The organism is Blautia sp. MSK18_10 (assembly GCF_020553185.1).
GTDB lineage: Bacteria > Bacillota > Clostridia > Lachnospirales > Lachnospiraceae > Blautia_A > Blautia_A wexlerae.
Window position 1 is genome coordinate 1 of the sequence record NZ_JAJCGT010000021.1, and the last position, 57671, is coordinate 57671.

A 57671-nucleotide genomic window follows, 5' to 3' on the forward strand; every position below is an offset into this window, starting at 1 on the left:
CATCATATTTTTTTCGTTCTTCTGCTGATTTCATATTATAACCAGACAAGAATTTGGATGCTTGTCCTTTTGACCTATAAAACCATATTCCAAATAAAAGCATAATCACTGCCATTGCAAAGTCAAAAATAATATAAATATAGAACATATAATGCCTTCCTTTCAGTCAATTCCTCAAACCAGAAGTTATTACTTTTTGCATAGTGTGTTTTCTAAAATGATAATAACCACGACATCAACTACAATGATTCCCAATGCAATATATACAAAAAATGCAGGCAAAATATTTTCAAGCAAGCCCATAATTAATGCAAGAATTGCTATAATAGACATTCCAACTCCCATTGTCCTGCATAACTTCTTTTCATCATATTTTTTCTTTTCTTCTTTTGAAGCTGTATTATATCCAGAAATAAACCAGCTTCCGTGTCCAGAAAGTAAAACTATAGAAAGTACAGCAAATATTACAAAGACAATCCACACTATCCAATCAGAACCTGTTGCTAAATCTGCTAATTTCAATTATAGACCCCTCCCTAAATTCCGTTTTTCTTAATTCTAAAAATCTGAAAGTTGTCTTTTAAGATTTCAATTTCGTTAAATCCTCTAAATACATTTCTGTATAACCACATTCTGGGCAGACTGCAACTCTAACATCATCTATAGTTGTCGCCTTTTGTTTTTCATCTACACGAACAACCATCCCATAGCCACCGCCATTAACTTTAAGTCTTAAATCTAATTTCATACTTGCTCCACACTTTTCACATTTCCTCATTGTTTATACCTCCAAATCCCGAATTTGAGAAAAAGCCCAAAGGACTTTTAATGTCCCTTATGCTTTTCTCTTTTCTTTCGCTGTTTTAGTTCAAACATTCGCTGTTCTTCCGCCTCTTTTTTCTTTCGTTTTTTTTCTTTACGCTCCTGTTTGTTCTGTTCCTGTTGTAATTTCAACGCCTGTTGCGATTTTGTGCCAATGCCAGTTTCCAGCATCTGCTTTTTTGCTGAACGCTGCATCCGTTTCGGATTTCTTTTTATATCCTTTACAATAGCTTCAACAGCCGGACTGAATTTCAAACCGAAATAGTATTTTTGAATATATTCCTGCACTTCATAATCTTTTGGTTCTACGCCAAATGTTACCTTTGCCACAGATAATTTACCATCTTCAATATGCTCAAATATGCCTACCCCAAATGGTTCTTCAAAATATACCGTCAATCTTCCATTTACTTTGTCCATAAAAATCCCTCCTAAAATTTATTGAACAAAGAATGGACAACCCGGAGGGGCAGGTTACTTACCCTATTTATATAGGACGGCCGGGCTACCTACCGGCTCTGGCACATCAAAGATGCACGTTGCGTTTTTATCTTTGTTTTGATAACTTTCAATTTACCTTCACTTTATTTTACCATAGTGCTTTCTAAAGTTCTATTCTAATATACAAAAATGTAAAAAAGCGATCTTATCCCCCTCGCAATCACACATATATCATGTTTTTCAATACAATTTCTTCTGCACTAGCTTTTATATTATTCATCAGCCTGACCCACTCCATCTGATCCTGTGCCTTTAATTCTTCAGTTACACCCTGTTTTTCTGTCATCTGTTCCATAAGCGTTTCCACCTGTTCTCTAGCTTCCTGATCAATCTGATTCAGATGTTCATTCAGCTTTCCAGTCAATAACAAATACTGATACCCTGCTGATCTGTGTTCTTTTAAGAACTGCTTTCGTAACATTCCATATTTTCCATATATCGGTTCTTCTTCTCTTAAAACCAGATCCGGCAAATAGTAATCTCCATGCAACGTATAGCTCATTCCATTTTTTTCATCATAAATTTGTTTTTTCATAGTCTAAATCTCCAATCCTTTGTATTTTGTTCTATTTTTCTTACGTTGTTGGTTTTCAATCTGACTCTTTTGAGTCGCCCATTCCAACTGTTTCAGAACGCTTCCCTTTGGCATTTGCTCCATTCGCCGTTTTTCTTCCAGTGTCCTTTGTTCTTTAATATCCTGCTGCACCACATCCTCTACAGTTTCTGATCCCAAAATACGCACCACTCTGTCATATCTGTCCGAAATCTCTTGTAAACGTTGATTATCATTTAATAATTCCCCATTTTCTTTACGCACATCATCTAACTGCGTTTGGATATCATCACATTTCTCCGTAGATTTTTGATATTTGTTTTTCCAGCTTTCTATCGTTTTGTTAAGTTCTACAACCTTTCCAGCTAATGCAGCAATCTGATTCTTCATCTTGATAAACAATGGCTTGATTTTATTTTCTCTGTAAGGTACTGCACGTTCAAATGTTCCTGCCTCCGGTAAAAACGTCTTAATCATTCCATATTCTTTTATTTCTTTACTGGCATTATCCATAATCGGCTGCAGCACATCTCGACGCTCTTCCAGACTTTTTACTTCTTTTTCTGCGTCCTCTGCCCTTTGTTCTGCTTCTTGTTTCTCCCTGATTGCCTGTTCCTTATCGTCTTTTAAAATCTGGATATCTGCTCTGAATTCCGCAATTTGTGCTGTCAGTTCTTCGTTTTCTGCAGTTAGATACTCTTTCTCCTGCTCCAGCTCCTGTACTTCCTTTTTTCGCTCTTTCTTCTTGAAGTTATAAACATCCAAATGTTCCTCATGAGTACCTTTCTGTTCCCATTCAATGCCATGCTGTTTTGCAATCTCTGCCAGGACCTTTTTTTCATGGTTCATCCACTGGTTCAACTCTGTATCATGCTTATTTCCACCTTGAAATCCAAGACTTTTTAATGCCTGTTTCAACGAAACTCTAGTGTCCATTCCTTTTCCTTTCCAGTCAGTCACATAAGGAATAAAATCAATATGTAAATGTGGAGTAGACTCATCCTGATGTAGATAACACCCAAATACCCGTAGCGTTGGATTCCGTTTCTGGAAGTCCTTTACATATTCATCCAGCACTTTTACAGCCATATCTCCTTCTACTGTTCCGACAGCCATATCTTCTCGATTTCCAATCTGGAAAATCACTTCATGGAACAATTTTTCCTGTTTGCCCTGCCGGATTTTTTCATAGTAATTTGTAATCTGTCGATCTTTTCTTTTCCCGATATTATATCGTTCTACAGCTTCATCAAACAGTTCTTTATAAACTTCTTTTACATTCTCATTCTGATAGCAAATATTTAATTGCACTCTGTCTGAATCAACATTTTCTGCTATAAATTCCCTTCTGTTATGAGCCAGAGAACCTGTCCCGATCATACCACTAATTGTTCGTTTCAGCGTCATGTTCGTCACCCCACTTTCTAAAACCAGTGCCAGACATGGCACATAAATTTGTATCTTTACCAGCTATAGTATAAAAAGAAATCTTCGCCGGATACGGCGGTTTTGTTACTTTTGTCAAAAGTAACGCAAAAGCACTTTCGACAGCCGTACCGTCCATCAAAAGTACCCTTGCGCCCTCCGGGGGTACAGAGACCTTTACTCCGGTATCCTTGCCCGAATATATTCCAAATCACCACAATACGGTGTCCCTACAAGATACCATTCTCTTGCAGGATTCATTTCCATTCTGGTCTGAACCCATTCATCATCAAGCAACACTTCCAGGCATTCTCCACAGTGAAATCCTGTATCAATCCATAGATCTGATGATAATAATCCATATCTTTTGTTATAACTGTTATATCCTAATCTTCCTTCTCTCATTGTGCCAATCTCCTTTCATCTACCGTTTCCGCAGGGGCGCCCTGAATCAGGGCTCCCTTTTGAAAATTCTCTTCTACGCCAGTCAACTCCCGACTACACCTTACCAACATTCTCCTTGTCTGCTATCTACAGGTGCGTGACACGCTCCTGTAATAAAGTGTTCAGAAAGAACCTTTACCATCGAAAGTTCTCCGGTATTTCCCGTCTGTCCAGATATTCCTGCCGGAACTTTTCTCTTTCTTCTTCCGTTGGTGCTGTTTTGGATTTGCTGTATACTTCACGATTCACCATTGCATCCAGTTTTTTCTCCAATCCCAACCGTATTATTTCTTCACCATCGTAGTTATCCATCAAAAAATATTGCAAGAGCTGAAAGAATAACTCGTATGGAATCTGTACACTTTTATTTTGCATCTGTTCTCCTTTCAAGGTAGCAAGATCCCATCTTCTTAAGAAATGGTAATCTTGCCATCTTCCATTTTTATTCTGGCAACATCCAATACCATTGCTTTCCACGTTTTACGGAATCAATTTCAAGTTCCCGTTTGGCGTTCCATAGCGTTTTACTTTTGATTCCTCTGGCTTCTGCTTCTTCTGCAATTTTCTTCTGAGTCATTCCTCCATTTGCCAGTATCTCAAGGAGAAATTCTTTTGCTTTCCGACTTTTCTGTCCTCTTCCGTCTCCATTAAGAAGTTCATCGGCACTGATATCATATTCTCCAATCCATTCAAACCCATTATTCTTATCCAGTCTGAATGCAATGGACGTTCCTTCCGGTGCAAGAGAACTCTTCGTATGACATACCACTCTTACTTCCGGTTCATCTTTCACTCGCCCGACAATCAGAACACTTCTTGCAGCAGCCTGAAAATCAATGGAGCCAAGTCCTCGATAAGAAGATTTGCCGTTGCTGTTTTTGTTCATATGACCGATTAAAATAACTGCACAGTGATATTTTTCTGACAGCACTGCGATACGCTTCATCAGTGGTCTGATCTCATTTGCCCTGTGCATATCTACGTCCGCTCCCAGAAAGCCCTGTATCGGATCAAGAACAACCATTTTTGCTTTTGTCTGCACGATTGCTTCTTCCAATCTGACATCTGCCATTGTCAGTGGCTGGTCACTGTCATCAATCACCAGCACCTTTGAACAATCTGCACCTGCAGCAAGTAATCTGGGTTTGATAGTATCTCCAAGTCCATCTTCTGCTGTCTGATAGATTACATTTACAGGTGACACAGAAGACTGTTCCTGCATATTATCTTCAGCATCTAAATCTTCATTCTCACTATCGACTTCATCACTTCGTTTTTCTTTTGTTTTCGTTTTATCAGTAACAGGAAGAATCGGCTCTCCTCTGGTCAGTTTTGCAATAATCTGAAGTACCATCGTTGTCTTGCCTTCTCCTGGATCTCCCTGTATAATGGTCACTTTTCCATAAGGAATAAACGGATAAAGCAGCCATTCTACCTGTTCCACCTCTACTGAATCCATATTGATCAGTTTCAGTTTTGGTTCTATTCTACAATTCTCAATTTTATTTTTTTCATTCATATTCATTCCATCATCTCCTCCTGCCCTTCCGGGCAAGTCTCTGATGAACAGATATTCGGGAATTGTCGTATTTCCCGATTCGTGATATACTGAATCTGCCAAGATGGTATATCAGTGAATCTGATTATCAGAGAACTTGCTCAGATTATTTATCTGGGCTTTTTCTTTTGCCTTTTCAACATTCATCTCTTTCTTCTCCCAATCCGGTAACAGCATTTCCATTTTCATTATCCAGAAGATTTGCAATCTTTCTCTGCTGATTTGGATAAAGATGTCCATAAGTGTTCAATGTGATACGAATATCTTTATGACCTAATCTGTCCCGAATCAATAACGGTTCCACACCTTTCTCAATAAGATAAGCCACATGGCTGTGCCTGATATCATGCACTCGAATTTTCTTCACTCCTGCCAGCTCAATCTGCCGTTTCATCTTATGCTGTACCGCTTCCTGAACAACCGGAAATAATCTTTCTGTATCCGGCATTCCGTAATGACCATCTACAAATTCCTTAATTTCCTCTTTCAGAAATTCCGGAATTTCGATTGTCCGAAAGGACTGTTTTGTTTTCGGTTCTGTGATAATATCCTGCATTCCTGTCCGGTAATAAGTCTTATTGATACTAAGCTGATTCTTTTCAAAATTGATATCAGCTTTTGTAATCGCAAGCAGCTCCCCGATCCTGCATCCAGTCCAGAACAGCATCTCAAACATAAGATAATATCTTGTTCCCGGCTCCATTGTCTGTATAAACTGTTTGTACTCGTCCAGTGTCCAGAAGTTCAAACTTCTTGAATCTGAATTTCCCATTCGTTTCACTTTCTTGCATGGATTAACCGGCAAGTCATAGATTTTAGCTGCATGTGTAAACAGACTGGTCAACTGATTCTGAATCATTCTCAGATAAGAATCTGAATAGCCTTTTTTCTGAATTTCATTCTGCCACTGAATAATCTGTGAAGCCTTGATTTCACTCATCATCTGATTTCCGAAGTATGGAACGATATGCTGTTGCATCATATATCTTTTATTTTTGATTGTTCGATCTTTCAGATCATTTTGTTTGTCTGAAAAATAAATCTCAATAAAATCGCTCAGCTTCATATCCATACTTCGCTCATTGCTCAACTTTTTGCTTCGTTCAAACTCCAATGCTTCTCGCTTTGTTTCAAATCCACGCTTTCTGCGTTTTTTCTTCTCACCCATGACATTTGTCTCAAACCACTGGGCTGTCCATTTTTTTGTGTCTTTTTCTCTGTAAGCCATATTGATCCTCCCTAATTTTCTGCTATTTCATAGCCATACATCTTTTTTGCCCAAAACGCCTTTGGTATTCTTCCAGCCATCGTAATATATCCCTGTGCAGATAATTCTTTATTCATAGCTTTCACCAGTTTATAGGCATGAGATTTTGAGCAGTTTAATTCCTGTGCCACTTCATCAGCACTCATCATATAATTGTAACTTGCCATATTGCCTCCTCCTTTCCTCTCCAGATATAGAATACGTTTACTGTATTTCTATATCTGTACGATTTTCGTAAATTGATAATATCATGTATTTCTATCGTTGTCAATATTTCGTAAACATATTTTTACGAACTTCGTACACTATTTTTTCTTTATTTTATTCCACGTCTGTGTTATGATATTTTATAGATTTATGTTTTTCGTAATTTTCTAATATATGAAAAAGGAGGATTCTATGGGTGACGGTAAAAATTTAAAGAAATATCTTGATGAAAAAGGCACAAATGTCCGCAAAATTGCAAAGGCAACCGGAATCAGTGCTACAACCTTATATTCAATTATTCAAAAAGATTCCAATATTCGATTTGATTTTGCATTAAGACTTGCGAATGAATTGCAAATTGATGTGAATGAGATATGTTCTGCCAGTCCATTTTCTGGCACAATTAAGGAAGAAGAGATTTATCCTACACTTCCAGACGGTTTGAACGGAGCATTAGACGCAAGTCGTGTAAAGACTTACTTAAAAAATTCTATGTATCCGCTGATGTACCTTTTCGGTAAGAACAGTATGCCTGATGTAGATAATCTGCTTACATCGTTCTATCAGCTTGATGATGAATCCAGACAGGAAGTTGTGGAAACTATCCGTCTGAAATTACAATATCATCGTGATCCAGAACGTGCTGAACAAATCAAACAGATCAAAGGCTGGTAAAAAAATACTCCTGTGAATAGCAAACATTCGCAGGAGTTTCTTTTTGGCACCGTTTTGGCACCGCTGGTCTTATTTTGCAATTATAAATTTATCTGTATTTCATCTTGCTGATAAATGTTTCACTATTACTAACCTGATAAATTTACGAATAATTCTTTTCTTAGAGTACAGAAAAACCCCGGAAACCTTGCGGTTCCGGGGTATCTTACGTTTGGACACAATGTTATCTTACGATAACAAATCTATATTCAGATTGTATTACTCGATGATTGTAGCAACACGTCCTGATCCTACAGTACGTCCACCTTCACGGATAGCGAAAGTAAGACCCTGGCTCATAGCGATTGGATGGATCAGTTCGATTGTCATTTCGATGTTATCTCCAGGCATACACATTTCTGTTCCTTCTGGAAGGTTGCAAACACCTGTTACGTCTGTTGTTCTGAAGTAGAACTGTGGACGATAGTTGTTGAAGAATGGAGTATGACGTCCACCTTCATCTTTTGTCAGAACGTAAACCTGAGCTGTGAATTTTGTATGGCATGTAAGTGTTCCTGGTTTAGCAAGAACCTGTCCACGCTCGATTTCGTTTCTCTGAACACCACGAAGAAGTGCACCGATGTTATCACCAGCCTGAGCTTCATCAAGAAGTTTACGGAACATCTCGATACCAGTTACAACTACTTTACGTGTTTCTTCTTTGATACCAACGATTTCGACTTCGTCAGATACATGAAGTACACCAGCCTCTACTCTACCAGTAGCAACTGTACCACGACCTGTGATAGAGAATACATCCTCTACAGGCATTACGAATGGTTTATCTGTGTCACGCTGTGGGTCTGGAATGTAGCTGTCAACAGCATCCATAAGTTCCATGATCTTGTCTCCCCACTCACCGTTCGGATCTTCAAGAGCTTTAAGAGCAGAACCTTTGATTACCGGGATATCATCTCCTGGGAAATCATACTCGGAAAGAAGTTCACGAATCTCCATCTCAACCAGTTCAAGAAGTTCTTCGTCATCAACCATATCACATTTGTTCATGAATACAACGATGTAAGGAACACCTACCTGACGAGCAAGAAGAACGTGCTCTTTTGTCTGAGCCATAACACCATCTGTAGCTGCTACAACAAGGATAGCACCATCCATCTGAGCTGCACCTGTGATCATGTTCTTAACGTAGTCAGCATGTCCTGGGCAGTCAACATGTGCATAATGTCTCTTCTCTGTCTGATACTCAACGTGAGCTGTAGAAATTGTGATACCACGCTCTCTTTCTTCTGGAGCTTTATCGATATCTTCAAAGTTTTCTACTACGTTTCCAGCAACTCTCTCAGCCAGAACTTTTGTGATTGCAGCTGTTAAAGTTGTTTTACCATGGTCAACGTGTCCAATGGTACCAATGTTACAATGCGGTTTTGTTCTCTCAAACTTAGCTTTTGCCATTTTAAAACGTCCTCCTTAAAACAATTGGCTCTTATATTATTATAGAGCATCTTTTCGGTTTTAAACTTGCTATCCTTGATTATATTGCATAATCAGAATATTTGCAAGCATTTTATACAATTTGATAACTTGCATTACCAATTGTTATATCATTACAGTTCACCCACGCCGCTATCACACGAGGTGTTTTGGCATGTATATGCCAAAATTCCGTTGCAGAAAACAATCTGGAATGAATTTTTGGCAACGTTACTGAGAACGAAGTGAACAATAACGTTATATCTCCTGCAGTCCGTTGGCTTTAAACACCAACAGACTGCAGATGATCAAAATTATCAGTCTTTCTTAGCAAGGATCTTTTCCTGTACAGACTTCGGAACCTGCTCATATTTCTCAAAGAACATAGAGTAGTTACCACGTCCCTGTGTTCTGGAACGAAGGTCTGTAGCATATCCGAACATTTCGGAAAGTGGAACGTATCCACGGATCATCTTACCACCGCCGATATCTTCCATACCCTCGATACGTCCACGACGGGAGTTGATATCACCGATTACATCACCCATGTAATCTTCAGGTGTTGTAACCTCTACCTTCATGATCGGCTCAAGAAGTACAGGAGCTGCTTTCTGCATAGCATCCTTGAATGCAAGAGAACCTGCAATGTGGAATGCCATTTCAGAGGAGTCGACTTCATGGTAGGAACCATCGTATACGTTAGCATATACACCGACTACAGGGAATCCGCCAAGGATACCAGCTTTCATAGCTTCTTCGATACCTTCGCCGACTGCCGGAATGTATTCCTTCGGAATAGCACCACCAACAACTGTGGATTCGAACTTGTACAGTTCTTCTCCGTTGGCATCCATAGGCTCGAATTTAACTTTACAGTGACCATACTGTCCACGACCACCAGACTGTTTTGCATACTTACTGTCTACGTCAACAGCTTTGGTGATTGTCTCTTTGTAAGCAACCTGAGGAGCACCTACGTTAGCCTCAACCTTGAATTCACGAAGGAGACGGTCAACGATGATATCCAGATGAAGCTCACCCATACCAGCGATAATAGTCTGTCCAGTTTCCTGATCTGTGTGTGCACGGAATGTCGGATCTTCTTCTGCAAGTTTTGCAAGAGCTTCACCAAGTTTACCCTGTCCAGCTTTTGTCTTAGGCTCGATAGCGAGCTCGATAACTGGTTCTGGGAATTCCATGGACTCCAGAATTACCGGATGCTGTTCGTCACAGATTGTATCACCAGTTGTTGTGAATTTAAATCCGATCGCTGCAGCGATATCACCGGAATATACTTTATCAAGTTCCATACGTTTGTTAGCATGCATCTGAAGGATACGTCCAACACGTTCTTTCTTGTCCTTAGTAGCGTTAAGTACATAAGAACCGGAATTCATTGTACCGGAGTATACACGGAAATATGCAAGTTTACCAACGAATGGGTCTGTCATAATCTTGAATGCAAGTGCGGAGAACGGTTCTTCGTCAGAAGAATGTCTCACTACTTCGTTGCCGTCCAGATCAACACCCTGGATTGGAGGGATGTCTGTTGGAGCTGGCATGTACTCAAGAATAGCATCAAGAAGTTTCTGAACACCTTTGTTTCTGTAAGCAGAACCGCAGCAAACCGGAACAGCAGTACACTCGCATGTCGCTTTTCTTAATGTTGCTTTCAGTCTCTCAACAGTTGGTTCTTCACCTTCAAGATATTCCATCATTAAGTCGTCATCAAGCTCACAGATTTTCTCAATGAGCTCTGTATGATAAAGCTCAGCATCTTCCTTCATGTCTTCAGGAATATCAACGATGGAGATATCATCACCTTTTTCATCGTTGTAGATGTAAGCTTTCATTTCGAATAAGTCAATGATTCCTTTGAAATCATCTTCTTTTCCGATTGGCAGCTGTAAGCAGATTGCGTTTTTACCAAGACGAGTCTTGATCTGCTCTACTGCACCGTAGAAGTTTGCACCAAGGATATCCATCTTGTTGATGAATGCCATACGTGGTACATTGTAAGTGTCGGCCTGACGCCATACGTTTTCAGACTGCGGTTCAACACCACCCTTAGCACAGAAAACGCCGACAGCACCGTCAAGTACACGAAGAGAACGCTCAACTTCTACTGTGAAGTCAACGTGACCTGGGGTATCAATGATGTTGATACGATGTTCCAGAGCACCTGGCTTCGGTTTGCAGTTCTCTTCCAGAGTCCAGTGACATGTTGTAGCCGCTGAAGTGATTGTGATACCTCTCTCCTGCTCCTGTTCCATCCAGTCCATGGTAGCAGTACCTTCATGAGTATCACCAATCTTATAGTTGACACCTGTATAATACAGGATACGTTCTGTAAGAGTTGTTTTACCCGCATCGATATGAGCCATAATACCAATATTTCTGGTACGCTCTAATGGATATTCTCTTCCCTCTTTAGCCAATGGATTTTCCTCCTATATTAGAAGCGATAGTGAGCAAATGCTTTATTTGCTTCAGCCATCTTGTGCATGTCTTCTTTTCTCTTAACGGATGCACCTGTGTTGTTCATTGCATCTAAAAGCTCATTTGCAAGTCTTTCTTCCATTGTTTTCTCGCCTCTTTTACGAGAGAACATTGTTAACCAGCGAAGAGCCAGTGCCTGACGTCTGTCTGCTCTTACCTCGATCGGAACCTGATAAGTAGCACCACCGATACGTCTAGCTTTTACTTCAAGAAGTGGCATGATGTTATTCATAGCCTCTTCGAAAACTTCAAGTGCTGGTTTACCAGCTTTTTCTTCGATTCTGGCGAATGCACCGTAAACAATTTTCTGTGCTACACCTTTCTTACCGTCTAACATGATGTTATTGATAAGTTTGGTAACCACTTTATTGTTGTACATTGGATCTGCCAGAACGTCTCTTTTCTGAGTATGTCCTTTACGTGGCACGTTACTTCCCTCCTTAATCATTGTGATTAAATCATCGGTACTCACGCAGATAACTATTGCATGTTCGCACTGGTAAGGTCCTATATTTAACCCGCAACCGGCAGGGTATATGGAATACCGTACAAATTCATAGTTCTAGTCTTCCGTGAATTTTCGATTGATTAATTCCTGCTGTCCTAAACAATAGGATCAGTTCTTAAAATTCTTATGAAACCTTTTTAGAATTATTTCTTTTTCGGTCTCTTAGCGCCGTATTTAGAACGGGCCTGTTTTCTGTTAGCAACACCTGCAGTATCAAGAGTACCTCTGATGATGTGGTATCTTGTACCAGGTAAGTCCTTAACCCTTCCACCACGGATAAGAACAACGCTATGCTCCTGAAGATTGTGACCTTCTCCTGGGATGTAGCTTGTTACTTCGATTCCGTTGGAAAGACGAACTCTGGCGATTTTTCTAAGAGCTGAGTTAGGCTTCTTAGGAGTTGCAGTCTTAACTGCTGTACAAACGCCACGTTTCTGTGGTGCAGACTGTTCAACTGCTTTCTTTCTTAAAGAGTTGAATGTTTTCTGGAGAGCCGGAGCTGTAGATTTCTTTACAGATGTCTGGCGTCCTTTTCTTACTAACTGGTTGAATGTTGGCATTCCATTTCACCTCCCGATTTATTTCTCCATAGATTTTTCTATGGGGCCTTGCGGTTGCTATTCGTGTAATTACGCGCAAAAAAATTAAACGCTCCTTTTGCACGCTTGCTTATTATATCCCGCAAAACTCGCACTGTCAAGGGATTTCTCGTGAATTTTACAGTATTTTTTCATATTTTTATCATAACCAAAAAATCCTTTCCTCATACACTACATCACCATATTAAACTTATCTGACAATATGCTCCCCCTCCAACCACTTTACTGCCACTTCCCCACTGCGAATCCCAGCGCCGGATAATATTTATTTTGTGTGCATTTGCAGGATGCTTAGAGATACTTAATCTGCAGAAATCTGCGTTATGAGCAGACCGTCTCACGTGTTTGAGCGAAGTTTGCAACGTAGCGAGTTTGAGAGGGCTGCTCATGCTTTTAGCAGATTTCTGCAGATTTATAGCAGTCCTAGTAAATAATGCATTTAAGACAGTTCAGCAGAGTGCGAAAGACAAGGAAGATATCTGCAGGCGTGCTAACGCACGGCAAAGATATCTGACGCAGGATTTCACACTCTGATGGGCTGGATTAAGATGCATTATTTACTAGGACTGCTATAATATCTCTTAGCGTCCGAAACCGCACACAAAATAAATATTATCCGGCGCGTCCCCTTCACTAACAATTGCATTTCCCCCTCCCTTTTATTATAATAACAACCAAAGCAGGCAAATCAACTTGCAGACACACTATAACATTCTATAAACTCAGGAAAGGACACTATAATATATGAAGAAACCCAGCATGATCAGCATCCTTCTGTTTCTGACAGGACTCCTGTGCATCATAGCCCTGATCTTCTTTAACAGGACCACACTGCACCAGATCCTCACCACTGAAAAAGAAGTCGATACAATCTCCGAACAGATCACTGCAAAACACGACGAAGTCAAACAGGCAGTAGACAATTACACTACCGCCATAGACACAGTCCAGTCAAATATCAATCGCATGAAACAAAAACAGCAAACAGCCACACAGAAGAAAACAAAAGAAAAAGCTGAAATCCCGGAAGAATCTTCATCAAAGCCTTCTGTATTCAGCCAGAACAGCACCAGCGCCCCTTCTGATTCCAGTGCCGGCGTTTTCTCCTCCGATGCCGAAACAGACGGACATATAATAGGAATCGATCCAGGGCATCAGAGTGAGTCCGTAGATATGAGTGCCCCGGAGCCCAACGGTCCCGGTTCTTCTGAAATGAAAGCAAAATGTACCAGCGGAACTCAGGGAACCTACAGCGGTGTTCCCGAATACCAGCTCAATCTGGAGGTCTCTCTTCAACTAAAGGATGAACTGGAACAGAGAGGCTATCAGGTAGTCATGACACGAACAGACAATGAAACAGCCATCAGCAACATGGAACGCGCACAATATGCTGCTGCACAGGGCGCAGAGATCTATGTCCGCATCCATGCAAACGGCGATGATTCCCATACTGCATCAGGAGCACTGACCATGTCGCCCTCTCAGAATAACCCTTATATCCCACAACTGTTTGAACAGTCTGATCGATTATCCCGATGCATCATCGATTCCTACTGTGCTGCAACAGGTTTTCAGAACCTTGGAATCCAGTACACTGATACGATGACAGGAATTAACTGGAGCACTGTTCCTGTTACGATCCTTGAAATGGGATTTATGACAAGCCAGAATGACGATCTGAAAATGAATGACACAGAATTCCAGAAAACAATGGTACAGGGAATCGCAAATGGCATTGACAGCTACTTTGCATCATGATGATGTAAGTGTCAAAAAGCATTTTGCCCCTGACTTGATATCTGCGGATTGCTACGCAGCTTCGCAGTTCCCGCAATCCTGATTACAATAATAATTACGAAAGGAAAACCGCAATGAATAAAAAGCCAAATGAAAAACCTATTTTTCTCTATATAGTGATCGGCATACTGACTGTTGCAGTGATTGCACTGGCAGCTGTTTCATTTTTATCACTGAACCATCTCGTCACACTACAGCAAAAAGTACAGACACTCTCCAAAACCGTAGAGGAGATTTCCACTGATGCAAATACCCTTATCAGTCAGGCAGATCAGTTAGATGAATTAAGAGAACAGGAAAGTTCTGTCAAGGCAGCCACCGGAGAAACATCTCCTGCACAGTCAGAATCCGCTGAACCCTCTTCAGAATCCGAACAGCAGAACGGAACACTTTCCCCTTCCTCCAACAACACATTTACCGACAACACTGATTCCAGCATGGACAATCTCCTGAAACAGGTACAGTCCCTGCTGCCGGCTGATAACGGAACCTGGTCCGTCTATGTCTGCAACCTGCCGAAAGATTCTGAAGGCATGATCAACGATACTCCCATGCAGGCAGCAAGCCTGATCAAACTGTATATTATGGGAGCTGTATACGAAAACTACGATACCCTCTCCCAGTCTCACAACGGAGACGAAATTGACAGTAATATTTCAGCCATGATCACTGTCAGTGATAATGATGCTGCCAACACTCTGGTAAACTGGCTTGGAAACGGCGATGACTCTGCAGGCATGGCAAAAGTAAATGGCTTCTGCCAGGAACATGGTTTCACCAGCACCCAGATGAACCGCCTGCTTCTCGCAAGTAAAGAAAACGGCGACAACTATACATCCGTCAAAGACTGTGGAACCTTTTTAAAGCAGATATACCAGACTGTCAATGGAACCCTTCCCGCTTCTACTCTTCCAAACGCAGATGCAATGTATTATCACTTAAAAATGCAGCAGCGTAAAAACAAGATCCCTGCACAACTTCCAGAAGGCGTCGGTACTGCCAATAAGACCGGCGAACTTGACACTGTAGAAAATGATGCAGCGATCATCTATGATACAGCCAAAGGAATTGATCTTGTAGTATGCTTTATGTCACAGGATCTTACTGATACCGGTGCAGCCCAAAGCACCATTGCTGCAGATGCACGTGCTATCTACGGATACTATAATGAATAAACACACTCTTCTGAATCTACAGTCTATCCAGATAATTGTCATAAATCAGACAGATATTCGCAATCTCCGCAGGGGACTTACTTGATTCGGTTAAAAGAAGGAGGCACATCCCTTAACGGGTTGTGCCTCCTTCTGCAAATTCAACAGGAAGAATCGTCAATGTCTCAATCTCTTCCCCTTTTATTTTCTTTAATAAAAGTTCCACAGCCTTTCGTGCCATATCCGGCACCGGCTGTACAATTGTTGATACCATTATGCCTCTTCAGCTTCCCCCTCTTCATAGGACTTCTCCCATATCTCCGAAAATACTGCCAGCGGACAGTCTGTGAGAAGGCACATGAGAAGGAAACATTCGTATGGATTTACTATGTATATCTCTCCCATTCCACATCGAAGCAGAATATCCTGAATCTCATCCAGAAAATGCTTGTATCTATTAAAAGGATCATCATCCTCCATTTCCTGGGATACGATAAAGAATTCCAGTGTGATCAGGTCAAAGCGCTCCACCGGGAGTTTGTGGCTTAAAATATTTGTAATCCTCTGCCTGCTGAAACGCTTCTGGCTGAAATGCTTTGCCAGAATGGAGGCAGACATTTTCTTCAGATTGCCCATTTTGTTGATGGGGATTCCGCTGCAGATTACTTTTTCCACATCAGAAGGTGTAATTCTTTCTGCTGTCCACACCTTATCCCCACCTTTTTCCTCTTCATCATGCTGATACAGTCCGGCAATAATCTGCTTCGCATGATATAAAAGCTTTGTAAACTCCTGAAATGCCTGACTTTTCTCAGATATGGGATCTACTCTTTTTGATTTCAGGCGGGCAAGATAATCGATCAGTTTCTCCTCCGTATCAAGACACAGATTACTTCCGCATAAAACCTGAGTATTTTCCACTTCTACAGGGGCAAGTGCTTCATATTTTTTCTTCAATTCCTCTGCTTTGTGATAACCCTGCTGCGTACTGTAACAATACCAGTAGATCACCTCGTCCGGATTGTGGAAATCAAAATCCTGTTCTTTCAGTACTCTTGTCAGGAAATCCGACACATCCTCTGTGGTCATTTTCAACCCAAACCCCAGAAGAAAAACAGTTTCTCTTTTTACAGATGCCTGATTCAGCCAGTTATTCACCAGTGCCGACAACTTGGTAGAGGTAGGATTCATGGATTTGGGCGTATAGGTTTCCTTAAAGGAATCTACTACGATCTCCTTATACACTTCCTGTGGAACCTCCGAGAAAGGTTCTTCCAGCTCTGCCCTTTCATAAATATATCTCTTCAGATGGTCGCCAAAGGACACCAGTTCCATCTCTTTATATAAATAGTGGAAAATAACATCCGCATCTTCGTCTTCAAAACTGTCCAGGCTTACCACCTGCCGAAATCTCTGTGCCGCCCTTCTGGTAAATTCATACTCCTGTACTTTATCAAACGCAACATTCTGTTCAAAATCCAGATCCTGCATACGGTTCTTCATGCTGCCCCACCTCTCATTTTTTATCTTTCAGATTTTTCATCCATTCTTTCATTCTGCGGACTGTATCCAGCTTCTGTACTTCACAGAGCACGATCGTCACATTATCTCTCCCACCTTTTTGGAGAGCATTTTTAAGAAGATCATTTACGATCTCCGGGATTTCCATATCCTGTGACAGAATCGCCTCTATCTCACTGTCCGAAAGCATATCTGTTACTCCATCTGAGCACAGAAGATATCTGTATCCCTCCTTATGCTCGATTTCTGTCACAGAAGGTTCCAGTCTCTGCAGCTCTTCAGGAAGTCCAAGATACTGGGTTAACGGGGCTTTCCCAACTGCCGTACCACCAAAAACATGGTCTGTGGAAATCTGCTGAAGCTTACCGCCATCCATAAAATAAATCCTGCTGTCCCCAAGATTGCAGGCAAACATAGACTCTGGTGTAAAGAGGAGCATCGCCATTGTGCTTCCCATGCTCCAAATATGATGCTCTGTTCCATATCTGCATACTGCCTGATTCATCTTCTCACATACATCGTCTATAAAATCTTCCGGCATATCCCTCAGCATTCTTTTATTCGCATTATAAAATTTTCCAAATTCTTCTGATGCAAGAAAGGCTGCAATCTCGCCACAGCTTTCTCCTCCCATACCGTCAAATACCGCCATTGCCGGTACTCTGTTACCCGAAATAATCTTTGAGCAGATACCCTTTGTTCCTTCATTGTTCACCGGAAGGGATTCCCCAAAACACCAGAAATTATCTTCATTATTTGCCCGGATATTTCCTGTATGGCAGGTATATGCACATTCAATCTGATACATTGCCATTATCTGTCTTTGTTCCTTCTCCCTTCAATGCTTTCAATGAATTGTTCCAGTATTTCTCGCCACGTTTCACGAATTCCTCATTATCTTTTTCGTTATCGTGACACTTTCCATTGGAATCGATCCATCTTATCAGTTCGCCGTCGTTATAATAATAATATTCTGAAGTTTCATCATACCAGATATATGCAAAGAATAACTTCTCTCCCCAGTAGAAATATTCTTCATAAACTCCATCTCCGGATTCTGCCGGATAGACCAGAGCTTTCATGCATTCACTCTCAATATCCAGATTTCCATCTGCCTGCTGAGTGGTCTTTACCCTTCTCAGATATCGCAGAACAGTTCCTTCTGTTCCAACCCAGTCGTAACTGTTCAGATTATCTGTGATAGTTGTTGCCTGCTCCTTGATCATATCCAGAGCTTTGGAGAAATCCTTGGATCCGGATTTTGTGGAGCTGTATTTCTCATCATCCAGAATTGCGATCGGATTATCCTCCTGTCCTTCCTGAGCATGATCTGTACTTACTCTGTAATAGACGGCGGCCATCATAAGTATCGCTGTACCTGCCACAATTGCAAGCAATGCCCTGCGCAGCAGCTGTTTCTTCCTGCGTCTTCGCTTTCTGGCTTCCACAGCACGCGCAGATCTTATCGCAACTGTTTCTGATGGCGTTTCCTGTGGCTGTATTTTCTGTTCTGCTACAACTGACATTGTTTCTTTATCTGTAAAGCTGCTCGCCGGAACATTGTTTACAGCACGTTTTCTTTTTGCAGCATTCTGAAAATCTGATGTTTTTTTATTTCCCCGGGTATTCTGTACTGACGTATTCTGCACTGTACTTTTTCGTACATTTTCGGTATCTGATGTAACATTCTGTGCTGCTCTGCCGTTCTGTGCAATTGCACTATATGATTCTGTTTTATCCGTTCCTGCTTTCTGAACACCGTTTTGTAACTGCCGGATTCTGCCAGATCTTCCATTTTTCAGATCATCCAGCGCACTATAAAGCTCCTCCGGTGTCTGATATCTCTGTGCGGGATCATAAGCACAGGCTCTCAGTATAATACGGGCAAACTGTGTTCCTGCATCCACAGGTGCACTCATCTGCTCTCCTGCAACACGCTTATTTAATGCATTTTCCTTATCCCTGTAAGTGATAAACTGTTTTTCCAGACTCATAAATGGCAGTCTGTTATGATTCATCAGCCTGTACAGCACAATCCCAAGAGAATAAATATCTACCCTGCTGTCATATTTCTCACCTTTATACATCTCAGGCGCCATATAAGAGTAAGTACCTTTCTTGGAAAACCCGCTCATGGTTCGTTCAAGTTCACGTGCAATTCCGAAATCTCCAAGCTTAAAATCGCCAAATCTGGATACAAAAATATTCTCCGGCTTGATGTCCCTGTGAATGATCTTAAGTTTCCGGCAATATTCCAGTGCCTTACTCAAATCCATTCCCAGCTTTATTACCTCTTTCTCAGTAAGCTGTTTTTCCGCACAGTAATCCATAAAACTTGTCAGATATTCCATCCTTATGGAAATCTCCCATCCAATGACATCCAGATATTCCATAACCTTAAAATCTTCTACAGAGACAATGTAAGAGTTTCCTCGAAAGTATTCCATGGTACTGATTTCCTGAATACATTCCTCAACCAGATTCTGAAAATACTGTCTTGTGGACTGCTCATCCCCTGTTTCAGAACGTACGCTGTTCAACTCGCTCTGGCTTCCGGGTATATTGATGATCTTGATAGCAGAATAGAAAGATTTTCCACGTTCTGTTCTCTGTGCCTTATACACCTTTCCAAAAGAGCCTTCGCCGATTTTCTCTATGATTTTCCATTCCGGCCATGCTGAAACCGGAAGTTCTTTATCCATATTGCACCTCCATTTCTGTTCTATTTCCTTCCCTGTCCCGGTCAATGCTTTTTACAAGCTGTTACCGAAAACAAAAATGTATATTTATCATAACTGTAAAAATACTTCACAGTTCATTACCTGCTCATAATGTACTGGTATTATAACACAAAAAGCGGTTTCTTTGTATTTTTCTCTTTTTTCGGCAATGGAATATTCCGGAAAATAAAAGAGAACTACCTCGCCGGCAAAATCTGTCGGCACAGATAGTTCTCTTGTGAATTCATATCAAATCAGTCCAGATAAGTTATCTACTCCGTTGGATCATTCGTTGTCTTCTGCATCGTCTGAAGCCTGATCATCAGCTTCGTCTTCAGCAGCCTCTTCTTCATCAGATTCTTCAACATCGAATTCTTCGTCTTCCGGGAGTTCTTCATCCATTGTGATCATCTCATCATCTTTGATTTCTTCATCTTCCGTAAGTTCTTCGGCTATATCTTCAACCTTTACTTCCGGTTCAGGCATTGTGCTGTTGAGTCTTACATCTCTGTAGCGTTTCATACCGGTACCTGCAGGAATCAGTTTACCGATGATTACGTTCTCTTTCAGACCGATCAGCGGGTCAACTTTACCCTTGATAGCAGCTTCAGTCAGGACTTTAGTTGTTTCCTGGAAGGAAGCGGCTGACAGGAAGGAGTTTGTAGCAAGAGATGCCTTGGTAATACCAAGCATAACCTGTTTTCCATCTGCAGGCTGTTTGCCTTCTTTTTCCATCTGCTCGTTAACGTCCTCGTATTCAAGGAAGTCAACCAGTGTTCCAGGAAGGAATTCTGTATCTCCGTTATCTTCGATACGGATTTTCTTCAACATCTGACGAACGATAACTTCGATATGCTTATCGCTGATCTCAACACCCTGGAGACGATATACACGCTGTACTTCACGGATCATATAATCCTGAACTGCACGTACACCCTTAATTCTCAGGATATCATGCGGATTTACGCTACCTTCTGTAAGTTCATCACCTGCTTCAAGGATCTGTCCGTCTGTGATCTTGATACGGGATCCGTATGGAATAAGGTAAGTCTTGGATTCACCTGTTTCCTGATCTGTAACGATAACTTCACGTTTCTTCTTAGTGTCATTGATAACAGCAACACCAGGAATCTCTGTGATGATGGCAAGACCTTTCGGCTTTCTTGCCTCAAAAAGCTCCTCGACACGAGGAAGACCCTGTGTGATATCTCCACCGGCAACACCACCACTGTGGAAAGTACGCATGGTAAGCTGTGTACCTGGCTCACCGATAGACTGAGCAGCGATGATACCGACAGATTCACCAACCTGTACCGGCTCGCCGGTTGCAAGGTTCGCACCGTAACATTTCGCACAGATACCAACTTTACATTTACATGTAAGGATTGTACGGATCTTAACTTTCTCGATAGATCCGCCTGTCTGGTTGTCCACGCCTTCTTTCATGATGCGGGCAGCACGTTTCGGTGTGATCATATGGTTGGCTTTTACGATAACTTCGCCATCTTTATTCTTAATTGTCTCACAGGAGAAACGACCTGTGATACGCTCCTGAAGTCCTTCGATCTCTTCTTTACCATCTACAAAAGATTCTACATACATACCTGAGATCTCATCTCTGTTTTCACAGCAGTCTGTCTCACGTACGATCAGATCCTGAGAAACGTCAACCATACGTCTTGTCAGGTAACCTGAATCGGCTGTACGAAGAGCTGTATCGGACATACCTTTACGTGCTCCATGTGCAGACATGAAGTATTCCAGTACGTCAAGACCTTCACGGAAGTTTGACTTGATAGGCAGCTCGATGGTGTGACCGGTTGTATCGGCCATCAGCCCTCGCATACCTGCAAGCTGTTTGATCTGTTTATCGGAACCACGGGCACCGGAGTCAGCCATCATGAAGATGTTGTTGTATTTATCAAGACCTGTCAGCAGAGCATGTGTAAGCTCATCGTCAGTCTTCTTCCATGTATCAACAACTTCTTTGTAACGCTCTTCCTCGGTGATAAGACCACGTTTATAGTTCTTTGTGATAAGGTCTACAGTATCCTGAGCCTGTTTGATCATTTCCGGTTTCTGAGGCGGAACTGTCATATCGGCAATGGCAACAGTCATGGCTGCACGTGTGGAATATTTGTAACCTGTAGCTTTGATCGCATCAAGAACCTCAGCAGTCTTTGTAGCACCGTGAGTATTGATAACTTTTTCAAGAATCTGTTTCAGCTGTTTCTTGGCTACCAGGAAGTCAACCTCAAGAAGAAGTTCATTTCCCGGAACACTTCTGTCTACGAAACCAAGATCCTGTGGAAGGATTTCGTTAAACAGGAAACGTCCAAGTGTAGATTCTACTGTACCGGTCAGAACGGATCCGTCCGGCATTGTCTTGCTGCAGCGAACATGGATTCTGGACTGCAGTGTGATCACTTTATTCTCATAAGCAAGGATTGCTTCGTTTACGCTCTTGAAGAACTTGCCTTCACCCTTGTTTCCAGGTCTTTCCTGAGTCAGATAGTAGATACCAAGTACCATATCCTGTGAAGGAACGGCTACAGGACCACCATCAGAAGGTTTCAGCAGGTTGTTCGGTGATAACAGAAGGAAACGGCACTCTGCCTGTGCTTCCTGTGAAAGCGGAAGATGTACGGCCATCTGGTCACCATCGAAGTCAGCGTTGAATGCGGTACAAACCAGCGGATGCAGTTTGATCGCTTTACCTTCTACAAGGATCGGTTCGAATGCCTGGATACCAAGACGATGCAGTGTAGGCGCTCGGTTCAGCATAACCGGATGTTCTTTGATAACATCCTCCAGAACATCCCATACAGCAGGCTCCAGCTTCTCAACCATTTTCTTGGCGTTCTTAATGTTGTGTGAAGTTCCGTTGGCAACAAGCTCTTTCATAACGAAAGGTTTGAACAGCTCAATGGCCATCTCTTTCGGAAGACCACACTGATAAATCTTAAGTTCCGGTCCTACAACGATAACGGAACGTCCGGAATAGTCAACTCGTTTACCGAGAAGGTTCTGACGGAAACGTCCGGATTTACCTTTCAGCATATCAGAAAGGGATTTCAGAGCTCTGTTTCCAGGACCTGTTACAGGACGTCCGCGACGACCGTTGTCGATCAGGGCATCAACAGCTTCCTGAAGCATACGTTTCTCGTTACGAACGATAATATCCGGTGCACCTAATTCCAGAAGTCTCTTCAGACGGTTGTTACGGTTGATGATTCTTCTGTAAAGATCATTTAAGTCAGATGTAGCAAAACGTCCGCCATCCAGCTGAACCATAGGACGAAGATCCGGCGGGATTACAGGGATCACTGTCATGATCATCCACTCAGGACGGTTTCCAGACTCACGGAAGGATTCTACAACTTCCAGACGTTTGATGATTCTGGCACGTTTCTGGCCTGTAGCATCTTTTAATTCTTTTTTCAGTTCAACAGAATCTTTCTCAAGATCAATTGCCTCAAGAAGCTCTTTGATGGATTCTGCACCCATACCTACACGGAAATCATATCCATAAGCCTCACGTGCATCCTGATATTCTCTCTCTGTAAGTACCTGTTTGTACTGGAGTCCGGAATTAGCCGGATCCAGTACGATATAGTTAGCAAAGTAAAGAACTTTCTCCAGAGTTCTCGGAGAAATGTCAAGGATCAATCCCATACGGGACGGAATTCCTTTGAAATACCAGATGTGGGATACCGGAGCAGCCAGCTCGATATGTCCCATACGCTCTCTACGTACAGAGGATTTGGTAACTTCTACACCACATCTGTCGCAGACAACACCTTTATAGCGAATCTTTTTGTACTTTCCACAGTGGCACTCCCAGTCCTTGCTCGGTCCAAAGATTCTTTCACAGAAAAGTCCGTCTTTCTCCGGCTTTAAGGTACGGTAGTTGATGGTCTCAGGTTTTAAAACCTCGCCTCTTGACCACTCTCTGATTTTCTCAGGGGACGCCAGTCCGATTTTGATGGCATCGAAAGTCATTGGCTGATATGTTTCATTGGCGTTAGTTGTTTCTGCCATGTATTCTTTCCCCTTTCTTACTCTTCGTCATTGTCTTCAAGAGCCTCATCCAGCTCAATGAAGTCATCCTCATCTTCATCCTCGTCAATGTCAACGAGTTCTTCTCCGTCAAACTCCTGCTTTGTATAGCCATGTTTGCCGTAGTCTTCTTCTCTGTCATGATGTCTTCTGGAATCTCCCTCGATGACAGAACGAAGGTCTGTGTCACCGTAATCTACAGATTCAAGAAGATGTACTTCTGTATTGTCATCCTTGAGTACCTTCACATCCAGACCAAGAGACTGAAGTTCTTTTAAGAGAACCTTGAAGGATTCCGGAATACCCGGCTCAGGAATATTGTCACCCTTGATGATTGCTTCGTATGTCTTAACACGACCAACAACATCATCGGATTTTACTGTCAGGATTTCCTGCAGTGTGTAGGATGCACCGTATGCTTCCAGTGCCCAAACCTCCATCTCACCAAAACGCTGTCCACCGAACTGTGCTTTACCACCCAGTGGCTGCTGTGTTACCAGAGAGTAAGGACCTGTAGAACGTGCATGGATCTTATCATCAACCAGATGGTGCAGTTTCAGATAGTGCATGTGACCAATTGTTACAGGACTGTCGAAATACTCTCCTGTACGGCCGTCACGCAGACGCACTTTACCGTCTCTGGAAATCGGAACACCCTTCCACAGTGCTCTGTGGGCTTTGTTCTCATCCAGATACTGCATTACATCCGGTGCTAAAATGTCTTTGTATTTCTCGCGGAACTCTTCAAAGTCTTCTGTGTTTACATAATCGTTTGCAAGTTCCAGTGTATCCTGGATATCATGCTCGTTTGCACCCTGAAAAATAGGAGTTGCAACGTTGAATCCAAGTGCTTTCGCAGCAAGGCTTAAGTGAATCTCCAGGACCTGTCCGATATTCATTCGGGAAGGCACACCCAGAGGATTCAGCACGATATCAAGAGGACGTCCGTTCGGAAGGAATGGCATATCTTCAACAGGAAGTACACGGGAAACAACACCCTTGTTACCATGACGTCCGGCCATCTTATCACCAACGGAAATCTTTCTCTTCTGTGCGATATAGATACGTACGGACTGGTTAACACCAGGTGACATCTCATCGCCGTTCTCTCTTGTAAATACCTTGGCATCTACGATAATACCGTATTCACCGTGAGGTACTTTCAGAGAAGTATCACGTACTTCACGTGCTTTCTCACCAAAGATTGCACGAAGAAGTCTCTCTTCTGCAGTAAGCTCTGTCTCGCCCTTAGGAGTAACTTTACCAACAAGGATATCGCCGGCACGTACTTCAGCACCGATGCGGATAATACCACGCTCATCCAGATCTTTCAGTGCATCGTCGCCCACGCCAGGAACATCACGTGTGATCTCTTCCGGTCCCAGTTTGGTATCACGGGCTTCGCATTCATATTCTTCAATATGAACAGATGTATAAACATCGTCCATAACAAGTCTTTCACTGAGGAGTACCGCATCCTCGTAGTTATAACCTTCCCATGTCATGAATCCGATCAGCGGGTTCTTACCAAGAGCAAGTTCTCCGTTTGCTGTGGAAGGACCATCTGCGATAACCTGTCCTGCCTCTACGTGCTCACCCTGGAATACGATTGGTTTCTGGTTGTAACAGTTACTCTGGTTACTTCTCAGATATTTAGTCAGATGGTAATCATCTTTTGTACCATCATCATTCTTAATGCTGATATCTGTAGATGTGGAACGAAGTACAGTACCAGATTTCTTTGCAACTACGCAGACACCGGAGTCAACTGCTGTCTTCACTTCCATACCAGTACCAACTACCGGAGCCTCTGTTGTCAGAAGCGGCACAGCCTGACGCTGCATGTTTGATCCCATCAGCGCACGGTTGGCATCGTCGTTCTGCAGGAACGGGATCAGGGCAGTAGCGACGGAGAATACCATACGAGGAGATACATCCATGTAATCAAACATATGACGCTCATACTCCTGAGTCTCTTCACGGAAACGACCGGATACATTCTTATGAATGAAATATCCTTCTTCGTCCAGAGGCTCATTCGCCTGTGCTACATGGTAATTATCCTCTTCATCAGCAGTCATATATACAACCTCATCTGTTACACGAGGATTCTTAGGATCTGATTTGTCGATCTTGCGGTATGGTGCCTCAATAAATCCGTACTGATTGATTCTTGCATAAGATGCAAGAGAGTTGATCAGACCGATGTTAGGACCTTCAGGTGTCTCGACAGGGCACATTCTTCCGTAATGGGAGTAATGGACATCTCGAACCTCGAATCCGGCTCTGTCTCGTGACAAACCGCCAGGTCCCAGGGCGGAAAGACGTCTCTTGTGTGTCAGCTCACCAAGAGGGTTGTTCTGATCCATAAACTGTGACAGCTGGGAAGAACCGAAGAACTCTTTCACTGCTGCAGTTACAGGTTTAATATTAATCAGGGACTGTGGAGAAATATTCTCTGTATCCTGAGTTGTCATTCGCTCACGAACCACACGTTCCAGTCTGGAAAGACCGATTCTGTACTGGTTCTGAAGCAGCTCACCTACCGCACGTATACGACGGTTGCCCAGGTGGTCGATATCATCGGCATTGCCAAGGCCATATTCCAGATGCATATTGTAGTTAATAGAAGCAAAGATGTCTTCTTTTGTGATATGCTTCGGGATCAGATCATGGATATCTCTGTGGATTGCTGCAATCCTGTCTTCTAATGTGTCATTTTCTTCCAGAATGTTTTCGAGAACAGGGTAGTATACTGCTTCTGTAACACCGATGCTCTTTGGATCTTCGATTTCCGGAAGATAGTGGCGGATATCAACCATTAAGTTAGAAAGAACCTTGATTCTGCGGTCTTCCTCGCCAAGGATCCATACATATGGAACAGCGCTGTTCTGGATGGTATTTGCCATTTCTTTTGTCACAACAGTTCCTTCTTCTGCCAGGATTTCGCCTGTAGAAGCATCAACAACATCCTCAGCCAGTCTGTGACCAACGATTCTTCTGTTGAGGTGGAGCTTCTTGTTAAATTTATAACGTCCAACTTTCGCAAGGTCATATCTTCTCGGATCAAAGAACATTGCATTGATAAGGCTCTCCGCACTCTCAACTGCAAGCGGCTCACCCGGACGGATTTTCTTGTATAATTCAAGAAGACCTTCCTGATAGTTGGTGGATGTATCCTTTGTAAAACTTGCAAGGATCTTTGGCTCTTCACCGAAGAGATCAATAATCTCTGCATTGCTTCCTACACCAAGTGCTCGGATCAGAACAGTGATCGGAACCTTTCTTGTTCTGTCAACACGTACATAGAAAACATCATTAGAGTCTGTCTCATATTCCAGCCATGCACCTCTGTTCGGGATAACAGTACTGGAGAACAGTCTCTTACCAAGTTTATCATGCGCTATTGCGTAATAGATTCCAGGGGAACGTACTAACTGGCTGACAATTACTCGTTCTGCACCATTGATGACAAAGGTACCTGTAACAGTCATGATCGGTAAATCTCCCATGAAAATCTCGTGTTCGTTGATTTCCTCTGTTTCTTTGTTAATCAGTCTCACTCGAACCTTCAAAGGTGCGGCGTAAGTTGCGTCACGTTCTTTACACTGTTCGATAGTATATTTCGCATCCTTCTCGTCAAATGTAAAGTCGATGAATTCCAGGCTGAGCTTTCCGCTGTAGTCCGCGATCGGAGAAATATCATCAAAGACTTCCCTAAGTCCTTCATCAAGAAACCATTTATAAGAATCCCTCTGGACTTCGATCAGGTTTGGCATTTCCAGGACTTCTTCTTGTCTCTGGTAGCTCATACGCATGCTTTTTCCAGTTTTTACAGAACGAATTCTGTTTTTTTCCATTGACGTTTCACCCCTGTTTTTTCTTTAAATTTATTATAACTTGACCCTTTTTGCCAAAAGACATAAAGGCACATCTTGCCATAATATAGCATTCTTCACTATAGCACAGCAAGTTGCGCCTGTCAATCACTTTTTTGATATTTTTTTAATTTTTTCAAATAATTGCAACAGTCACTATTTCGTTACTGTGAACGGAGCGAACAGTAACGCTATTTCTTCGGGATTTTACTGTTTCTTACGTGGATACGATTTGAATATCCATTTCCTTCAAAACGATTGCCTTTATAACTGCTGATATGAGAACGGATAAATTCCGCCGCATATCCTCTGTTGCTGCGGAAGGAATTTCCGTCTGCCGAAATCCCCTTTGATCCGGCAATTCGCAGACCTGATTTTTTATTGGAACCACAGACATTTCCCTGCACAGAAGAATGATTGCTTCTTATATTGAGTTCAATTCCATTGATCGCATTTTCAGAAACAAAATTATCCGCTACCATTGCTGACTCACATCTCTGCAGAAGAATTCCTCTTGCCTTATTTTTAAAACTGTAATTGCCATCAACCACACTCTTATCAATACATTTTACAAGTATGCCATTTGCCGCACTGGTACTGACTCTGTTGTGTTCAATACGGCTTCCTGCTGCAAGCCCTGAAGCCAGAATCCCATCTTTCATAAATCCGGAGACTGTATTTCCGTAAATCCGGCAGATTTTCTGTGAAGCCTCTGTTCCGACTGCATAAATCCCATATCCGTTTCCGCCGGAAAGATTGTTATAGGAAACTCTGATATTGCTTCCCTTGGCAACACTGATCCCCATATTGTTGTAGGTATGACTATCAGAAAGTCTGACTGTGTTCCCCCTGCATGAACAGTCTTCTGCAAGGGAAAATTTAATTCCGTCGCAATTTCCGCTGATCGTATTATTTCTGGCTGTAACTCCGCGAATAATATATCTTCCCGCCGGAATTCCATTGGTCGTCGGATTTGCTGTATTCTCAGGATCATCATCTTCAGAAGGAATAGTTTCTCCTGCTGAGCCCAGAGATACCTCGCCTGTGATCCAGATTCCATATCCATTCCATTGTTTGCCATCTATTACGGTTGGTTCCAGAACTGTGATCTGATTATCAGCGATCAGAATATTCTCTGCGTACTGATTTCCCTCCGGAGATACTTCCTGACCGCTGACAGTATGTGCATTTCTGGTATAAACAGAACGCACATAAACACCACCGCCCACATTTGTCATGGTATTTCCCGTCACAACCGTATCCTGATAATTCAGGCACCATATTGCTCTCTTTTTCAGATTATTAAACCGGTTGTTACTGATCGTGATATTTTTATACGGTTTATCAAACATCATGCTGTGGCTTCCAATGCCGGCAAATACATCTTCAAAGGTATTATCCTTTATCACAATGTTCTCACAGACACTTCCGTCATATGGAAGATATCCCGGGAAAATTCTCGGCATACAGGCATCCAGCTGGATACATTCCTGTCCGCCGCCTGTAAACTCTTTCCAGTAGCCCCTGAACGTACATCCTGTAATTTCTGCATTCTTCACTCCTGCAAGTTCCAGAAAATGCGATTTAAGGTTATTAAGAAATGTAACATTCTTCACTGTAACATTCGTAGCATGACCGATCCTAAAACCTACAAACCCTCCAGGTCCCCCCTTGTCTTCCACACATTCATAGTTTGAATCCCAGGTTCCGCCATCGATAGTTATATTACGGTATCCCTCGTATCCGCCTGCAGATTTCTTTGTATCGCCAAGACGGAGCAGGATTTCTTTTCGCGGTGAAGTCTTTGTTATCGTGGCACCCTCTGCATATAGATAGATATTGCTGTACATATGCAAAGTTCCCGTAAGTGTATAATTTCCGGGTGGCACGATAACTTTGCACTGCTTTTCATCCGTTGCCTTGTCCCTGGCCTGTGCCAGCAGTGTATTTAACTTTACAGTAATATCCTCTCCATCCTGCACATTCAGCACAAGTTCCTGCATATTTTCGCGGAACTGATCCGCATCCTCCGCAGAAAAAGTTTCAACGTCTCCATCACTGAAACCGTCGTCATCCCCAAATTCATTCTCTTCAGTTTTCTCTGCCGACTGCGTATCCGGTATTGACACATCTCCAAAAGTCTCTGAATCTTCTGATGAATCTTCAAACATCTGTCCTTCTTCCAGTTCAGCCGCCTGTACCTTTACACCTGCATATGGAGTCAGGCAAAGCTGGGCTGCAATGATGATACCAAATATGACTGCCGTTTTTCTTTTCATCATAGTCTGTAATCCTCCGGCTCTGTAAAAAAAGCAGGAATACCAGTGGCATTCCTGCTTGCAAATCTTCTATATATAATAGGAAGATAATTATTTAAGATTAACCTTAGCGCCTTCAGCTTCAAGTTTTGTTTTGATATCTTCAGCTTCTGCTTTGGATGCGCCTTCTTTAACAACCTTAGGAGCTCCGTCAACCATTTCTTTAGCTTCTTTAAGACCTAAGCCAGTTACTTCACGAACAACTTTGATAACTTTAACTTTGTTTGGTCCAACTTCTGCAAGTTCTACATCGAACTCATCTTTCTCTTCTGCTGCTTCTGCTGCTCCAGCTGCTGCTACTACAACACCTGCTGCTGCGGATACACCAAACTCTTCTTCACAAGCTTTTACTAAGTCGTTTAATTCTAATACAGATAATTCTTTGATTGCTGCAATAAATTCTTCTGTTGTTAATTTTGCCATTTTAAATTCCCTCCATATAATATTATTTAATTCGGTAACTCTTCAGCATCCTCGTGGATGGTGATTTTCGAATAGTTACTAGATTCGTTTTATGCCTCTGGCATCAAAAATTATTCAGCTGCTGCTTCAGAGCCGTTTTTCTCAGCGATCTGATTAAGCACACGAGCGAAGTTTGTAATCGGAGACTGGATGCTTCCAAGCAGTTTGCCGAGAAGTTCTTCTCTGGACGGGATTCCAGCCAGTGCCTGAATACCTGCCTGATCGTTGTAGTTTCCTTCAACGATACCTGCAACTAATTCTAAAGCCGGTGCTTTCTTTGCGAATTTATCAAGGATTCTTGCAGGAGCAGTTGCGTCTGTAGCAGAGATTGCTATAGCGTTTGTTCCATGTAAGTGCTGGATAAGTTCTTCGCACTGAGTACCTTCGAATGCACGATGCATCATTGTGTTTTTGTATACTTTGTATACAACACCAGCTTCTCTTAATTCCTTACGTAAAGCAGTATCCTGTTCAACTGTAAGACCGCTGTAGTTAACAAGTACTACAGATTCTGCATCTTTCACGTTGTTGATAATTTCGTCTACGATTGGTTGTTTAAGTTCTACTTTTGCCATGAAATGGTACACCTCCTTATAGATTTTGTATACCGCTGCAAATGAGTAAATAAAAAGCCTTACTGTCTGGCAGTAGGGCTTGCGTAATCTTACATAAAAATATAAAGAATACTTAGTCCTCGGTAGGCGTTTACAACTTATGCCTTGCGGCACCTACTGTCTTCGGCAGCGTTCTGGTATAAGATAGCATATGAGATTTGGGTTGTCAAGAGGTTTTTTCGGTTTTTATTGAATTTTTATTGGATTTTTCATTAAGGGACGCGTAAGCAGGATTCTCTTTTGGGGTTCAGTTTCGGGAGCAGGAACTCTAAGGCCTGCAAAATCTGCTAAGTGCATGAAAAAAGAAGGCAAAACTCGCCTGCGGCTCAGACAGTTGCCTTCTTTTTTCATAACGCAGATTCCGCAGGCCTAAGAGTTGCTACACTCCCTGCAAGATTCACCCCAAAAGAGAATCCTGCTTACGCTGGTAGTTGGAAAATTGTCAGTATATCTAAAACAAATTTCTGCTATATTGATGCAGGGTGAGTTCTTCATATGCTCAGTATAGTATAGGTATAAGATGTAACGAATCACGTTATTCTTATATTGTGCCAAAGATACGATCTCCGGCATCTCCAAGGCCTGGGCAGATGTAAGCGTGGTCGTTTAATTCACGATCAAGATGTCCACAGTAAATCTGAACATCCGGATGTGCTTCGTGGAGACGTTTGAGTCCTTCAGGGGCTGCGATGATGCACATGAATTTAATGTTTTTTCCGCCCTGTTTTTTGACAAAGTCAACGGCTGCTTCTGCGGAGCCACCGGTTGCGAGCATTGGATCTACGATCACTGAAATTCGCTCATCAATTGCTTCCGGGAGTTTGCAGTAGTATTCGTGTGGTTCATGGGTTACAGGATCACGATAGAGTCCTACATGGCCTACTTTTGCAGATGGCACAAGTGTGAGAATACTGTTTACCATTCCAAGGCCTGCTCGGAGCACAGGGATAACCGCCAGTTTTTTCCCTGAAATCATTGGTGTCATGCAGGTTTCAATAGGGGTTTCTACTTCTACATTTTCTACAGGAAGATCCCGGAGAGCTTCGTATCCCATGAGGATTCCAATCTCTTCTACTAATTTACGGAATTCATTTGTTCCTGTGTTTTTGTTTCTCAGCATGGATATTTTATGCTGGATCAGCGGATGATTCATAATATAAACGTTTTCCATTATCTTAATTCCTCGCTTAGTTGAATATTTGTTACTTTTTATAAATTCTACATCTGCTTACGTACAATACGGTATTCGTCACCCATCTTGAAGTATGGACACTGATTGAAGTTTCCGGTAATGAACTTCACCATTTCATCTTCGTCAAGATTTATTTCACAGGTGTAGCATTCATAGTCGTCATCATAACTGTAGTTTACACAATATTCGCAGTTTACTGCATCGGACATTATTTACTCCTCTCTTTGTTTCCGGCATATTTCATTTCTATCCGGTATCTTCTTTTGGATTTTTTATGTTGCCTTTGTACCTGTGCAAAGTTTGCTGTTTCTGATATACTATGGTGTTAGGATCAAAAGATATTTCTTCCCTGAACTATTGCTTATAGCAATTCCATAAAATAACTATGAGGTTACATTTATGATATTATATCATATATCTGCAAAAAAATTAATAACACGCTGTACTTTTTCAATGCTCGCAGCATCTCTTATATTATGTCCGGCTGTTTTTTCCGGATGTTCGGCAAAAACGGAAAATGTCAAAAATACGGATGCCGGTTCTCAGGATCCCATCTCTGCCACTGCGATCAAACTGAATACTGCAGTTACGGTCACTATCTATGATTCTCAGGACAGAGAGCTGCTTACAGAATGCATGAATCTTTGTGACAAGTATGAGAAAATATTCAGCCGCACCGCAGATGACAGTGAATTATATCAGTTAAACCATCGGGAACTTACACCTGTGAAGGGGACAGAGGATACTTATCAGGTGTCGGCTTCTCTGGCGGAGCTGGTTTCTAAGGGACTTGATTATTCTGTATTATCTGAGGGTGCATTTGATATTGCTATTGAACCGCTGACTTCTCTGTGGGATTTTACTGCTGAAAATCCAAAAGTGCCCAAGGACAGTCTGATCCGGGCAGCACTGCCCAAATGTAATTATCACAATATCTCTGTTGATACAGATAAAAATGAGATTACATTAAAGACAGACGATACTGCAATCGAACTCGGTGCCATTGCCAAGGGTTATATCGCAGATCGCCTGAAGGATTATCTGGTTTCTCAGAATGTAAAAAGTGCGATCATCAATCTTGGCGGAAATGTTCTCTGTATTGGCGAAAAAACAGACAATTCTGCTTTTAAGATCGGGATCCAGAAACCATTTGCAGACCGAAGCGAAACTATTGCTGTTATGGACATCAGGGATAAGTCAGTGGTTTCCTCAGGAATTTATGAGAGATGCTTTGAACAAGATGGCACTTTGTATCATCACCTGCTCAATCCTAAAACCGGCTATCCTTATGATAACGGGCTGATTGCAGTTACCATTATTTCCGATCAGTCTGTGGATGGGGATGCGCTGAGCACGACCTGCTTTGCTCTTGGTCTGGAGGATGGCATGAAACTGGCCGAGTCTCTGGATGATGTACAGGCATTTTTCGTAACTTCTGATTATGAGATTCACTATACCAGAGATTTCCAGAAAAAAATCAAAGTTACGGAAACAGAATAAATCTGTCTCTGATGACTTAAATTGAAAAAACAGAAATATAAATCAACAATTATTAACTGGTGTTTTGACTTAATCAATAGATTTTAATTTTCAAGTCATACAATCCGCACTAATTTCTTGACCTAATTTGCTATTTATAAATTTCCAGTCAAATATTTTTGCCTGTTCGCTTGACTTAATTTGTTATTCTATAAAATCTCAGTCAACATACTGTTAATTATTTCATGACTTATATGAAACTTTTTTTGATTTAAGTCAATATTGTACATAGCTGACAAAAGTCCCCTGCTTATTGCTTTTCGCAACCTCCGCAGGGGACTTACCCTATTCAGTTAAACTTATCACTCAGCCTGACAGTTCTTCTGATGATTATTCATTTTTAGTCTGCTATATACTGATTGCATTCAAACACTTGCAATCCATATAGGATTTCACTGATTCAGTCAGAATCTCACTCCACATCAAATTTCTCCAGACTTTCCAGTCTTGCTCTGTATTTGGAGTCATAGGCATCTGTAAACGAAGCCTCTTTCTTCATTTTTTCGAGAGCCGCTGCTGCTTTTTTAACTGTCTGGATAGTACCGGCACCTGCTACACAGCCGCCCGGACATGCCATTCCTTCCAGCAGATATCCATTATATTTACCAATCTTGGCCATCTGGAGCATCTTCTTACAGTTCTGCAGACCTTCTGCATTCATTACCTTTACTTCCCGATCAGGATCAATACGCTTCACCGCATGGACAACCGCTTCTGCCACACCACCGCTGACTGCGAAACCTCTTCCGTCAGCACTGGCACGAAACAGTGGTTCTCCTTCCGGAATATCTTTCCAGTCCACGCCTTTGGCATCAAACATTCCTGCCACTTCCTCAAAGGTCAGCACAAAATCCACATAGCTGCGGATACTTTTACGGCTGGCTTCCAGCTTCTTGGCTGCACAGGGACCTACGAAAACGATCTTACAATCCGGTTCCTTCTGCTTGATCAGTCTGGCAGTAAGAACCATGGGTGTCAGTGCCATGGAGATACATTTCGCCTGTTCCGGGAATAATTTCTTAGCCATCATAGACCAGGACGGACAGCAGGATGTAGCCATAAACGGAAGTTTCTCAGGAACTTCCTCCAAAAAGTCCTTTGCCTCCTCCACTGTGCACAGATCTGCACCGACTGCAACCTCTCTTACATCTGTAAAGCCAAGTGCCTGAAATGCACCCCGTATCTTATTATTCTCCATACCTGGGAACTGACCTGCAATGGCAGGCGCCACGATTGCATACACCGGTGTTTCACTTTTTAATGCCATAACAGTCTGGAAAATCTGTCCTTTGTCTACAATAGCGCTGAACGGACAACTCACCAGACACTGTCCGCAGGATACACATTTGTCTTGGTCAATCTCCGCTCTTCCGTATTCGTCAGAACCAATGGCATTCATGCCACAGGCCTTTGAACAGGGCCGTTCCTGTTTGATGATTGCATTATACGGACAGGCTTCCAGACACTTTCCGCATTTGATGCAGGCATCTTCATCAATATGTGATCTGCCGCCTTCCATATGTACTGCTTTCTTTGGACAGACCTCCACACAGGGATGCTCCAGACAGCCCTGACAGCCCTCTGTGATCATTACCCTTTTCTCAGGGCAGGAATTACAGGCAAACTTGATTACATTGATAAGCGGCGGTTCATAATACTTTTCCTCAATAACGCTGGCCTCCACACCTTTGGAGATTGGCGCATGCTCTGTAACCTTTCTCAGTGACATCCCCATTGCAACGCGAAGTCTCTCACCAACTACCGCTCTTTCCAGAAAAATACTGTCACGATAAGTCGCAATTTCACCGGGTACAATCTTGTAGGGAAGCTCTTCCAGCATCTCCGGAGACTGGCCTTCATATGCCATCCTCGCAATTTCCGTAAAAATTTTGTGTCTGATCTCTGTTTTGGATGAATACAGTCCTCTCATTCTTTCCTCCTGATTTTGGATTTTGATAACTGTCCAGTCATCGGGCAATTATCATTTACATTTTTGACTCTGCTGCAAAACAGCCACCCATTATTTCCTCCTGCCAGGTTTTCAGCTTTTATATAAAAAAACGAATTTCCGCTCTATTCCGTTTCTTCCTCTGCAATCATATCACCAAACTCCATCGAACTCAATACAGCATCACAATTTCATAAACTGAAAAATCATCCCCAGATTCCACTCCTCTGTTCCTCCAGATGATCCAGAATATAATTATAAATATCTACAGACACACTGTCCGGATAGTGGGTTCCGTCTACGGTGGAAAATCCCTCAGATACCAGATGGGAATATACATCTATGTAGGTAACCCCGCTCAGATTTGCCTGCATTGCCGCATTGAAGCTTTCAATCTCCGCATTACTGCAATAGGGATCATTCTGCACCGGACCTACAGACACAAAATAAGTCTGCGCTCCCCTGTTTCCCCATTCGGCAGCTTTGGAATTAATATAGCTGACGTAGTCATTAACATGATACAGGTCATTAACACCCATCAGAATAATAACCGCTGTATTGTCCTCAATCTGATCTTCTACCTGAGGCACTCCTGTAGATACCATCCAGTCATATCCCATAGAAGAAAGACAGGACCAAATGCTGTCATCATTTACCGCATCCCTCAATCCCTCTGTTCTGGAATCTCCGATAAATACCAGTTTATCTGCGGAGATAGTATCCGGATGATCTGGCTTGCTTAAAGTTCCCTGATCTGCCGGATTCTGTTTATCTGTCTCAGCTTCCTGCTCTGGTGTTGGAGTAGATGCAGGTATTGGTGTTGCTTCAGGTTTTTGTGTTAGTGCCAATTTGGATTTCGGTGTTGATTTGGACTTTGATGTTGACGCAGACTTTGCTGTTGATTTCGATTTTTCTGTCGGTGTAACTGTCAGAGTTTTCGGTGCCGGCGGACCTGCCGCTTCTGTCCCATGGACATTTGAAAACATACAGACAGCTACAATACATGCAGTTAATACAATTTGTCCGGTTCTATATTTTTTCGTAAATATCATTCCCTTCTGCAGTAACATACTTACATCCCAGGCAGCATATCCGGCCATGAGAGGATTTCTCCGGAAATAATTTCCTCGTAATCTCCCTCAATATCCTGGCTTCTGCCTGCTTCGAACACGTTTGTCTCCGCTCCCCAGACACGATCTTCATATTCCCATATATGGAATCTCAGACCGCGAAACATAAAGTCGATGCTTCCGCATCCGTTTTCCTCTGTATATTCATAATGAATTTTCTTTGTTTTTAACGCTTCCTGTACTTTTTCCAAACGCATAAAATACCTCCTGATTATCTGTACAGTACCCTCTGTAATATAATACAGATAACTTTCACTGTAAAAAAATGTTCTCGTGTACACCCATCAAAAGTCAAACAGATATTCGCAATCCGCTTCGCTACACAGCTCTACATATGCTCTTAATCCTGACGCCATTATACAAAACGAATTATATCATACTCTGCTACATAATATGTAATCTGAATGCCACTTCACAATTGCCGTTACTGTTCACTCCGTTTACAGTAACTTAGCCAAAATTCATTTCAGATTGCCTGTGGCAATGGAATTTTGGCTTGTATGTCTCGGGATTTTGGCATATTCATGCCAAAACACCTCGCGGGATAATGGTGTGTGAACAGTAACCAATTGCCCATTCTACATTCTGATCGATATTCACTCATCTTTATTTCTGTCTTTTCTTCGTTGGTATCGCCAGGATGATGATCGTAGCAATTACAAACAAAGTTCCAAGCATCATCTCTTTTTTTGGTTTTGTTTACTTTCATTGTTCGTTTGCATATTTCTGTTATCTTTCCTGTCTGTATTATTATGGATTCTGGATATTTGAAAATAAGTATAATCCGCTGTAACGACACTTGTCAAGAAAACAAAATACCGCAGAGACTTTCTTTGTCTCTGCGGCGATTTATAGCCCTGTTATAATCAGATATAATTTCCATCTTGTACACTCTGCACTGTAAATGCAGATTTCTTTTTCACGAAATCAATCGCATCTTTCACAGTAATTCCGTCAATCTGCCAGTTCGCATAGAAACCATCCAGAGTCTTTAATGTCTCGTCTTTTGCTGTATTTTCATCAAGAACAAGAAGTACGATCAGACCTGCTGCCTTAAGATGGCGGACAGTTTCTGCATAGTTTTCACTCGCTGCCGGATGATACAGATAGGTATGTTTTCCAAGTACAGTCAGTCCCTTTTCTACCTGCTCTGCAAAATCAAGAGTGATTCCTTCTTTACCGATCGGGAATTCCACTACTACCGGTGTCTGACCTTTCAGTCCTGCACGAACCTGCTCGTCCACTTTTCCGATCTGGGATCTATCCTGAGAAACAAAGGTTTTTCTCACAACACCGCAGGCAGAAGTCATATTTGTGACACGATCTATCAGAATCAGCTCACCCAGTGTTCTGTGCCTGTCAAATTCGTCTACAACGATCTTCTCTGAGAATTCCAGAGTACAGGAAGCAATCTCATTTTTCTTTAAGGTATATGCGCTTTTCTTTTCACCTGTATTAACATCCACAGAATAATTGATCTTTGTAACCAGGCCGGGGATCATCTTTGTACCGATTTTTACAAAGAAGTTCTTGCCATCCGTAAGAGCATTGTCATCCATCCAGAGGATATCTGCTTCCACAGAGTCTGTAAGAACTGCGCCGGAATCAATGGCAAGTACACATCCGCGGGAAACATCTACTTCTCTGTCAAGCTGGATGGTAACAGGCTGTCCCTGTACAGCTTCCTGAACTTCTTTATCGCCAACAAGAATACTCTTTACATGAGCTTCTTCTTTACTGGGAAGAGTAGTCACAAGGTCGCCTGCCCTGATGGCACCATTCTCAATCTGTCCCTGGAATCCGCGAAACTCATGGTTTGGTCTGCAGACTCTCTGTACAGGCATATAGAAGCCCTTCTCTGTATCTTCCTTAATGTCTACGGTTTCCAGATGGGAAAGAAGCGCCTCACCTTTATACCATGGCATGTTGTCAGATTTGGTTGTAACGTTGTCACCTTCTGTGGCAGATACCGGAATAATAGTTACATTGGCAAGTTTCAGTTCTTCTATCAGTGCTGCGATCTGATTCTCAATGTCGCGGAAACGTTTTTCATCATATTCAATAAGATCCATTTTGTTTACTGCAAATACAAAGTAACGGATTCCCATCAATGCGCAGATTCTTGCATGACGTCTTGTCTGTACCAGTACTCCCTGTGAAGCATCCACCAGGATAACTGCCAGATCTGCAAAGGACGCACCCACTGCCATGTTTCTTGTATATTCTTCATGTCCGGGTGTATCTGCAACAATGAAGCTTCTGTTATCTGTTGTAAAATAACGGTATGCAACATCAATGGTGATTCCCTGTTCACGCTCTGCCATCAGACCGTCCAGAAGAAGAGAATAATCAATGGCACCGCCTCTGCTTCCTACTTTGGAATCCAGCTCCAGAGCTTTCTCCTGATCTGTATAGAGAAGCTTTGCATCATAAAGAATATGTCCGATCAGAGTGGATTTTCCATCATCCACACTTCCGCATGTAATAAATTTCAATAATCCTTTCATTCTAGAAATACCCCTCTCTCTTTCTTCTCTCCATGCTGCCTGCTGCCTCGTGGTCGATCACCCTGCTGGTACGTTCAGAAGAAACAGCACTTAACGTCTCATCAATAATCTCATCCAGAGTATCTGCTTCAGATTCAATACCTCCAGTAAGCGGATAGCATCCAAGAGTACGGAATCTGACTTTTTTGTTTTCAATCTTTTCACCCGGACGGAGTTTTAATCTGTCATCATCCACCATAATGATATTTCCGTCTCTGTAGATGACCGGTCTTTCTTTCGCAAAATATAACGGTACAATTTCGATATTTTCACGCTGAATGTACTGCCAGATATCCTTTTCTGTCCAGTTGGAAATTGGGAATACTCGCATACTCTCTCCCTTCTGGATCTTAGTGTTATAAAGCTTCCACATCTCCGGTCTCTGGTTTTTCGGATCCCATGCCTGAGCTGAATTACGGAAAGAGAAGATTCTTTCTTTTGCTCTGGATTTCTCCTCATCACGACGGCCGCCTCCAAATGCCGCTGTAAATCCATATTTGGTCAGAGCCTGTTTTAAGGCCTGTGTTTTCATGATATCTGTATATGCAGAACCATTGTCAAATGGGTTGATTCCTGCCTTTACACCCTCTTCATTGGTGTAAACCAGCATATCAATTCCGTTTTCCTTTGCGATTCTGTCGCGGAATTCGATCATCTCATGAAATTTCCATGTAGTATCAATGTGAAGAAAGGGAAAAGGCGGTTTCTCCGGGTAAAATGCCTTCATCGCCAGATGGAGCATAACGGAGCTGTCCTTTCCTATAGAATAGAGCATAACCGGCTTTTCACACTCGGCTGCTACTTCTCGCATAATATAAATCGCCTCTGCCTCAAGCGCATCAAGATGAGATAAGTTACTCATTGCATTATCCTCCTCTGTTTGTTTATACTCGGAATCTTTTCGTACTTGAGCAAATACACTAGAGCGTGTCTGAAAAATCATTCCCGCAATCTGCACGCCCCACTTTGCGGTATATTTTGTCCGAATTCGGTTGTCGTAGCCCGCTATGACGCCCTCATCCGAACAAAATCTTCCACAAATTGTGACGCACATCTTGCGTAAAGCATTTTTCAAACACACTCTAAAGACTCCGAGAATACATACTTATGTTTAATATTTATTAGCGTCTTTCTTATTAACCTGAATAGTGATCTTAGTGCCATCCGGCTTCTCCACTGTCCATGTGGAAATATCCGGTTTCTCTGATACAACCATACTTGCACCTCTGCCTCCCACATCAGCTCCAAGGAAAAAGCGGATGGCATCATGCCTGCATTCCTTAATACAGGAAGTACATCCCCAGCAGTCTCTTACCTGACGGATAAAGGCTTTGTTCTCTTTATCCTTTTTGATCAGATTTCCGGGACAGGCTTCAATACATCTGCCACATCCTGCACATTTACTTTTTTGAATCCGAATGCTCATCTCTCACCTGCTCCTTTCTCTGCTGTATTCAAACCTGTATTTTCCTTTGTGATCAGGTCACGATATAAGATCTTAATCTCGCCGTTTTCCATACGGGAGTTTACATATTTCATCCACTCTTCGCTCTGCTGCGGGTAGTCTGTATTCTCTCCGAAACTATGCCATCTGGTTTCCTTTCTGGCTGCCAGATGTGCGATCACTGCCTGACACACGATCAGTCGTTCGCGAAGTTCATAAATCTGCATCAGTTCATAAGTATCTGTTGCTGCCAGAGTGTCAACTACTGGCAACAATGCTGCAATCTTTTCATCTGCCTTTGCAAGACTCATCCCGCTGTATCTGTAGTCTGTACCGATTCCTCCTGCATACTGATCCATGATCTTCTGCATGGCTTCCTCAAGCTGCTCTGCATTCATCAAAGAACGGGAAGCATTCAAATGTGATTCGTATTCTGCCTTCTTAGCTATTGCAGTTTGAGACAGCTCCTGTTCTCCGCCACGCTCTAAAGCCTCTTCCTTATTTTCCGCTGCGATCCGGTCATCATCTTTGCCATTCAGATATTCCAAAATCGCCTCTGCTGCGATCTCTCCTTCTGCCAGTGCGCCGGTTACATATTTCTGCGGACATCCTCCTGCTACGTCTCCGGCTGCATATAAACCTTCAATAGTTGTAGCTCTGTTATTATCTACCCAGTAACCGCTGGCTGTATGTCCGCCTACAATATATGGCTCTGTGCCCTCAATCTCTACATTCTCTTCGGATGGTCCTTTTCCGGCTTCCATCCATTTCAGAGTCTGGGACGGTGCCATATTCAGGTAAGCTTTGTAAAGGTCCTGCTCCTGTTCTTTGGAAATACCTTCCGTTCTGAGATAACATGGACCGTTTCCTTCTCTGTTCTCCATGACTGTACCGTAAACTCGCTGGGAAGTTGTCAGACCATATTTTGTTTCATAAATATCACCATGTGCATTGACCTGTCTGGCCCCAACACCCTGAGCAATAGTTCCTGTAGGAGCAATCGTGTCCTTACATCTCAATGCAATGAAACGCATCTCAAAGGTTGTCATCTCCGCACCGGAAAGAAGTCCCATTGCATATCCTGCACCTGTGTTAAACGGAGGATACCACATCTTATGTCTGGAAAATCCCGGATTATTCGGTCTGTAAAGTCCCGCTGCACCACCTGTGGCACAAAGAACTGCTTTCGCATCAATGTCATAGAAAATATCCTCATTAACGCTAAATCCAACTGCGCCTGTGACTTTTTTGTTTTCTGTTTTATAATCTGTAATATTTACATGATTGAGAACCGTAACATTCTCCTGTTCAGCTGCCGCCTTTGCAAGGATTGGCTTCATATTTTCGCCATTGATCTTGATGTTTCGGTTTCCTCTGGCAACATATTTTCCGTTTTCGTCCTTCAGGATGACCAGCCCCAGATCTTCCATCACCTTTGTCACATGATTCAGTCTCTCTGACATGGTAAGAAGAAGGTCTTCTCTTACGATTCCATGGGCATCCTTTTTGGCATAATCCACATAATCCTGTGGCACTCTGCCTTCTGTAATATATGCGTTCAATGCATTCACGCCCGCCGCCAGACATCCGCTTCGCTTAATATTCGCTTTCTCTGCGATCAGAACTTTTCTGCCGCTTTTTTTGCCGATCACATAGGCTGCAAAGCATCCTGCCGTACCGCCGCCGATGATCAGCACATCTGTCCTGATTCTCTCTGTTCTCATTCTCTCTTACCCTTTCCTCCATACCAGTGTGCCAACAAGTTGATTTCCCGATCAGTCTTGCGTCTGAATTTCTTATTTCTTCATTGTCGTCAGTCGCCGCAGCCACCGCTGTCAGATAATTACAAAGTCATCCCTTACAGCCTCATTTTCGATCAGCTGTACACTGTCACCTTTCAGTGCAAAAATCCTGTAAAGGAATACATTCACAGTCTCACCTTCCCGGATATCTGCTTTCTCCAGGCTTCTTCTGGCAGTTACTACGGAATTGTTGACTCTCACCTGAAGTTCCAGATTATCTCCCCTGAAAGAAACCCGTTCAACCACTCCCCGGGATACGGAAGTTTTGAACTTCTCCACCTCATCCAGTTTGGAGATTTTTACAAATTCCGGGCGGACAATGATCTTGTCTGCTCCTTCTGCCTGAGCAAAGGTATGGAAATCATCCGCATTTTTCAACACAGATGGCTGTCCGAAGAAGGACGCTGTAAAAGCTGTCTCAGGATTTCTATAAACCCCTATAGGAGTTCCTTTCTGTTCGATCCGTCCTGCATTAGTGATAATAATCTCATCTGCTACTTCAATGGCCTCATCTTGATCATGAGTAACGAAAATACTGGTAATTCCCAGCTTCCCGATCATCTCTTTTAACCAGCTTCGCAGTTCCTGACGGATTTTTGCATCAATGGCTGCAAAGGGCTCATCCAGAAGCAGCACCTGGGGATTTGGAGCAAGGGCTCTGGCAAATGCCACCCTTTGCCTCTGACCGCCGGATAACTGGCTTGGATATCTTTTTTCCAGTCCTTCCAGCCCCACCAGTTTGATCAGTTCTCTGACTCTGGCATCAATTTTCTTCTTATCAGCCTTCTGAACCTTCAAACCAAATGCAACATTGTCATAAACTGTCATATAGCGAAACAACGCATAATTCTGAAATACAAATCCAATCCCACGCTGACTGGCCGGAACATCATTTACCACTTTTCCATCAATAATGACCTCTCCGCTGTCCGGGGTTTCCAGACCTGCGATCATTCGAAGAATAGTTGTTTTTCCGCTTCCGCTTGGTCCCAACAGACCAATCAGTTTACCTTTCTCAATTCCGAAATTCACATTCCTTGATGCCTGGTAAGAACCATATGTCTTATTGATATTTTTTAACTCTACATACATATCAGGCTTCCTTCTTTCCTTTATATTCAATCAGGCTTCTGACTACCAGAATGATAACCGCCATGATCACAAGCAGTGAAGATACGGCAAACGCCGGAACATACTGAAACTCATTAAACAAAATCTCTACATGAAGAGGAAGTGTATTGGTCTTTCCTCTTAAATGTCCGGAAAGTACAGATACCGCTCCAAACTCTCCCATTGCTCTTGCCGTACAGAGCACAACTCCGTACAGTAATGCCCATTTGATATGAGGGAATGTGATCTTCCAGAAAATGGTCCATCCACCTGCTCCCATCAGGGCTGCCGCTTCCTCCTCATCGCTTCCTTCTGCTTCCAGAACCGGAATCAGTTCTCTGGAAATAAAAGGAAAGGTTACAAATACAGTTGCAATAATGATTCCCGGTACAGAGAATACAACTTTAATCCCTAACTTCATGAGAAAAAAGTAAACAGGACTCTGTCGTCCGAAAATCAGAAGAAAGATCAAACCTGCAATAACAGGGGAAATAGTAACCGGAAGGTCGATCAGTGTGGTAAGAAGCTTTTTACCCCTGAACTGAAACTTCGTCAGTGCCCAGGCTGCAAAAACACCAAAAACAGTGTTAAAAACAACTGCAAAGAGTGTTGCCTTCACTGTAAGAAGAAGTGCTTTGATGGTGTACTCATCTGTCACTGCAGCTGCATAGACCTTCCATCCGCTCCGCAATGCTTCTGTGATCACAGTGATCAGAGGAAGAAGGAGCATGACTGCCAGAAACAGAACACTGATCACGACAAGCAGCCATTTTGTAATTTTCTCCGAAGTCTTTTCATTGTTGTCCATCAGGCATTTCCTCCTCTTAAAATTCTTGCATTTCTCTGCTGTATCATACTGTTAAGGAACAGAATAAAAAATGAAACTGCCAACATCACAAGTGCGATTGCCGTTGCACTTGAATAATCAAATTCCTGAAGCTTTGACATAATAACCAGCGGTGTGATTTCTGTATAATAGGGTTTATTTCCTGCGATAAATACAACACTTCCATATTCACCCAGACATCTTCCGAACGCAAGTCCGGTCCCTGCAAAGATCGCAGGCTTCAGTTCCGGAAAAATGACCTTCCAGAAGATAGTTGTTTTCTTTGCTCCCAGCACTCCTGCTGCCTCGCTGTAAGAATTATCCATCTTTTCCAGAACCGGCTGTACACTTCGCACAACGAACGGTATTCCTACAAATATCATAGCCACTGTAATACCTATTCTTGTGTATGCGATCTTGATACCGAATCCTGCAAAAAAGCTGCCGACAATTCCCGAATCTGAGGTCAGGGATGTCAGTGCAATACCTGCTACCGCTGTGGGAAGAGCAAAGGGAAGTTCGATCATCCCATCCATAAGTCTCCTGCCCGGAAAATCATATTTCACAAGCACCCACGCAAGAACAGTTCCCATAATTCCATTTATTACTGCTGCTGCAAAAGCACATACAAAACTGGTATAAAAGGATACCAGCACTCTGGCCCTTGTGATGGTTTCGATAAAATCTTTAAAACTCAGCTTCGCTGTGTAGACCACCAGGCTTGCCAGGGGGATCAGAACTACCAGACTCAATATGGAAATGGTAATTCCCATGGAGAGCCCAAACCCTGGAATCACCGGTTTATTTCTTTTTTTCATAATCAATTACCACCTCTCCTGTCTCATATATTCTGTCTGTGCTTATGCTCTTGCTTCATCTTGTCTTCCTTTATCTCTCATAAATCTGATCGAAAATTCCGCCATCTGTGAAATGTTTCTCCTGCACTTTATCCCATCCGCCATAATCACTGATATTTGCCAGATTTATATTCAGATCAAACGTATCACTGTGCTTCTTCAGGATTTTCTCATTAGTGGGGCGGAAATAATTCTCTGCTGCGATCTCCTGTGCTTCGTCGGAATACAGATAATTCAAATACTCAGTTGCCACATCTCTTGTATCTCTGTAATCCACCACTTCATCTACCACTGCCACAGAAGGCTGTGCCAGAATACTTACGTTTGGAGTAACAATCTCATACTCATCCGGATAATCCCGCATGGATAGATAAGCTTCATTTTCCCACGCAACCAGCACATCTCCTTGTCCGTTCTCCACGAAAGAGGTCGTTGCGCCTCTTGCGCCTGAGTCAAGAACCACCACATTCCGGTAAAGTTTCTTGATAAATTCCTTCATCTGCGCTTCATCGCCACCATATTTTTTATCTGCGTAAGCCCACGCTGCCATGTAGTTCCATCTGGCACCGCCGGAGGTTTTCGGATTTGGTGTTACTACTCCCACTCCTTTTTTCGTCAGATCGTCCCAGTCTTTGATATCCTTGGGATTTCCTTTCTTCACCAGAAATACGATAGTGGATGTATAAGGAGAACTGTCATTGTCAAATTTATCTTTCCATCCTGCCTTGATCAGCCCTGCGTTTTCAATAGACTCAATATCATATTCCAGTGCCAGGGTTACCACATCTGCATCCAGACCATTGGCTACCTCCAGTGCCTGTTTCCCTGAACCGCCATGGGACTGTATCACTTCCACATCTTCCCCGGTCTTCTCCTTCCAGTGGTCTTCAAATATTTTATTATACTGTTCAAACATCTCTCTGGTAGGATCATAGGAAACATTGGTGACAGACACCGTTTTTCCAAAAGCCTGTACCGGCATCAGTGCCAGTACAACTGCAAAACCAAAGGCAAATAATTTTCTGATCATGTTTCATCTCCTTTAAGGTACCAGTAGTTTTTTGCATTCTCTACTTTTCATAGTTATTCGATATGTTTTATATGATATTACAAGAAATGACAGAATTTGTCAATAGTGTATTAAAATAAGTACAATTTACGTTGTATAGATGTTACTGTTCACACATCACTATCCCGCGAGGTGTTTTGGCATGAATATGCCAAAATCCCGAGACATACAAGCCAAAATTCCATTGCCGCAGGCAATCTGGAATGAATTTTGGCTACGTTACTGAGAACGGAGTGAACAGTAACGTATAGATAAGAACACAAAAAAAGCAGCATCCTGAAATACAGAATGCTGCAGTCAAAATTACATATTTTTTATTCGGCAGAAGCTGCTGCCTTTTCTTTCTCCGGGAAAAGCTTTCCGAAAATAAATCTTACGAATGGTCCGGCATAAAAGATCTGCCAGAAGAATGCCATCGGAAAGTTCATTGCTGTTGTCTGGAGCCATGTGGGAATGATCTGACTTGCCGGTGCATGTTTAATCAGCACAGTTGCCGCAAAGCTCATACATGGACACATAAATGCAACGGATACTGCTGAGATTGCAAGTACAAGGTGGAACGGATTATCTCTTCTCATATCCACAATACCAAATGCAATCTTCTTTGCAAGACCACCGATGATAAAGAAATCAAGAATAAATGCAATCGGTCCCATGAATGTTAATTCATGAAAAGCTAACAGAAATGTCTCATTTGTCATTGTCCCTGTATTCAGTACAATGTTGTAGCAGATCATGGCATAGACCATTACAAACACCATGATAATCGTAAAAATAACTTCCTGAAACTTGTTTTTAGGCATAAAAATCCTCCTTAGATAGTATGAATAACATCAATTAGAGATTTGTGTTGTTCATAACCATCCAGGAGGATGTACCGTTTCCAATAATACCAAATATCTGTTTCTTAAATTTACCGTTGATTATTATATGGATTCCGGATGCAAAAGTCAAGATTTTTTTTATAAATATGGTACCCCCGGGGTCTCCGGATAGCTGCCCATTGCGATCAGAAGTTCCAGACCGATCTGTCTTGCATTCAGTACCGCTGTTTTCGCAGCACTGGCATCACCGGCAACTGCCAGAATCACTTCATTGGAATGACTGGTTCCCTTATCAGGTGTCATATATTTTGCAATAGAAAGAGAGGCAGACTTCATCGCTGTATCTGCCATTACCAGTCCGATTGCAGCAGGAGAGCCAGCCATAAATCCGAATGCTTCTCCCATTGGTACTCCGAAAGCCTTATTCAGTACCTGTCCTGCACTGGCTGAATAGGCAAACTCCAGATGACCGCTTTCACTGATATATACCTCTCCTGCATTTTTATTGGTAAGCTCCAGTGCCATGGATATGGCATGGCGCACATCTGAGACATCAGTTCCTCCAAGAACAATATAATTACCGTGGCCGCCCCAGCCCTTTGTATCCCTTGGCAGTTCTATGGAAAGAACCTCTGTGTTGGTTGCTTTTACTGCATCATCAAGAGCAGTCAGCTGCCCTGCTGCCCCTGTACGGGAACTGAATAATCCCAGACAATGATACTTCGTTCCTATGTTCATCTCCTTGAGCAAAGTATCATCAATTCCGGAAATCACAAGTCCTATCGTATCCAGCACTGCTTTACCTACAAATTCACTGCGCGTACAGTGTGTACTGATATTTTTTATATCTATCATTTATTACGCCCTCCTGTATATATTACCCCATAATACCAGATTTTATATGTTTAGCTTATCATGCCCTGACAGGATAAGCAACAGAAATATACTATGGTGATCAATGTGACGAGAACACAAAAACGACAAAAATCCCCAACTCCCGCAGACCAATTCTGCGGGAGCCGGGGATTTTATGTAGGTATGAACATAATACACGAATACGCCAGTTATATAATCGATATTATACAATTAATTACTTCACGATCATACCAGTCTTCCTGTCGCTGAAGATTGCTACTTCGATCAGGAAGATGATACCAAGAATCAGCTGCTGTAACTGTGTCGGCATCATCAGCATTACCAGACCACTGGAAAGTACTTTGTATGTCATAACACCAAGAATGATGTTATAGAATCTTACTTTAGCACCGCCGTTTACAGGCATTCCGCCAAGTACCAGGGCGATCATAATCTGTGTTTCCAGCTGGTTACCTGCTGTAGATGTAACGGAACCTACTTTGATAGCATTTACAAATGCTGCAAGTCCTGTGATACATCCTGCTGCCACGAATACGAGAATCTTTGTAGTCTCTACACGGATACCTGCGAATCTTGCTGCTGTTTCACCTGCACCGATTGCTTTCAGTCTGGAGCCCAGACCTGTGTAAGTGAATACAAGATATGCCACTACGAAGATGATCACTGTGAAAGTAAGCATAAATGGCAGTGTGTTGTATTTGGAAATATCACTGACTGCGTAAACAGGTGAGTTAGTTGTTGCATATGCACAAACTCCACGGAACAGATACATGGTACAGATTGTAACAATAAAGCTTGTGATTTTTCTCTTAACATTGAAGTAACCATTGATCAGTCCGATCAGTCCGCCTGTTACCACACCACCCAGCGCTGCCAGAACCATGTTGTAATGGGAAAGGTAGCAGACTACGATGGAAGCAACACCAAGCATGGAGCCCTGGGAGAAATCCAGACCACCCATTGTCATTACCATGAACACGCCGATGGATGAGATCAGCAGCATGTATGACTGGCTCAGAAGCAGTGATATATTTTTCGGCTGAAACAGTCTGCCGTCTGTGAGGATTGCAAATAATACACAGATGATCACGAATCCTGCGATAGGAAGGATCGTACGCACAATGGGACGTTCCAGAAATGGTACTTGCTCAGTTGATTTTTTTGTTGTACTCATTTTTTTACCCCCTTAAATCATATTGTCAATCAGATCTGTGTCTTTCAGATCCGGAGAGCGAAGGAATTCACCATTGATCTTACCGTCCTTCATGATCAGGATACGGTCTGCCATACCCAGAAGCTCCATGATTTCCTCAGAGATCATAATAATGGATTTTCCTCTTTTTCTCATATCGTCCATCATGGCGTAGATATCAGCTTTAACTTTGACATCAATACCACGTGTAGGGGAGTCAAGGATGATCAGGTCGGAGTCCTTACCAACCCAGCGTGCAAGAACGACTTTCTGTTTGTTACCGCCGGAAAGAGCGGATACAAACTGGTCAACGCCTGTCATTTTTGTACTCATCTGTTTTGCAAATTTATTGGCAAATTCATTCATTGTCTTTGCACGAAGGAATCCATGAGTCTTCAGATCCTCCAGAGATGGAAGACAGATGTTATCGCCAATTGTATCATTGATGACCAGAGATTCATTGTCACGGTCCTTGGAAGCATATGCAATACTGTGTTTGATGGCATCCGGAATGGAATTGATCGGTGTGCCGTCTCCCAGAGTTACACTTCCCTGGCGGAAATAGGAAGCTCCGAAGAGTGCCTTTCCAACCTCATGCATACCGCATTCGGAAAGTCCTCCGATACCAAGGATCTCACCTTTGTGAAGATCAAGGTTCAGGTTCTCGATCTGCCCTTTTACTGTCACGTTCTTTGCAGAAAGAACAACTTCGTCAGATACTTTTTCACCGTAGTCTGTACGATAGTAGCTGTCACCGATCTCACGGCCTACCATTAAGGCTTTCAGTCTGTCAGGTGTAGCTTCTTCCTTTGTGATGGAACCGATCTTCACACCATCTCGAAGTACACTGATATTATCAGACTGCTCGATAACCTCCTCAAGGTCATGGGAAATAAAGATTACGCAGTTTCCTGTGTCACGAACCTTGTGCATTACCTTGAAAAGCTCTTCACGGCCTTTCTGTCCAAGTGCTGTTGTTGTCTCGTCTACAACCAGAACCTTCGGATTAAAGTAGGTAGATTTTACGATCTCTACCAGCTTACGATCCTCGAAGTTGTAATCATCGATCACCTTAGTTGCATCAATATAGTTGAATCCGTAACTGTCCAGATATTCCTGGGCTTTCTTGTTCATTGCTGCGGTATTTTTGATACCACATTTAGTAAACTGATCCTCGTTTCCAAGGAAAATATTCTCTGCTACAGTCAGTCCGGAAAGTGTTCCGATCTCCTGTACGATAATGGCTACACCCTGATGGTTGGCTTCAACCTGGTTGGTTGCGGTGATCTCTTTTCCTTCAAGGATAAACTTGCCGGAATCTTTCTGGTAAATACCTGTCAGGCAGGATGTTAATGTAGATTTACCGGAACCGTTTTCACCGATCAGTGCGTGGATCTCACCTTTATTAAAGGTAAAGGAAACGTTGTCCAGGGCGTGTGTGATGCCAAAATGTTTATCAATATTTTCTGCTCTTAATAATATTTCACCCATAATCGTTCTCCTTATTTTACTACAAGACCTTTAACCGGTTTAGTTGTCAGTGCAACGATAACCAGCAGAGCAACACCTGTTACTACGTTCTGGATCGTAGTCGGAGCTCCCAGTGCAACGAAACCGTTGAACATAAGCTGGATGATCATTTCACCGATTACAATAGCGATAACCGGATGGCCATATTTCTTAAATGCCAGTCCAAAGAATGTTCCCATCAGAGGAGTAAAGTTACGGCTCATAGAGGAAAGGTTGGAAGCTGATGTCATGGAAGTACCAAAACTGATTGTCAGGATTGCCTGAAGTCCGAAGAAAAATCCTGCAAGAGTAAATGCTACGATCTTATATTTCGGAACATTTACACCCATGTTCTTGGCTACAACTTCGTTACTTCCGATGGCGTAAGTATAAGTACCGATTTTTGTATATTTCAAAATGAATGCGCAAAGCAGATATGCGATCAGTGCCAGGATCAGGTTGACCGGATAATCACCAAATGCTCTGTAGTCTGCTGAAAGTATTACGTTCTTTCCGTTTGTGGCGTATACACTGAAGGCCTCATAGATCAGGGACAGCGCACATGTAACAATCAGGGAAGAGATATGTAATTTAATATAAACAATACCATTGATGAGACCAATGATCGTACCACAGATCAGCGGTGCAATGATAAGACCGGCATAACCGAATTTTTCACTTGCATTGCAGGCGATAATGGATGAAAGTACGATATTGGCACCAACGCTCATATCGAAAGGTCCCATTACGCAGATAAAGTAGAGGCCACATCCGCCAACTGCGTAAATTAATGCTGATTTCATGTAAGTGGCCAGTTTCTCCGGGGAACCGAAAGTAGTCGGTGCAAGTACTTTAAATACTGCCCAGAAAACTACAAGCATAAGAACCAGAAGGCCGATTCCATAATACTGGCTTTGTTTGAGTTTTTTCATAACCATTCTCCTTATCCAATTCATCGCCCGCCAAAAGCAGGAGGTCACACGCTTCATCAGGGTTTGGCCTTTTGCTTCGAGCGGGCACTGACAATTACCTCTTAAAAGTTTCTCCACTGCCCTTTGGAGAAAAGACAGTGGAGCACAAGTTCATCATATTAGTTGCTGTGACGGGAAATAACATCATCAATAGAAAGTGATGTAGCTGCTTTGTTCAGATCATCAAAGCTGTATCCTGCTAATTCCACAAGCTCTTCATCTGTGTATGGATCGTCATCTACAAAGTATTTCTTGTAGTTTTCATAGTCTTCGGAAGAAGATACATACAGGTATGGGAACTGGATTTCGTATCCGAAGGATCCTTCATCTTTCACATAGTTGCCTTTGATTGCGTTATATGTGATAAGGAATGCATATAACGGGTCGCAGAAGTGTCCGCCTGATTCAGCAAACATTCCGCCTGATTCAAGCTGCTCGCCAAGGTCATCAAGGAAGTCTGTGGAAACAACGTCGATCTTTCCTGTAAGTCCTTCGTTTGCCAGAGCACCGATGGAACCAACAAGCGGGTCACCGCCACCACCTGCAACGATCAGAGCGTCCATATCAGGGTTGGAATTGTAAAGGGAAAGAGCTGCTGCTGCACCTTCTTCAGAAGATGTGTTAGCATATACAGGCTCTGTGATTGTTGCCTGATCATCAGGATTAGCTTCGTTCCATTCGTCAACTGCCTGTTTGTAACCTGTCCATCTCTGCTGGAATGTAGCATCACCAACTGTCCATGCCTCAAGGCCGATGTTTCTGTCACCGTTCTCAAGAAGCAGGTTAACCAGTGTATATCCGTTTGTTACTTCGTCTTCATGAACTGCACCAAGATAATACTGTGAGTTGCATGCTGTCTGATATACTTCAGGGCTGTTCTCTTCGGAGATGATACGGTAGAACTGTGTAAGGTAAACCTGGTTTGCATCACATGTCTGGATGGCAGATGTCATTTCGGAGTCTGCAGAGTTACAGATTACGATACCGTTACATCCTGCTGCGCAAAGCTGTTCAACAGAAGCTGTAACCTGCTCAGATACGTGGCCCTGGTCAACATACATTACATTAACACCAAGAGCATCTGCTGCTTTGTCAATGATTTTTTTACTCTGGCTTCCAAGTACGTCTGTGGAGCTCCAGATTGATACGCCGATTGTGATGTCGTCATCGGCTGCCTGTGCTGTAACTGCACCTGCCGGTAAAGAACCAACCATTGCTGCTGTTGCTGCGATAGCGACTGCTTTTCTCATTCTTTTTTTCATGTTGTAAAACCCTCCTTGAAAAATCTTAGTTTCTTATTTTTTTGAACGGAAGTTTTTCCGGGCTTTCCGTTCCTCTGTGATTATATTAAACCATACTTTGCCTTTGGTCAGTTAGGACATATTTGGAAAATTTTATTGCACATTTTTGACCAGTTTATATATAAAACTTGGACAAAATATGAACAAGTTGAGCAAAATGCCAGTAACTTGTATGTTTTCTCTATTGTTTATAGCAATTCCATAAAATAATGCAATCAAGACAGTTCAGCAGAGTGCGAAGGACAAGGAAGGTACCTGCAGGCGTGCTGACGCACGGCAAAGATATCTTCCCAAAAAGTCCTCTGTATCCATTCGATTCGATAAGAACCGCCATACAGAGGACTTCCGCTTTCGTTACTGTCCACTCAATTCTACCTGAGTTTCTTCCATATTATAATTGTGTAAACTTATTCCGATACTCCCTCGGGCTGCATCCCACCTTCTTTCGGAACACTCTGCTGAAGTAGTTATAATCATCATATCCCACCAGAAACGAAATCGTCTCCAGCTTCTTGTCCTGATCTTTCATAAGCTCTGCCGCTTTCTCCATCCGGATTCTGGTAAGAAATGCAATGATCGTCTCACCGTATTTCTGACTGAAAGTCCTGGAGAGATAGCTTGCATCCATATGATACTGTTCTGCCAGAGCAGTGAGTGTAATATTCTCATGATAGGAACGCTCAATATATTTATGGATCTGCTCTACCTGCTGCATAATAGAACCTGCATCAGAGCTTTTATCTTCTCCGTTCTCCCATAAGCTGTCCAGCAGGATTTTCAGGGATACAAGCAGAGAGTGTGCATTGAGACATTTCATATAATAATCAATGTTATCCATGGCTTCCTCTGCCTGTGCGGTAAGCTCCGGGCATTTCTCCTGAACATAACGGTAAAGGATTCCTGTAATCCTGCCCGCATACTGTTTCACATCCAGGTAAGTCCAGTTTCCATCATCACACTGTCTGAAATTACAGGTCTTAAAGATCAGCTTCTCTGCCTCTGCCTTCTGTCCCGTTGTCAACAGATGGTACAACTCCGTCTCCATATGTGCAGGTGCTGATTTCCCAACCATCTGCGTTTCGCTGTTTCTTGGCAGCTCTCCGGTTTTCTCTTCCGGACAGGAAAGGATACTGTGTTCCCTGTTAAACGGACGGGTAATCAGTGTTGAGATCAGTTCTCTGTAAACTGTACCGATATCATCCAGTGAACTTGTCTGCTCATGGAGCACAACAGAAACAGGGCCGTATTCTTCCAGCGGAAACTCCTTCAGAATATTTTCCGCCAGTGCTCTGAATTCCTTTGCATCAGCAGTCTTTACAATAAGAAATTCACTCATCTTATTGCTGTTGTTAAAAATAATCGCATTCTCCTCCAGACCGGTCAATTCTCTCAATCTGGACTTGATATTCCAGGACATCTGCAGATTATCATGTTCAAACTGCTCCGCAATCTCTGTAATATTGTAAAATTTAACCATCAGTGTGGCTACTTCCGAAAATGTATTCGTGCTAGATACATGAGTCTGGGATGCTGACTGCCCGTACAGTTTTCCGGAAAGCAGTGCCGAGTATTCACTGTCTTCCAGAAATGATGACAGCTTATGTTTCTGAAGCTTGCTGGTCTCATCCTGCTTTTTTGTATTCTCCCGCTCTTCCAGAAGTCCCAGTGCCTTGGTAAGCACCTTTACCATCTCTTCTTTTCCCACAGGCTTCAGAAGATAATCCAGACCGCCGGAAACAAATACACCCTTTACCTTATCAAAGTCATCATAGCCACTGATGGCAATGGTAATGATTTCAGGGTATTCATTCTGCAAACGCTGCAGTAATTCCAGACCGCTCAGAAATGGCATATTAATATCTGTGAGAATAATATCCGGTTTTTCTTCGGCAATCCTCTCTATAACCTCTTCCCCGTCACATGCAGGCTCCAGAAATTCCAGGGAATACTCCTCCCATGGTATCAGGTTCCGGATATTTTCCCTGCTCCAGAATTCATCATCTGCAGCAAGAACTTTATATTTCATATTTTTCATTGTCTCTCTCCTTGCTCATTTTTGAACATTTTCGTAACTATTCAGTAGTCTACTATCCCGCGAGGTGTTTTGGCACGTAAGTACCAAAATCCCGAGACATACAAGCCAAAATGCCATCACCGCAGGTGATTTTTAATGCATTTGGGCTCGTAACTGTGAAGGTACTGAACAGTTACACATTTTCCATATCACCGGAATTCTCCGTAGAAACAGCCGGGACTGTGATCGTCACAGTTGTCCCCTCGCCTGCTGTACTTTCAATATGCAGTCCGTATTTCTCTCCGAAAAGCCTCTTCAGACGCGCATTAACATTCAGGATTCCAATGGAAATGCCGGATTCCACACGTTTCATATCATTCTGATCCAGCAGACGGTTCATAGATTCCGCATCCATTCCCGCACCATTATCCTGAATTGTGATCACCAGATTCTCATTCACATGTTCTGAACGGATCAGAAGCTTTTTGTCCTTACGGCGGACGTTTCTGAGACCATGTGTAAGTGCATTCTCCACAACCGGCTGGATACAGATACGCGGCATCTGATCTGCCAGTGTATCGCTGTCAATCTGATAATCGTAAGCTATCGTTGAGCCATTTCTCACATCCATAACATAGAGATAATTTCTCACATGCGCCATCTCATTCTGCACAGTGGAAAGCTCATCTGTCATATTCAGACTGTAGCGGAAAATTGCAGACAGTGAATGACACATACCGCTTACCATCGGACAGTTCTGAGCATTGGCAATCCCGCTCATGGTATCCAGTGTATTATAGAGGAAATGGGGATTGATCTGCGCCTGCAGCATTTTGTATTCCGTCCGCTCTACCAACATTTTATGCTGCAGTTCTTCCTGCGCCATGACCTGCATACGGTCAAGCATTTCATTAAATTCCGTACCCAGCGTAGTCAGCTCCTGGGACCATCCTACGGGCTGCACCCGAAGCTGGGTTTCTCCGTCCTTGATCCGCGTGATAGTGCTGCTCATCTCTTCTACAGGCTTTGTCATCCACTGAGACACAAACAATACGATCACCATAATTGCAAGGATCATGGCTCCCATTATAATAAGAAGTGTTCGGATCAGTGTCTTCTGCGTTGCAGTGAGAAGAGACTGTGAGACAAGCACAAATGCCTCCAGATTATAATTCTCCTGAGACACCTGGATCAGATAATTCCCATCATACTCCTGTTCCAGTTCACCGGATTTATAATGACTTTGTACAACCTTTGCAAGCTGTTTCTGGATTCTGCACTGACTCTCTGAAGCCTCCCCGGTCATTGCGATCACCCGGTCATTTAATGGCTGCAGCCACAGACATACCTGCTCTACATCTACATATTTAGCCATAATAGAAGTAAGTGCCGCACTGTTAATATCACAGACCAGATACCCCAGGGCATTCCTGTCTGCATCATAATTATGCAGTTTCAGCACAAATCGCACAATATCTTTCTTTGCGGCAGAATTGTGATATCCGGAAATCATCAGATCTGTACGTTTTCCATGCACATAATCATAAACCCGTTCTGAATTATCATCATACTCTGCCTTGTAAATATCTTTGGGATATGTAACTGAATTGTAGCGGTAGCTGCTGATCAGATGATCCTTTGTATCATAAAGATACATGGCAAGAAGCTGATCCTCCTTTGTAAAACGCTTCCTTGCAAAATACCAGCTTCTCCAGTAATAATCCTTCATGTCTGTATCTTTTTCCGCAGCTTCACGCATAGCTGCGATAAGATCCTGCTCACTGTAGATCGTAAGCATTTCCCCTCGTATTGTGTGGATAAAATTAGACAGATCTGTCTGCATTTTATTCAGAGAAATCTCATGATCTGAAATGCTCTCTGCCCGAATCTGTCTGCGCAGAGACTGATGAAACAGAAATGTCTGCAGAAGAAGCGCGAACACTACACTTGCAATGCACAGAACAAGCAGTGCCCTCCGCATTGTCCACCTTTTTTTCATTATTCCTTCCCCCTCATGTCAAGCGGATAAAAATCATCCGCTTTGTTATGCGGCTCTACATCGAATAACTGCTCCGCAGTTTATTCGGTTAGATACCTGATAATTCTGTAGCAATTCCTGTAAATTTCACATTCTGATAAACAGATACAAAATGCATTATCTACAAAAAATCACCATATATCCTTATCATAATTATACATTATCACAATTATAATACAGGAATTTTGCATTGAAAAGCAAAACAGGAAACTTCCATCAAAAAAACAGCAGTAAAGTGTATGTCAATCCAATCCACCTTACTGCTGCCTGTTTTTCCTGATAACATTTAACTCAATATTTGTCAAACAGATATTCACAATCCGCTTCGCTGGCTGCTCATAATTTTATGTTCAGTAACACCTTTTACGGCATATTTACTTTTCAATATGTACTGCACCTACTGCGCGGATATTCATTGGATATACGTTCTCT

General features: G+C 42.5%; 50 protein-coding genes, 2 pseudogenes and 1 other annotated feature (1 of these 53 running past the window's edge). Of the genes and pseudogenes, 5 read left to right on the plus strand and 47 right to left on the minus strand.

Translation table 11 applies throughout. The annotated features are described in order from the left end of the window. The 11 genes from LI074_RS17880 to LI074_RS09910 form a co-directional block, all read right to left on the minus strand. On the minus strand, positions 1–148 hold a 148-nt coding region (locus tag LI074_RS17880), incomplete at its 3' end, for a DUF3784 domain-containing protein (protein ID WP_173698162.1). Between the two features lie 41 nt (positions 149–189). Next, a complete protein-coding gene (locus tag LI074_RS09865; protein WP_008373562.1) occupies positions 190–522 on the minus strand; it encodes a DUF3784 domain-containing protein in 333 nt (110 codons plus the stop codon). Positions 523–580: 58 nt separating this feature from the next. Continuing rightward, the gene (locus LI074_RS09870) at positions 581–778 is read right to left on the minus strand and encodes a zinc ribbon domain-containing protein (protein ID WP_008373560.1); all 198 of its coding nucleotides are present in this window, start codon (positions 776–778) and stop codon (positions 581–583) included. Between the two features lie 47 nt (positions 779–825). Beyond that, positions 826–1242 carry a YjdF family protein gene (locus LI074_RS09875; RefSeq protein ID WP_008373558.1) on the minus strand — a complete coding sequence of 139 codons (417 nt, stop codon included), beginning with the start codon at positions 1240–1242 and terminating at the stop codon, positions 826–828. 241 nt (positions 1243–1483) lie between these two features. Next, positions 1484–1858: a TnpV protein gene (locus LI074_RS09880; protein WP_062808159.1), complete on the minus strand. Its 375-nt coding sequence runs from the start codon at positions 1856–1858 to the stop codon at positions 1484–1486. A 3-nt stretch (positions 1859–1861) separates the two neighbouring features. Beyond that, entirely contained in the window at positions 1862–3283 is a 1422-nt protein-coding gene (locus LI074_RS09885; RefSeq protein WP_062808160.1) for a plasmid recombination protein, read from the minus strand. Positions 3284–3478: 195 nt separating this feature from the next. Next, positions 3479–3706 (minus strand): DUF5348 domain-containing protein, encoded by a 228-nt coding sequence (locus LI074_RS09890; protein WP_008373546.1) that lies wholly within the window; start codon positions 3704–3706, stop codon positions 3479–3481. 174 nt (positions 3707–3880) lie between these two features. Beyond that, complete coding sequence (locus LI074_RS09895; protein WP_008373545.1) at positions 3881–4120, minus strand: hypothetical protein; 240 nt, start codon at positions 4118–4120, stop codon at positions 3881–3883. Positions 4121–4187: 67 nt separating this feature from the next. Beyond that, a complete protein-coding gene (locus LI074_RS09900; protein WP_055152729.1) occupies positions 4188–5270 on the minus strand; it encodes an AAA family ATPase in 1083 nt (360 codons plus the stop codon). A 169-nt stretch (positions 5271–5439) separates the two neighbouring features. Then, positions 5440–6531 (minus strand): site-specific integrase, encoded by a 1092-nt coding sequence (locus tag LI074_RS09905; protein WP_004850597.1) that lies wholly within the window; start codon positions 6529–6531, stop codon positions 5440–5442. A gap of 11 nt (positions 6532–6542) precedes the next feature. Continuing rightward, complete coding sequence (locus tag LI074_RS09910) at positions 6543–6737, minus strand: hypothetical protein (RefSeq protein ID WP_008373537.1); 195 nt, start codon at positions 6735–6737, stop codon at positions 6543–6545. A gap of 232 nt (positions 6738–6969) precedes the next feature. Between LI074_RS09910 and LI074_RS09915 the strand changes: the two genes are divergently transcribed. Then, a complete protein-coding gene (locus tag LI074_RS09915) occupies positions 6970–7452 on the plus strand; it encodes a helix-turn-helix domain-containing protein (protein WP_008790928.1) in 483 nt (160 codons plus the stop codon). Between the two features lie 258 nt (positions 7453–7710). On the opposite strand, the gene tuf is transcribed toward LI074_RS09915, so the two are convergent. The 4 genes from tuf to rpsL form a co-directional block, all read right to left on the minus strand. Further along, positions 7711–8904, minus strand: a complete 1194-nt coding sequence (gene tuf, locus LI074_RS09920) for an elongation factor Tu (protein WP_008705156.1) — start codon at positions 8902–8904, stop codon at positions 7711–7713. Between the two features lie 335 nt (positions 8905–9239). Next, the gene (gene fusA / locus LI074_RS09925; RefSeq protein WP_161276509.1) at positions 9240–11360 is read right to left on the minus strand and encodes an elongation factor G; all 2121 of its coding nucleotides are present in this window, start codon (positions 11358–11360) and stop codon (positions 9240–9242) included. Between the two features lie 17 nt (positions 11361–11377). Then, positions 11378–11848, minus strand: coding sequence for a 30S ribosomal protein S7 (gene rpsG, locus LI074_RS09930; protein ID WP_020993199.1), 471 nt, complete (start codon positions 11846–11848; stop codon positions 11378–11380). Between the two features lie 224 nt (positions 11849–12072). After that, complete coding sequence (gene rpsL, locus LI074_RS09935; protein ID WP_008705161.1) at positions 12073–12489, minus strand: 30S ribosomal protein S12; 417 nt, start codon at positions 12487–12489, stop codon at positions 12073–12075. Positions 12490–13272: 783 nt separating this feature from the next. On the opposite strand from rpsL, the gene LI074_RS09940 reads away from it, so the two are divergent. Both LI074_RS09940 and LI074_RS09945 read left to right on the plus strand, forming a co-directional pair. Then, positions 13273–14286, plus strand: a complete 1014-nt coding sequence (locus tag LI074_RS09940) for an N-acetylmuramoyl-L-alanine amidase (protein ID WP_161276510.1) — start codon at positions 13273–13275, stop codon at positions 14284–14286. 113 nt (positions 14287–14399) lie between these two features. Beyond that, positions 14400–15500: a serine hydrolase gene (locus LI074_RS09945; RefSeq protein ID WP_118614526.1), complete on the plus strand. Its 1101-nt coding sequence runs from the start codon at positions 14400–14402 to the stop codon at positions 15498–15500. Between the two features lie 112 nt (positions 15501–15612). Here LI074_RS09945 and LI074_RS09950 read toward each other — a convergent pair whose 3' ends face one another. The 11 genes from LI074_RS09950 to LI074_RS10000 form a co-directional block, all read right to left on the minus strand. After that, positions 15613–15753: a hypothetical protein gene (locus LI074_RS09950; protein ID WP_154108133.1), complete on the minus strand. Its 141-nt coding sequence runs from the start codon at positions 15751–15753 to the stop codon at positions 15613–15615. Next, positions 15753–16982, minus strand: coding sequence for a hypothetical protein (locus LI074_RS09955; protein WP_118593602.1), 1230 nt, complete (start codon positions 16980–16982; stop codon positions 15753–15755). The genes LI074_RS09950 and LI074_RS09955 overlap by 1 nt, the downstream gene beginning before the upstream one ends. Before the next feature lie 13 nt (positions 16983–16995). Then, entirely contained in the window at positions 16996–17814 is an 819-nt protein-coding gene (locus LI074_RS09960) for a PP2C family protein-serine/threonine phosphatase (protein WP_008705166.1), read from the minus strand. Further along, complete coding sequence (locus tag LI074_RS09965; RefSeq protein ID WP_144137312.1) at positions 17795–19702, minus strand: serine/threonine-protein kinase; 1908 nt, start codon at positions 19700–19702, stop codon at positions 17795–17797. The genes LI074_RS09960 and LI074_RS09965 overlap by 20 nt, the downstream gene beginning before the upstream one ends. A 303-nt stretch (positions 19703–20005) precedes the next feature. Further along, entirely contained in the window at positions 20006–23761 is a 3756-nt protein-coding gene (gene rpoC / locus LI074_RS09970; RefSeq protein ID WP_055152733.1) for a DNA-directed RNA polymerase subunit beta', read from the minus strand. A 17-nt stretch (positions 23762–23778) separates the two neighbouring features. Beyond that, complete coding sequence (rpoB, locus tag LI074_RS09975; protein WP_008705171.1) at positions 23779–27639, minus strand: DNA-directed RNA polymerase subunit beta; 3861 nt, start codon at positions 27637–27639, stop codon at positions 23779–23781. Positions 27640–27848: 209 nt separating this feature from the next. Continuing rightward, the gene (locus LI074_RS09980) at positions 27849–29939 is read right to left on the minus strand and encodes a right-handed parallel beta-helix repeat-containing protein (RefSeq protein ID WP_173704570.1); all 2091 of its coding nucleotides are present in this window, start codon (positions 29937–29939) and stop codon (positions 27849–27851) included. A gap of 87 nt (positions 29940–30026) precedes the next feature. After that, entirely contained in the window at positions 30027–30398 is a 372-nt protein-coding gene (rplL, locus tag LI074_RS09985; protein ID WP_008705176.1) for a 50S ribosomal protein L7/L12, read from the minus strand. Between the two features lie 110 nt (positions 30399–30508). Then, complete coding sequence (gene rplJ, locus LI074_RS09990; protein ID WP_025580230.1) at positions 30509–31012, minus strand: 50S ribosomal protein L10; 504 nt, start codon at positions 31010–31012, stop codon at positions 30509–30511. A 41-nt stretch (positions 31013–31053) separates the two neighbouring features. Further along, positions 31054–31196 (minus strand) — a sequence feature (ribosomal protein L10 leader region). A gap of 396 nt (positions 31197–31592) precedes the next feature. Beyond that, a complete protein-coding gene (upp, locus tag LI074_RS09995) occupies positions 31593–32222 on the minus strand; it encodes a uracil phosphoribosyltransferase (protein ID WP_055152742.1) in 630 nt (209 codons plus the stop codon). Between the two features lie 47 nt (positions 32223–32269). Next, positions 32270–32452 carry a DUF6472 family protein gene (locus LI074_RS10000; RefSeq protein ID WP_008705180.1) on the minus strand — a complete coding sequence of 61 codons (183 nt, stop codon included), beginning with the start codon at positions 32450–32452 and terminating at the stop codon, positions 32270–32272. 190 nt (positions 32453–32642) lie between these two features. Here LI074_RS10000 and LI074_RS10005 point away from each other — a divergent pair, with 190 nt between their 5' ends. After that, complete coding sequence (locus LI074_RS10005) at positions 32643–33743, plus strand: FAD:protein FMN transferase (RefSeq protein WP_173698158.1); 1101 nt, start codon at positions 32643–32645, stop codon at positions 33741–33743. Between the two features lie 451 nt (positions 33744–34194). Here LI074_RS10005 and LI074_RS10010 read toward each other — a convergent pair whose 3' ends face one another. From LI074_RS10010 to cysD, 5 genes are all read right to left on the minus strand, one after another. Further along, positions 34195–35712, minus strand: coding sequence for a 4Fe-4S dicluster domain-containing protein (locus LI074_RS10010; RefSeq protein WP_118339179.1), 1518 nt, complete (start codon positions 35710–35712; stop codon positions 34195–34197). A 224-nt stretch (positions 35713–35936) separates the two neighbouring features. Then, the gene (locus tag LI074_RS10015; RefSeq protein WP_243101524.1) at positions 35937–36800 is read right to left on the minus strand and encodes an SGNH/GDSL hydrolase family protein; all 864 of its coding nucleotides are present in this window, start codon (positions 36798–36800) and stop codon (positions 35937–35939) included. A 2-nt stretch (positions 36801–36802) separates the two neighbouring features. Then, entirely contained in the window at positions 36803–37057 is a 255-nt protein-coding gene (locus LI074_RS10020) for a hypothetical protein (RefSeq protein ID WP_008705184.1), read from the minus strand. 669 nt (positions 37058–37726) lie between these two features. Then, positions 37727–39367 (minus strand): sulfate adenylyltransferase subunit 1, encoded by a 1641-nt coding sequence (locus LI074_RS10025; protein ID WP_070100140.1) that lies wholly within the window; start codon positions 39365–39367, stop codon positions 37727–37729. A 1-nt stretch (position 39368) separates the two neighbouring features. Further along, positions 39369–40268, minus strand: coding sequence for a sulfate adenylyltransferase subunit CysD (gene cysD, locus LI074_RS10030; protein ID WP_026649863.1), 900 nt, complete (start codon positions 40266–40268; stop codon positions 39369–39371). 45 nt (positions 40269–40313) lie between these two features. Here cysD and LI074_RS17885 point away from each other — a divergent pair. After that, positions 40314–40406, plus strand: a pseudogene (locus LI074_RS17885) (DUF6783 domain-containing protein); the annotation flags it as partial. Here LI074_RS17885 and LI074_RS17890 read toward each other — a convergent pair. The 16 genes and pseudogenes from LI074_RS17890 to LI074_RS10105 all read right to left on the minus strand — a co-directional run. Beyond that, positions 40374–40460: pseudogene (locus LI074_RS17890) on the minus strand (DUF6783 domain-containing protein); the annotation flags it as partial. The pseudogenes LI074_RS17885 and LI074_RS17890 overlap by 33 nt on opposite strands. A gap of 57 nt (positions 40461–40517) precedes the next feature. Further along, on the minus strand, positions 40518–40832 hold the full coding sequence (locus tag LI074_RS10035; RefSeq protein ID WP_008705189.1) for a 4Fe-4S dicluster domain-containing protein: 315 nt from the start codon (positions 40830–40832) through the stop codon (positions 40518–40520). Beyond that, positions 40829–42574 (minus strand): adenylyl-sulfate reductase subunit alpha, encoded by a 1746-nt coding sequence (locus LI074_RS10040; protein WP_055053928.1) that lies wholly within the window; start codon positions 42572–42574, stop codon positions 40829–40831. The genes LI074_RS10035 and LI074_RS10040 overlap by 4 nt, the downstream gene beginning before the upstream one ends. Before the next feature lie 111 nt (positions 42575–42685). Next, positions 42686–43744, minus strand: a complete 1059-nt coding sequence (locus LI074_RS10045; RefSeq protein WP_055053929.1) for a sulfate/molybdate ABC transporter ATP-binding protein — start codon at positions 43742–43744, stop codon at positions 42686–42688. A 1-nt stretch (position 43745) separates the two neighbouring features. Beyond that, positions 43746–44570: a sulfate ABC transporter permease subunit CysW gene (cysW, locus tag LI074_RS10050; protein ID WP_062808166.1), complete on the minus strand. Its 825-nt coding sequence runs from the start codon at positions 44568–44570 to the stop codon at positions 43746–43748. After that, the gene (gene cysT, locus LI074_RS10055; protein ID WP_195981608.1) at positions 44570–45406 is read right to left on the minus strand and encodes a sulfate ABC transporter permease subunit CysT; all 837 of its coding nucleotides are present in this window, start codon (positions 45404–45406) and stop codon (positions 44570–44572) included. The genes cysW and cysT overlap by 1 nt, the downstream gene beginning before the upstream one ends. A gap of 70 nt (positions 45407–45476) precedes the next feature. Next, the gene (locus LI074_RS10060) at positions 45477–46475 is read right to left on the minus strand and encodes a sulfate ABC transporter substrate-binding protein (protein ID WP_195981607.1); all 999 of its coding nucleotides are present in this window, start codon (positions 46473–46475) and stop codon (positions 45477–45479) included. Between the two features lie 353 nt (positions 46476–46828). Beyond that, entirely contained in the window at positions 46829–47317 is a 489-nt protein-coding gene (locus LI074_RS10065; RefSeq protein ID WP_008705200.1) for a hypothetical protein, read from the minus strand. Positions 47318–47476: 159 nt separating this feature from the next. After that, a complete protein-coding gene (gene pduB, locus LI074_RS10070) occupies positions 47477–48193 on the minus strand; it encodes a microcompartment protein PduB (RefSeq protein ID WP_055153329.1) in 717 nt (238 codons plus the stop codon). A gap of 235 nt (positions 48194–48428) precedes the next feature. Continuing rightward, entirely contained in the window at positions 48429–49388 is a 960-nt protein-coding gene (locus LI074_RS10075) for an ABC transporter permease (protein ID WP_055058631.1), read from the minus strand. 12 nt (positions 49389–49400) lie between these two features. After that, positions 49401–50897, minus strand: a complete 1497-nt coding sequence (locus LI074_RS10080; RefSeq protein WP_055059728.1) for a sugar ABC transporter ATP-binding protein — start codon at positions 50895–50897, stop codon at positions 49401–49403. Between the two features lie 11 nt (positions 50898–50908). After that, positions 50909–51847, minus strand: a complete 939-nt coding sequence (locus tag LI074_RS10085; protein WP_055059727.1) for an ABC transporter permease — start codon at positions 51845–51847, stop codon at positions 50909–50911. A gap of 158 nt (positions 51848–52005) precedes the next feature. After that, complete coding sequence (locus LI074_RS10090) at positions 52006–53148, minus strand: sugar ABC transporter substrate-binding protein (RefSeq protein ID WP_055059726.1); 1143 nt, start codon at positions 53146–53148, stop codon at positions 52006–52008. 430 nt (positions 53149–53578) lie between these two features. Then, positions 53579–55222 (minus strand): response regulator transcription factor, encoded by a 1644-nt coding sequence (locus LI074_RS10095; protein WP_173721383.1) that lies wholly within the window; start codon positions 55220–55222, stop codon positions 53579–53581. A gap of 172 nt (positions 55223–55394) precedes the next feature. Further along, positions 55395–57200: a sensor histidine kinase gene (locus LI074_RS10100; RefSeq protein ID WP_243260020.1), complete on the minus strand. Its 1806-nt coding sequence runs from the start codon at positions 57198–57200 to the stop codon at positions 55395–55397. A 413-nt stretch (positions 57201–57613) separates the two neighbouring features. Continuing rightward, positions 57614–57671: the 3' end of a galactokinase gene (locus LI074_RS10105; RefSeq protein WP_173698150.1), read on the minus strand. The gene runs 1181 nt beyond the window's last position; 58 of the gene's 1239 nt are visible here — the last part of the coding sequence; its start codon lies beyond the right edge, outside the window; its stop codon occupies positions 57614–57616.

Bases quoted from the DNA above. Each gene is read 5' to 3' on its own strand.
- LI074_RS09870 (WP_008373560.1), bottom strand. From the start codon at position 778: ATGAGGAAATGTGAAAAGTGTGGAGCAAGTATGAAATTAGATTTAAGA.
- LI074_RS09875 (WP_008373558.1), bottom strand. From the start codon at position 1,242: ATGGACAAAGTAAATGGAAGATTGACGGTATATTTTGAAGAACCATTT.
- LI074_RS09880 (WP_062808159.1), bottom strand. From the start codon at position 1,858: ATGAAAAAACAAATTTATGATGAAAAAAATGGAATGAGCTATACGTTG.
- LI074_RS09885 (WP_062808160.1), bottom strand. From the start codon at position 3,283: ATGACGCTGAAACGAACAATTAGTGGTATGATCGGGACAGGTTCTCTG.
- LI074_RS09890 (WP_008373546.1), bottom strand. From the start codon at position 3,706: ATGAGAGAAGGAAGATTAGGATATAACAGTTATAACAAAAGATATGGA.
- LI074_RS09895 (WP_008373545.1), bottom strand. From the start codon at position 4,120: ATGCAAAATAAAAGTGTACAGATTCCATACGAGTTATTCTTTCAGCTC.
- LI074_RS09900 (WP_055152729.1), bottom strand. From the start codon at position 5,270: ATGAATATGAATGAAAAAAATAAAATTGAGAATTGTAGAATAGAACCA.
- LI074_RS09905 (WP_004850597.1), bottom strand. From the start codon at position 6,531: ATGGCTTACAGAGAAAAAGACACAAAAAAATGGACAGCCCAGTGGTTT.
- LI074_RS09910 (WP_008373537.1), bottom strand. From the start codon at position 6,737: ATGGCAAGTTACAATTATATGATGAGTGCTGATGAAGTGGCACAGGAA.
- LI074_RS09915 (WP_008790928.1), top strand. From the start codon at position 6,970: ATGGGTGACGGTAAAAATTTAAAGAAATATCTTGATGAAAAAGGCACA.
- tuf (WP_008705156.1), bottom strand. From the start codon at position 8,904: ATGGCAAAAGCTAAGTTTGAGAGAACAAAACCGCATTGTAACATTGGT.
- rpsL (WP_008705161.1), bottom strand. From the start codon at position 12,489: ATGCCAACATTCAACCAGTTAGTAAGAAAAGGACGCCAGACATCTGTA.
- LI074_RS09940 (WP_161276510.1), top strand. From the start codon at position 13,273: ATGAAGAAACCCAGCATGATCAGCATCCTTCTGTTTCTGACAGGACTC.
- LI074_RS09945 (WP_118614526.1), top strand. From the start codon at position 14,400: ATGAATAAAAAGCCAAATGAAAAACCTATTTTTCTCTATATAGTGATC.
- LI074_RS09950 (WP_154108133.1), bottom strand. From the start codon at position 15,753: ATGGTATCAACAATTGTACAGCCGGTGCCGGATATGGCACGAAAGGCT.
- LI074_RS09955 (WP_118593602.1), bottom strand. From the start codon at position 16,982: ATGAAGAACCGTATGCAGGATCTGGATTTTGAACAGAATGTTGCGTTT.
- LI074_RS09960 (WP_008705166.1), bottom strand. From the start codon at position 17,814: ATGGCAATGTATCAGATTGAATGTGCATATACCTGCCATACAGGAAAT.
- LI074_RS09965 (WP_144137312.1), bottom strand. From the start codon at position 19,702: ATGGATAAAGAACTTCCGGTTTCAGCATGGCCGGAATGGAAAATCATA.
- rpoC (WP_055152733.1), bottom strand. From the start codon at position 23,761: ATGGCAGAAACAACTAACGCCAATGAAACATATCAGCCAATGACTTTC.
- rpoB (WP_008705171.1), bottom strand. From the start codon at position 27,639: ATGGAAAAAAACAGAATTCGTTCTGTAAAAACTGGAAAAAGCATGCGT.
- LI074_RS09980 (WP_173704570.1), bottom strand. From the start codon at position 29,939: ATGATGAAAAGAAAAACGGCAGTCATATTTGGTATCATCATTGCAGCC.
- rplL (WP_008705176.1), bottom strand. From the start codon at position 30,398: ATGGCAAAATTAACAACAGAAGAATTTATTGCAGCAATCAAAGAATTA.
- rplJ (WP_025580230.1), bottom strand. From the start codon at position 31,012: ATGGCAAAAGTAGAACTTAAACAACCAATCGTAGACGAAATTATCAAC.
- upp (WP_055152742.1), bottom strand. From the start codon at position 32,222: ATGGAAAACGTTTATATTATGAATCATCCGCTGATCCAGCATAAAATA.
- LI074_RS10000 (WP_008705180.1), bottom strand. From the start codon at position 32,452: ATGTCCGATGCAGTAAACTGCGAATATTGTGTAAACTACAGTTATGAT.
- LI074_RS10005 (WP_173698158.1), top strand. From the start codon at position 32,643: ATGATATTATATCATATATCTGCAAAAAAATTAATAACACGCTGTACT.
- LI074_RS10010 (WP_118339179.1), bottom strand. From the start codon at position 35,712: ATGAGAGGACTGTATTCATCCAAAACAGAGATCAGACACAAAATTTTT.
- LI074_RS10015 (WP_243101524.1), bottom strand. From the start codon at position 36,800: ATGTTACTGCAGAAGGGAATGATATTTACGAAAAAATATAGAACCGGA.
- LI074_RS10020 (WP_008705184.1), bottom strand. From the start codon at position 37,057: ATGCGTTTGGAAAAAGTACAGGAAGCGTTAAAAACAAAGAAAATTCAT.
- LI074_RS10025 (WP_070100140.1), bottom strand. From the start codon at position 39,367: ATGAAAGGATTATTGAAATTTATTACATGCGGAAGTGTGGATGATGGA.
- cysD (WP_026649863.1), bottom strand. From the start codon at position 40,268: ATGAGTAACTTATCTCATCTTGATGCGCTTGAGGCAGAGGCGATTTAT.
- LI074_RS10035 (WP_008705189.1), bottom strand. From the start codon at position 40,832: ATGAGCATTCGGATTCAAAAAAGTAAATGTGCAGGATGTGGCAGATGT.
- LI074_RS10040 (WP_055053928.1), bottom strand. From the start codon at position 42,574: ATGAGAACAGAGAGAATCAGGACAGATGTGCTGATCATCGGCGGCGGT.
- LI074_RS10045 (WP_055053929.1), bottom strand. From the start codon at position 43,744: ATGTATGTAGAGTTAAAAAATATCAATAAGACATATGGTTCTTACCAG.
- cysW (WP_062808166.1), bottom strand. From the start codon at position 44,570: ATGGACAACAATGAAAAGACTTCGGAGAAAATTACAAAATGGCTGCTT.
- cysT (WP_195981608.1), bottom strand. From the start codon at position 45,406: ATGAAAAAAAGAAATAAACCGGTGATTCCAGGGTTTGGGCTCTCCATG.
- LI074_RS10060 (WP_195981607.1), bottom strand. From the start codon at position 46,475: ATGATCAGAAAATTATTTGCCTTTGGTTTTGCAGTTGTACTGGCACTG.
- LI074_RS10065 (WP_008705200.1), bottom strand. From the start codon at position 47,317: ATGCCTAAAAACAAGTTTCAGGAAGTTATTTTTACGATTATCATGGTG.
- pduB (WP_055153329.1), bottom strand. From the start codon at position 48,193: ATGATAGATATAAAAAATATCAGTACACACTGTACGCGCAGTGAATTT.
- LI074_RS10075 (WP_055058631.1), bottom strand. From the start codon at position 49,388: ATGAGTACAACAAAAAAATCAACTGAGCAAGTACCATTTCTGGAACGT.
- LI074_RS10080 (WP_055059728.1), bottom strand. From the start codon at position 50,897: ATGGGTGAAATATTATTAAGAGCAGAAAATATTGATAAACATTTTGGC.
- LI074_RS10085 (WP_055059727.1), bottom strand. From the start codon at position 51,847: ATGAAAAAACTCAAACAAAGCCAGTATTATGGAATCGGCCTTCTGGTT.
- LI074_RS10090 (WP_055059726.1), bottom strand. From the start codon at position 53,148: ATGAAAAAAAGAATGAGAAAAGCAGTCGCTATCGCAGCAACAGCAGCA.
- LI074_RS10095 (WP_173721383.1), bottom strand. From the start codon at position 55,222: ATGAAAAATATGAAATATAAAGTTCTTGCTGCAGATGATGAATTCTGG.
- LI074_RS10100 (WP_243260020.1), bottom strand. From the start codon at position 57,200: ATGAAAAAAAGGTGGACAATGCGGAGGGCACTGCTTGTTCTGTGCATT.